Here is a 57,671-nt window from a genome sequence, read left to right as displayed (position 1 = left end):
CGTCCCGACGTGTTTTATCGAACCGCTGCTTACGATGCGTATGCGCGAACTCGTTTTCGCTCTCGACTACGAGCCGGGCTGCAACAGGGTTGCAGACGCTCTCGCCGAACACCCCAACGTCCGTGTCCGCTCGCTCTCGCTGCACGCCACTGCTGACCGTCTCTGGCGCGTCGACCACGCTACCGGAACTCCCGAGGCACTCGACGCCATCGAAGACGCCTTTCTCACCAGCGACTACTACGCCGACTGTCTCGCCACCGAGGACTGCGGAGCCACCCAGACCACTCGCGTCCTCGACCGCGCCGACGACACGCTTGTCCTCTACTCCGACTGGGAACGCACCCCCGCCTGTGCTTCGGTTCCCCACATCGCCCGCGATCACCTCGGAGAGGGCGTGCTGTTCGAGACGCGCCATGAGGGGCATCACTATACGTGGCGGCTCATTCATTCCGGCGAGGGTGACGTGGCCGCGTTCTTCGACGACCTCGCGGCGGCAGTCGGGGAAAGTGCCCAGATGGAGATACTCCGCACTGCGGACACGACGGCGTCGATGCGAGAATCCGACGGGACACAGGGTGCCCTATCGCCGGAGCAAGAGGCCGCACTCCGGGCCGCTGTCGAGCACGGTTACTACGAGTCACCCCGAGAGGTCGACGTCGGCGAGTTAGCCGAGCACCTCGATGTCCCCCGGTCGACGCTCACCTACCGACTGCGTCGGGCTGAGGAACAGCTGGCGAAGCAGTACGTCGCGGGCAGGCGAGTGGGCGAGGAGTCCTCGGTATCACGTTGACCCATTGGGTTGGAATATTCCAACAAAACCTTATCGAACTCACGCGCCTATCATGAAGTGATGACAGAGAATCCGGATTCGACGGGTCAGGCAAGTGGGGGCGGTCAGCAACAGGAGTTGACTGTCCGCCTCACAGTTCCTGAGATGGATTGCCCCTCCTGTGCCCAGAAAGTCGACAAAAGTCTCCAGCGTGTCGACGGCGTTGTCGACACCACGCTCCAGCCGACCACCGGTACAGCCAGTGTCACGTATGATTCTGAACGCACGGGCGAGGCAGACGTAGTCAAGGCGATCGAGGGCGCTGGCTACGAGGTCGTCGGCGGCCCGGCCTCCGACGCCGACGAGCAAGCGGAGATGGGTGGCGGCGCCGATATCGCGCCGCCCTCGGAGGTCTGGACGAGTCCCCGCGCCATGAAGACGTGGATCGGCGCGGCGCTGGTCACGTTCGGTCTCCTCTTCGAGTTTCTCCTGACAGCACAGAATATCGCGGTGGCAAGTGTTCTCGGCTATCCGCTGGCCGTTGCCGACGTGCTATTTTTGGGGGCTGTCGCCGCCAGCGGCGCCCCTGTCGTCCGCAGCGGCTACTACTCCGCGAAGAATCTGAGCCTCGACATCGACTTGCTGATGGGGACGGCTATCATCGCCGCGACCGGTATCGGCTACTTTGTCGAGGCCGCGACGCTGGCTGTCCTGTTCAGCATCGCCGAGCTGCTCGAAGACTACGCGATGGACAGGGCACGGGACTCCCTGCGCGAGCTGATGGAGCTATCACCGGACGAGGCCACCGTCATGCGCGATGGCGAGGAAGTGACGGTGCCCGCCGACGAGGTGGCGGTCGGCGAGACCGTGGTCGTCCGCCCTGGCGACAAAATCCCGCTCGACGGGACGGTCGTCGAGGGCGAGAGCGCGGTCGACCAGTCACCGATTACCGGCGAGAGTGTTCCCGTGGATAAGTCCGCCGGCGACGAAGTGTACGCCGGCGCTATCAACGAAGAGGGGTACCTCGAAGTGGAAGTCACGTCGACGTCGGGCGACTCGACGCTCTCGCGCATCATCGAAATGGTACAGGGCGCACAGGCGAAAAAGACCGACACCGAGCAGTTCGTCGACCGGTTCTCGGGGTACTACACGCCGGTCGTCGTCGTGCTGGCGATTCTGACCGCCGCCATTCCGCCACTGGTCATCGCCGACCCAGTGTCAGTGAGCGTGGCCGGGTACGGCGTCACGTTCGCTGGCGACTGGCAGACGTGGTTCATCCGCGGGCTCACGCTGCTGGTGATTGCGTGCCCCTGTGCCTTTGTCATCTCGACGCCCGTCTCGGTGGTCTCGGGCATCACCAGCGCCGCGAAGAACGGCGTCCTCATCAAGGGCGGTAACTACCTCGAAGCGATGGGCCGGGTCGACGCCGTCGCCGTCGACAAGACGGGCACGCTCACGAAGGGTGAACTCGCCGTCACCGATGTCGTCCCTGCCGGCGACACCGACGCGGCGACGCTCCTCAGTCACGCCGCCGGACTGGAGCGCCGCAGCGAGCATCCGATCGCCACGGCGATTCTCGCTCGTGCAAACGAGGAGGGTGTGGACGACCTGCCCGACCTGACGGGCTTCGAGAGCCTCACCGGGAAGGGTATCCGCGGGAAGATCGACGGCGAGACGTACTACGCGGGCAAGCCCGCGCTCTTCGAGGAGTTTGGCTTCGATCTCTCGCGGGCCCGCCGCGACCCAGACGGTGTCCCCGGGAGCGGAGCGACCGGAGCCTCGTCAGCGCATCGGTCTGACGGTGGCATCGTGCCGGAAGAAACGGCTGCGTCCGACGACGGGGCGTTCGCCGAGGATGCACTCGCCGCACTGGAGCGGGAGGGCAAGACGGTCGTTATCGTCGGGACGGAGTCGAAGCTGCTGGGTGCCATCGCCATCGCCGACGAGGTACGCCCCGCCTCGAAGCAGGCTGTCCAGCGCTTACAGGAGCTGGGTGTCGAGCGCGTCGTGATGCTGACCGGCGACAACGAGGGCACTGCCCGCGCTATCGCCGACGCGGTCGGCGTCGACGAGTACCGCGCCGAACTCCTGCCGGACGAGAAGGTCGATGCAGTCGAGGAGTTGCAGGCGGAGTACGGCGAGGTGGCGATGGTCGGCGACGGAATCAACGACGCGCCCGCGCTCGCCACCGCGGAGGTCGGTATCGCGATGGGCGCTGCCGGCACCGACACCGCGCTGGAAACGGCGGACATCGCACTGATGGGCGACGATATCGGGAAGCTCCCCTACCTGTACGAGCTGTCACACACCGCCAACGGCGTGATCCGGCAGAACATCTGGGTGAGCCTCGGCGCGAAGTTCCTGCTCGCACTGGGCGTCCCACTGGGACTTGTGAGCGTCGCGCTCGCGGTCGTGGTCGGCGACATGGGGATGAGCCTCGGCGTCACCGGAAACGCGATGCGGCTGTCGCGGATCGAGCCGGACCGGTAATTCGATGTCTGAGTTCCGCCAGCCCAGCACTTACGTCCACAGACTGTTTGCGGGCTTCTCGGCACCTCGGGCGTTCATAGGCAGCCCTTTCAGGGCTTTCAGACGCGTTTTTCGGGACCGACGTGGCTTCGGTGGCCCAACGGATTAGAGGACGACGACAGCGATGCCGGCGGCGGCGACGATTCCAAGAGCGACCGTCACTCGCCGGCCCAGTTCGACCGTCCCCAGTAGCCACGCGAGTCCGGCTTTCGTGAGCGTATTCGCGATAGCGCCGATGACGATGCCGGTAGTCGCTACTTCGGGCGAGATCTCACCGTCCGCTTCGAGTGCGCTCAGCGTGAGCGTGATCGCATCGACGTCAGCGAGCCCCGAGAGGAACGCAGTCGCATAGATACCCGAATCGCCGAACCAGGTATTCGCGGACTGAGACACGAGGAGCACGATAGCGAAAACAGCGCCGAAAAACAGTGCCGGTCGGAGACGAAACGGGTTCTTGAGATCAGTCTCGACCGCGGACTCTGTCGTCGACCGCCAGTAGACGATGCCGGCGATACCCACGCCGACACCAGTCATTACTCCAAGCGGAACGACGACGCGAGGGAGTAAGGCCGGGTTGACGACGGCGACTTCGACGAGTGCACGCGGGAACATGACGATCGACGCGACGACAATCGAGAACGACCCGATCTTGTAGAGTTCGGGAGTTTCACTGATCCGTTCGGCCATCGAGACCGTCGTCGCGGTCGAAGAGACGAACCCGCCGAGGATTCCCGTGAGGGCGATCCCCCGCTTGGCTCCGAGAAACCGGCTCAAAATGTAGGCAACGAAGCTCAGGCCGGTGACAAAGCCGACCATCAGCCAGATGAACCGGGGATTGAGACCGAATAGGACATCGAGTTCACGATCAGGCAGGATCGGCAGCACGACCGCCACGACGAGGATGAATTTGAGCGAGGCACGGCGTTCACGCTCGTCGATCTGGTCGACGAAACTGTGGATCGTCGGTTTCGCAGACATGAGGACAGTGACACTCCCGCCGAGAATGATCGCGAACAGCATCCCGCGTTCGGAGGACACTGCCAACGCACCCAGAAGGACAGTGAGCAAGGCAGCGGTCACCGTCGTGAGTCCGATATCCCCTTCAGTCAGCACTTTCCCGGCATACGCGACGGTCAGGGGGACTGCAATAGCGAGGACAGTGACGGGCAAGAGGCCAGGAAAGAACGCCTGGGCGGTTGCGCCGACGAGGGCAAACAGCGGAAACGTCCGGCTGCCAGCGAACGTCCCCCCAGATTTCGCCTGTTCCCGCTCCAGTCCGATGAGAGCGCCAATACCGAATGCAACGAGGAGACGAAGGAGAAGCGAATCGATGATCTCGACCATTCTCTAGGGGTTCATGCCTCCAAGTTGTCAAACTTCGGGTGTGAGAGCCGGCATCGGTCGTCTGCTGTGGCGACTACGGAGCCGTGCTCGGTTTTTCCCTGATGACCGGAGAACTGCGCGAGCCATTCCGGATGAGCCGACTACACCTGTCCCGTCACCTGCATTCCGACTCTCGGTCGGATCGCTGTTTGTTCTTCTGGAGACCCGGTGAGGCAGGAGCTACGACTCGATGTCGACGAGGTAGACGAGGAGAAAGCCGGCGGCGACGGCAAGTACTGGGATCTCGTACGGACGCTGGTGAAAGGACAGAATCGCTGCTGCCACGATGAGCGCTCCGGCGATCACCGCGTAACCGAGATTCCGCTCCCCCATTCCATGTCCATCAGCCGGTTCCGTACGGACGACCAGTTCACCCCGTTCGAGCCGATACAACGTTCGGTCGACTCGTGACGGGACCCGTGCCAGCGCGGGAAGCGACCGGCGCACGTCCGCCCACGTTTCCTCGATGATTGCGTCGAATTCACTCTCGATGAGGCCCTGTTCGACGAGAAACGAGCGAACAGCGGCGAGGAAATCGAACTCCGGATCGAGCTGTCGACAGACGCCCTCACCGACGGTCCCGACCCGGATGAGTAGCATCACGTCCGGCGGAATCCGAAACGGGAACGCACGGAGGGTCGTCGTCAACTCCGTAATAATCTGCCGCCAGGTGATCTCCGACTGGCCTTCGAGGTTCTCGATGACGAGTTCGAGCACTCGGCCGACCTCGGCGCGGTTGACATGTGGTTCGAGGACATCGAGCGCGATGAGCGCGTCCACCAGGTCGTCCACGTCACGACGGACGAGTGCCCGATAGAGGGCGATGATATCGTCCTGAACCGTCGGTGGCAGGCGTTCGCTCATGCCGAAATCGAAGAGTAACAGACGGCCGTCGTCTGTGACGCCGAGGTTGCCCGGATGGGGGTCAGCGTGGAACACGCCGTCGACGAGACCCATCTCCAGGTACACAGTGATGATCCGTGTCGCCATCTCGTGTGGCGTCACGTCGATATCATTGAAGGCGTCGTCGTCGGTTATTTTCCGACCGGTCAGATACTCCATAGCTAACACACGCTCCGAGCACAGGTCTTCGTAGATGGCAGGGATGACGACTCGCTCATCGTCGTCGAAGTTCTCCCTGATATCGGCCATGATCGTCGCTTCACGCTTGAAATCCAACTCGTTCAGGATGATGTCTTCAAAATCGTCAGCCGCGTTTTGGATCGAATACTGCTGGCGTTCGGTAGCGACGGGCCGAATCAGCGGAAGCAGCCCCCGGACCACCCGGAGGTCACGCGTTATCACGGGTTTCAATTCGGGACGTCGAACTTTCAGTGCGATTCGCTCACCCCGATAGTCTGCCGTATAGACGTACGCGAGCGACCCGCCGGCGACCGGTTCGAGCGTCGACTGATCGAGTTCGTCGCCCAGTTCTTCCGCGACGACGTGTTTTGGATCTCCCCCTGTGCCCTCTGGCACTTCGTCCTGAAGGGTTCCGAAAACGTCGGCGTACACCGGTGGAACGATATCGGGGCGTGTCGAGAGGACTTGCCCCACTTTGATGAATGCCGGTCCGAGTTCGAGCATCGTATCCCGGATATGCTCGGCTCGTTGTCGATGGCTCTCGTCTGGAACCTGTCTTCGTGAGCCAAAAAGGACGAACCGCCGACGGTCACGGAGAAATGCCAGTGCAAAGGGTAGAAATCGGACGATGACAACCAGATACCGGCGAAACAATCCGTTCATCTCTCGAAGCGAAAACGGCCGAGTGGCGTCAATTGGCAGTGCATACTCTGGCTTCGATCAAGTGGCATATATAACTGAAGGAAACAATATATTGTCTCGTGTAAATATACGCTTTCTGATACCCTCTCAATACTAGTGATTCGCGCATTTCACCTCACAGAGGGCTGATTCGAGCGACAAACTGTGCCCGGGATGCACGGGTCAGTGAAACGGTGGACTGACGACGGTACATATATGCCATAGGGACAAGAGGTTGCTAAGAACATCAGCAAAACAACTGAGGGCAGGTAATGTCGAACCACTACATCACGTCAGCAGACCATCTCCCCGAGGAAGCACAGGCAGAGACCACACTACAGATCACGGATGCCCAAACGAAACGCATTTTCGAGGCACGCGTTCGGATTGCCAAGGACCCCGATACGCTCACTGACCCGGAACCGCTAACGATCGTTGCCGGGCCACACGAGAGCGTCAGCGAGACCAGATACGTCGAACTGCTCGACGAGACTGAGGAGACCGGTATCGATCAGGAGCTGGTGACGCATCTGGCGGCCGAACAGGAGACGGCGTCGAACATCCTCAATACACGGTCCGACGATCTGAAGGTCCTCTTGCAGTATCTCGTCGAGACCGGCGAGTACGAGTCAACGTCCGATGCGCTTCGCGAGATCGCGTTCGACCAGCTCGCCACAGAACGACCGGCCTTGCTTGACGCCTACGCTGAGGTCCGCCGCGAACTCGACGACGACCCACTGAGGCGCGTGCTGGAACACCAGGAGTGATCTATGTCGGTTAGTTCGCTCCGCGAGTACCTCGATTTGCTCGACACGACCGGTTGGCTCCGGTCCTTTGACCAACCGGTGTCGTGGGACCTCGAAGCGAGCGCAGCGACGATGCTCGCCAATATCCGTGACGGCCCGATTCCGGTGTTCGAGTCCATCGCGGGGCTAGAGACGGAGTCGAAACTGGTTGGCGATCCGTACCGCGGCCCCCAGACGCGTCCCTGGGATCACTTCGCCCGTGCGCTGGGGCTCCCAAGCGGCCTTTCGGGCCGTACGTACTACGACCGAGTGATTGATCGCCTCAACGCGCCGCAAGCGCCCCGAACTGTCGCAAGCCAGGAGGCCCCCTGCAAAGAAACAGTGCGGACGGGGAACGAGGTCGACCTCCTGTCGTTCCCGTGGCCATATATCCACGAGGGCGACGGGGGACGGTACTCGAATCACCACACCATCGTCGCACCGGACCCCGACACGGAGTGGGGGACCTGGTCGAGCCATCGCATGATGATCCACGACGACTCTCAGGCCAGTCTGCTGTTACTGGCCGGCGAGCAGGTGCCCAACCGCTACTACTACGACTACGAACCCCGGGGCGAACCGATGCCAGTCGCGGTCGTCATCGGTGCCGAACCCACCGTCGAGTGTACTGCGGATATGTGGATTCCGACAGGCCGGAGCGAAGCGGCATTCGCGGGCGGCCTGAAAAGCGAGCCTGTGGACCTCGTCCAGTGTGAAACCAATGACCTGTACGTCCCGTCGACGGCCGAGCTAGTTCTCGAAGGCCACGTTCGACCTGACGACCGCTTGGATGAGGGACCGTTCGGCGATTACTTCGGCTACATGAACGGCCCGCGACGTTCCATGCCGGTGTTCGAGGTCGATGCGATCACCCACCGCCACGAACCGCGAATACCGTTTTGTGTCGAGGGGAGCGGTGTCGGATACGGGCAAAACTCGACCAGTACGCTCCGGCTCGTCGCGGCCGGTCCCGACGCGACTGTCGGTCTTCGGGCCGCCGGATTCGACGTTGCGATGGCGGTCCCGTGGCGGTTCACCTCCCGCACCGTCTGGGTCATCGCGACGGATCGACCGTATCCGGGCTATCTCCACGAACTGGCGAACTTTATTTTCACGACGTGGGGGATGCTCCACATCGACTTCTTCGTGTTCGTCGACGCTGCTGTCGACCCGCTCGATCCACGGGCAGTGTTGACAGCTATCGCGCTTGAGGCCGATCCGGATGCCGACTTCCACCAGTTCGGCGTCGAGCGAATGCCGAAAGTTCCGCTCAACATCTACCAGACGCCCGACGAGAAGGGCAACGCGGACGTGGGGACGTCGAAGGCGAAGACGGCCAAAGCCTACATTGACGCAACGACCGACGGTGACGCGGCGGAGATGGCAGCGACCACAGAAACCCGGAAGCGAGCCCAGGAGCGGCTGGTCGAAGCGGGCCTAAACGCTGCGCGGTTCGACCGGCTCGACGAGCGGGAGGGGCAGTCACAGTGATACCGTTCACGCAGTACGTCCGCGGACTGGCCGGCGACGACGACCTCGTCCGACTCGACGGCCCGTTCGAGGTCCCGGTGGACGTACTTGCGGCGGAGGCGCTCCGGGCGAGTGGGCCGGCGCTTCGATTCCAGCGATCCGCTGGCAGTGACCTCGTTAGCGGTGTGTTCAGCGGTCCGGACCAGACACAGCAGCGCGAGGCCCGGCCGTGGTCGCGGCTGTCGCTCGGCCTCGGACTCGACCCGGAAGCCACGCTCGTCGAGGTGCTGGAGACGATCAGCAGCCTCGGTCCGGACGGGAGGGACTCCGAACCGACGTACACCAGGCAGGCGGCCTCGGAGGCAGATATCGACGTACAGGACCTGCAGTTCCCGCAGGGGGAAACCGATACGTGGCCCGCTATGACGCTCGGTGTCGCATCGGTTTCGACCGCTGACGGCACACACTGGGCACCGGTCCACGGCTCGGTCGTAGGCGGCGACACGCTCAGAGTGCGCGTCCCGGACACGCTGTCGTCGCTTGTCAGTGAAGGGACGACAATAACGATAGCGCTCGGCGTGCCGCCGGCGGCGATCACGACGGCGTACCTGCTCGCTGTCACCGAGCAAACTGCCACGCCGATCCAGTCCTGTGGGGTGACCGGAACCGTCCCGCTCGTCCCGACCAACGGCGGCCTCGTCCCGAGTGTGACAGAGGTCGTCATGGAGACGACAGTCGTGGACCGCCAACCGGACTTCCGGTCCGACCGCCGAGAGGGCTGGGAGTACGTCGTCGAGAGCGGCCCGCTCTCGCTGTCGGTCGAGCGCGTCCGCACTACTGAAAACCCGGTCATCCCCATCTCCCCCGTCGGTCGCCCACTCGCGGATGACACCCGTCTCACGGGGCTCGCGACCGCCGCAGCGCTCTATCACCGGCTCAACAACTACTGGGGCATCTCGCCAGTCGAATGGATTATGTTGCCGGCAGAGGCTGAACTCGGTATCTGTTTCGTCGCGAGTGACGTGCTCTACGGCGGCTTCGAGTGGCAACTCGCGAACATTCTCTTTTCGTTCTCGTCGCTTTTCGACACGGTCGTCATCGTCGACGAAGACGTTCCGCCACAGGACTTCGGCCGCGTTCTGGCCGATATCTGGCTGAAATCCCACCCCGCTCGCGACTGGACGTTCAGCGAACCGGATGCACCGGCAGCGACACGCCCACACTATCGACGAGACAACGAAACCGGCTCGCGCCTGTACGTGAACGCGGCGTGGGACCCGCGCTGGAAGGAGACCTACATCGCACCGCGAGTCACGTTCGAGAACTCCTTCCCAACCGACGTCCGCGACGTGGCTCGTGTCCTGTGGGACGAACCCGACACCGCTCCCGGAGAGACGACCGAAAACGAATCGCCCCACTGAATATGTCTCTCGCGTGTATATATCTTCAAATATGTTGTAATCAGCTCTGTTTACGCCATACCACAATCGAATAATACCTATGTGGGAATAAAAAATAAAATATATTCAATACGTTATTCGCAAAAAGCAACCGGTACAGTTATACCAGATTCCGGTATTCCGAGCGGTGTATGGTCACCAGCCACAACCTCCCGGACTACGACACAGCGCGAAACGAGTTCTCCTGGGACGATATTTACGCGGCAGCGGACTGGGACGCACCGAACGACCTGAACATCGGCCACGAAGTCGCCGACCGACACGCGATCGACCGGGGCCAGGTCGCACTCTACCAGGTCGGGACCGACGGAGAGCTGTCGAAAATGACGTTCTGGGAGCTTGCTGACCGTTCGAGCCAGTTTGCCAACGTTCTCGACGACCTCGGGGTCGCCCAGGGTGACCGGGTCTTTTCATATATGCCCCGGATTCCGGAGCACTACGTGGCGCTGGTCGGCACGCTCAAACACGGTGCTGTCTGGGGAAGCGTCAACGAGCGGTTCGGCCCCGACGGCATCTCGTACCGTCTGGACGACTGCGACGCGAAGGTCGTCGTCACCACGACGGACAATCGCGACACGGTCGAAGACGCACTGGACGATGCGCCGGCGGTCGAACACGTAATCACCGTCGACCGTGGGGGCGGCGCACCCGCTGACGACGTGGTGTTCAATACCGCACTTGACGGCGAGAGTACGTCGTACGAGGTCGCTGAGACCAGCGGGGAAGACGACGCGCTGCTGTACTACACCTCGGGAACGACCGGGCTGGCCAAGGGTGTCCTCCACAAACAGCGCTGGATCGCCGGCGTCGCGGCAACACAGAAGTACGCTGTGGACCTCCAGGACGGCGACCTGTACTGGTCGACCGGCGACCTCGGCTGGCTGACCGGGGCCATCAACACGCTCGGCGCATGGTTCTGGGGGGCATCGCTGTTCACCTACGAGGGCGAGTTCGACACCGACGAGTGGGCCGCCCTGCTCGACGAATACCCGATCAGCGTCCTGTTCTCGGTCCCGACGGCGTACCGGATGCTCCGGGAGAACGAGGAGGTCCTTGCTGACGTGGACCTCGACTTGCGGCACGCGCTTTCCATCGGCGAACCGCTCAGCGCCGGCGTCGTCGAGTGGGGGGAAGACGAACTCGGCGTCACGATTCTGGACACGTACGGCCAGACTGAGACCGGGAACATGATCATCAACAACTATCCCACGATGGATCTCCGGCCCGGGTCAATGGGGAAACCACTCCCCGGAATCGAGGCCGACATCGTCGACCCACAGAGCGGCGAGGTTCTGGAACCCGGCGAGACGGGCGAAATCGCACAGCGGGGCGACTACCCGTGTTTCTTCGCCGAGTTCTGGAACAAGCCCGAGAAGACCCAGCGATCGTTTATTGACGGGCCAAACGGGACATGGTACCTCTCGGGTGACCTGGCACACAAAGACGAGGACGGCTACTTCTGGTTCGAGGGGCGGGCGGACGACGTGATCCTCTCCGCTGGCTACCGCATCGGGCCGTTCGAGGTCGAGAGTTCGCTGGGCGAACACGACGCGGTCGCCGAGGCGGCAGTTGTCCCCAAACCACACGAGGCGCGGGGGAACATCGTCAAGGCCTATGTCGTGCCGAGCGAGGACGCCGAGCCGTCCGCCCTGCTCAAAGAAGACATCCAGAGCTACGTGAAAGAAGAGCTCTCGGCACACGAGTACCCGCGCGAAATCGAGTTCCGGGAGGGCCTGCCCAAGACAGTGACCGGGAAAATTCGCCGAACCGAACTCCACGACGACGCCGAAGCAGAAGCCGAAGTCGAATCCTGACGCGGATTGTGAGAATTACGAGCGACAACACGCACACAACCACCAATGAATTTCGAATCTACGGAGGAACGTTCGATGATCCGGTCGACCGCGGCGGACGTGGCGGCCGAGTACGGACCGGAGTACTGGCGCGAGAAAGAGGAGGCAGGCGAGTTCGGACAGGAATTCTGGGACGAACTGGCCGCGGCCGGCTTCCACGGCCTGCTGGTCCCGCCGGAGTACGAAGGGGCCGGGATGGGCATACAGGAGATGGGGCTGGTCATGGAGACGCTCTGTGCCGAAGGCTGTGGCATGGCGGGCACCTGGTATCTGGTGCTCACCGCCGGTATGGCCGCCGTCGGCATCAGGGACAACGGAACAGAAGCGCAGAAACGGACCTATCTGCCGGACATCGCAAACGGCGAGCGGAACTTCTCTATCGGTATCACAGAGCCCGAGGCCGGGACAAACACGCTGAACGTCGCGACCCGCGCCGAGAAAGACGGCGACGAGTACGTCCTGAACGGGAACAAGGCCTGGATTACCTTCGCGGACCGGGCCGACAACATGATCCTCGTCACGCGCACGACCCCACGCGACGAGGTCGAGCGCGGGACCGACGGTATAAGCCTGTTTATCGTCGATATGGACGACCCCGGCATCGACGTCTCGCCGATCCCCAAACACGGTATCAACTACTCGAAGTCCTGTGAAGTCTTCATCGAGGACGTTCGGGTCCCCGAGGAGAACCTCCTGGGGGAGGAAGACGACGGCTGGTGGGTCTTGGTCGATATGCTGAACCCGGAACGCATCGGCTTTGCGGCCGCCGGGACCGGCATCGGTAAACTGGCTGCTGACACTGCTATCGAGTACGCCAGCGACCGGGAGGTGTTTGGCGCGCCGGTCGGGAGCCATCAGGCGGTTTCGTTCCCGATCACCAAGGCGTACGCCCGCATGGAAACGGCGGCGCTCATGCGTGAGAAGGCGTCCTGGCTCTACGATCAGGGCGAGGAGTGCGGGTACGAGACGAACGTCGCGAAGGCGACGGCCGTCAGTGCCGGCATCGAAGCGGTCAAGCAATCCATGCAGGCGTTCGGTGGCTGGGGCTACGCGAAGGAGTACGACGTCGAGCGGTGGTGGCGCGAGATCAACCTGACGCGGCTGGCCCCGGTCTCCCAGCAGATGGCGTACAACCACATCGGGCAGCACCTCGGTTTCCCCAGATCCTACTAATGTTCGAGAAAGTCCTTGTCGCAAACCGCGGCGAAATCGCGGTCCGTGTGATGGCTGCGTGTGAAGAGCTGGGTATCGAGACGGTCGCCGTCTACAGCGACGCCGACCGCAACGCCGGCCACGTCGAGTACGCCGACGAAGCATACAACGTCGGGCCGGCACCCGCAAGCGAGTCGTACCTCGACCAGACCGCGATCCTCGACGTCGCCGAGCGGGCCGGGGCCGACGCGGTCCATCCCGGGTACGGCTTCCTCGCGGAAAACGCCGCGTTCGCTGGCCGCGTCGAAGCCGCTGACGGAATCACCTGGGTCGGCCCGCCAAGCGACGCGATGGAGACGCTGGGCGAAAAGACGAAAGCCCGGACGGTGATGCAGGACGCCGGCGTCCCGGTCGTCCCCGGCACGACGGACCTCGTCAGTGAACCGGACGAAGTACGCGAACTGGGTGCCGAGTACGGCTACCCCATCGCGATAAAAGCCGAAGGTGGCGGCGGCGGTCGCGGCATGAAGATCGTCCGGAGCGAGGCCGAGGTCGCGGAGGCGCTCAAAAGCGCGAAGCGCGAAGGGGAAGCCTACTTCGGCAACGATTCTGTGTACGTCGAAAAGTACCTCGAAGCCCCGAAACACGTCGAAGTGCAGGTGCTTGCAGACGAACACGGCAACGTCCGTCACTTGGGCGAGCGCGACTGCTCGCTCCAGCGTCGCCACCAGAAGGTCATCGAGGAAGCCCCGAGTCCGGCCCTCGATGCCGAACTGCGCACGCAGATCGGCGAGGCCGCCAGACGCGGTGTCAGCGAAGCCGGGTACACGAACGCCGGCACGGTGGAGTTCCTCGTCGAGGACGGGGAGTTCTACTTCATGGAGGTGAACACCCGAATCCAGGTCGAACACACCGTCACCGAGGCTGTGACGGGCATCGACATCGTTCGCTGGCAGCTCCGGGTCGCCGCGGGCGAGCAACTGGACTTCACACAGGACGACGTGTCGATAGACGGGCACGCCGTCGAGTACCGGATCAACGCGGAGAACCCGGCCGAGGACTTCGCACCGACGCCGGGACCGCTGACGACGTACGCGCCGCCCAGCAGCATCGGTGTGCGCCTCGACCACGCGGTCTCGCAGGGCGACGAGATCGGGGGCGACTACGACTCGATGATCGCGAAGCTCATCGTCGCCGGCGAGGACCGGGACCACTGTCTGGACCGGTCGAAGCGTGCCCTCGACCATTTCACCGTCGAAGGCGTCCATACCACCATCCCGTTCCATCGGTTGATGCTCGACGACGACACCTTCGTCGCCGGGACGCACACGACGAAATACCTCGACCAGGAACTCCCAGACGATGCTCTCGACGCGGCTGTTGCGCAATGGGGTTCAGACGAGGTCGGTGGCGACGCCCAGTCGGCGTCGACGGACGAAATCGCCGTCGAGGTCGATGGGAAGCGCTTCGATGTCGTCGTTACGGACGGACTTCCCCGCGTCTCCCGTGACGGAAACGCCGGTGGCGGCTCCGGCAGTGGTACCTCGGGCGGCGACGCAGCCGGTGGCGGCACGGCGGACGTGGCCACGTCGGGTGCGATTACCGCCGAGATGCAGGGAACGATTCTCTCGACCGAAGTCACGCCCGGCGACGATATCGCCGCGGGCGATGTCGTCTGCGTGCTGGAGGCGATGAAAATGGAGAACGACGTGGTGGCGTCCACGGGTGGAACCGTCGCGTCCGTCCCGGTCGCGGAGGGCGATTCCGTAGACATGGGAGACACCCTGGTCGTACTGGAGGAGTAAGTATGCAAGTCAGAATTTCAGCCGACGCGACCGAATCGGAAGCACAGGCCATTGCCGAGGCGCTGGCGACACACTTCGAGGACGACGTAACCCTCGTCGTCGACAGCGGCGACGCGGTCGGCAGCGCGACCTACGACGGCAATGGACGGGCCGAAGCCACGGACCCAGTCGACGACGACCTCGGTCCGACCGAACGCGAGGAGAATCTGCGCAAGGAGATTGCTGAGATCCTCGAAGGCGGGCCGGAAAAGTACAAGAAGCAGCTGCCCGAAGAGGGCAAGCTGTTCGTCCGGGACCGTATCGACCTGTGGTTCGGTGACGAGTTCCTGTTCGAGGACGGGACGTTCGCGGAGTTCGACGCCGACGACCAGCTCCCTGCCGACGGGCTCATCACGGGGGCCGCGGAGTTCGAGGGCCGTGACCTGCATTTCATGGCCAACGATTACACGGTCAAGCGCGGCAGCATGGCCGCAAAGGGCGTCGAGAAGTTCCTCCGGATGCAACAGCGAGCGCTGAAAACCGGGCGTCCGGTGCTGTACCTGATGGACTCCTCGGGCGGCCGTATCGACCAGCAGACGGGCTTTTTCGCCAACCGCGAGGGTATCGGGAAGTTCTACTACAACCACTCGATGCTCTCGGGGCGGGTCCCACAGATCTGTGTGCTGTACGGACCCTGTATCGCCGGTGCGGCGTACACGCCGGTGTTCGCGGACTTCACCGTCATGGTCCGGGATATGAGTGCAATGGCGATTGCCAGCCCCCGGATGGTCGAAATGGTCACCGGCGAAGAGATCAGCCTCGAAGACCTCGGAGGCCCTGCTGTCCACGCACAGCATTCCGGGAGTGCGGACCTCATCGCCGACGACGAGGAACACGCCCGGGAACTCGTCGCCCAACTCATCAGCTATCTGCCCGACAACGCCGACGAAGACCCACCACAGACCAGTGGGACGGCCCCGAAGCGCTCGCCGGAGGGCATCGACGCCGTCGTCCCGGACAAGCCGAACAAAGGCTACGATATGTTCGACGTGATCCAGCGGGTCGTCGACGCCGGGTCGACGCTCGAACTCCGGCCCGAGTACGGCAAAGAAATAATTACGTCGTTCGCCCGGATAGACGGCCGCCCGGTCGGAGTCATCGCCAATCAGCCAGCCCAGCGCGCCGGGGCCATCTTCCCGGACGCGGCGGAGAAAGCCGCCCAGTTCATCTGGACCTGTGACGCCTACAACATCCCGCTACTGTACCTCTGTGATACGCCGGGGTTCATGGCCGGGTCAGGCGTCGAGAAGGAGGGCATCCTCGAACAGGGCAAGAAAATGATCTACGCCACGTCTTCGGCGACAGTGCCCAAGCAGTCAGTCGTGGTCAGGAAAGCCTACGGCGCGGGCATCTACGCGATGTCCGGCCCCGCGTACGACCCCGAATCGACAATCGGCCTTCCGAGCGGGGAAATCGCGATCATGGGTCCCGAAGCGGCCATCAACGCCGTGTACGCCCGCAAGCTCTCAGAGATCGACGACGAGGACGAGCGACAGCAAAAGGAGCAGGAACTCCGCGAGGCCTACCGCGAGGATATCGACATTCATCGAATGGCTAGCGAGGTCGTCGTCGACGACATCGTCCCGCCGAGCGACCTCAGAACGGAACTGACAAACCGGTTTGCGTTCTACGAGACCGTCGAGAAAGACCTCCCGGACAAGAAACACGGGACCATCCTCTGAGCTATGACAGGACGCTACTACGAGGAGTTCGAGGTCGGCGAGACCATCGAACACGAGAAGCGCCGTACCGTCAGCGAGCGCGACAATCAGCAGTTCTGCGATATGACGATGAACCAGCAGCCGCTCCATCTCGATGCTGAATTCGCGGCCGAGACGGAGTTCGGCGAACGACTGGTCAACGGACTCTACACGATGAGTGTCGCTGTCGGACTGACCATTCCAGAGACGACTGACGGCACCATCGTCGCGAACCTGTCCTACGACAGCGTCGAGCATCCGAACCCGGTGTTCCACGGCGACACGATTCGCGTGCAGTCGACCGTGACCGACAAACGCGAGACCAGCGACGGCGAACGCGGCGTCGTCACGATGCACGTCGAGGTGTTCAAACTCGCAGATTCGGACGACGTCCTCGTCTGTGAGTTCGACCGCACCGTGCTGTCGCTGAAACGGGACCACGCCGAGTGACGCTGTGACCGCTCGACGGACGAACCGCAGATTCAAGTCACCTATTCGGGCACACCGACGACCCAGCGCCATCGTTGCTCGAACGTGCCGTCGAGAGCGCCGAGGAGTTCACGAGCTTGTCGAACCCGCTCCTCCGTTTCGAGTTTCGGATAGAGCCGTGCGGCCATCGCGGGAATCGCGTGGAACAGCCGGATGTTTTCGGCAGTCGTCGAAAAATTCCAGGTCCCCGTAATCGTCGAGAACTCGTCCGCGAGGGCGTCCCGAATAGCCGGTGTATCAGTCGGGGAGCGTGACTCGCGCTCGAACTGTTCGAAGACGTCCGTGCCGTCAGGCCGGAACCAGCCCAGCGGTGCGACAGCGCCGACCACGCCGTCTGTGTGGAGGATTCTGGCGGCTTCTCGCACTGCGGCGGCCGGGTCAGGGACCAGAAAGAGCGAGGCGGTAAACGCGACGCCGTCGACTGACCGGTCTTTGAGTGGCACATGGTCGAAATCGGCCTGCAGTCGAGCAGTGGACTCGATCTCGCTCAGCATCTCGCGGCTGATATCGAGGGCAATTGTGTCCGCTGTTGTCTCGGCGAATACGCGTGTGCTCACGCCTGTTCCTGCGCCCGCATCGAGAACTGTCCCGAGGCCGCCGTCAGTACGAGCGCCCATCTCGGCGGCGAGTAGTCGCGCGAGCGACGTGAAGCGATTGGTCCGCCGCTCGTAGGTCGTGTAGGCGTCGACGCTGGCATCGAAGTTCTGCCGGACGACGTCTTTCATACGCGACAGCACAGCCAGGTCCCGGATAGGTGTTGCCGTTGGCTACCGCTGACCGGCTTCGCGAGCGCGTTCGAGGACACGCTCCGCCTGTGCGATAAGCGGTGCGTCGATCATCTCCCCGTCGACCTCGAAAACGCCGGCGTCTGTCTCGTTGTCGGCTGTGACGACGCGCTCGGCCCATGCGATATCCTCGTCACTGGGGGTGAACGCGTCGTTGATGACCGCGACCTGGTCCGGGTGGATCGCCATCTTCCCGTCGTACCCGAGTTGTGCGGCGAACTCAGTTGCCTCGCGGAGGCCGTCCAGATCGCCGTAGTCCGGGTAGATCGTGTCGATTACGTCGATTCCCGCGGCGCTGGCCGCAACGACGACCCGCTGGCGTGCATAGAGCACCTCCCGTCCATCGCTGGTGCGACTCGCACCGATGTCGGCCGCGAGGTCTTCGGCCCCGAACAGGAGCGCATCGGTGGAATCGGCGGCTGCGATCTCCGCCGCGTTGAGGACGCCGGTGGCCGATTCGACCAGCGCAAGCACCGGGAGGTCCGTATCGTGTTCTCTGAGGAGCCGTTCCAGTGCTTCGATGTCGTCGGCGGACCCGGCCTTGGGGAGCATCACGCTGTCGGGACCGGCGTCTGTCAGTATCGCAGCGAGGTCGGCTGTGGCGCTTACCCCCACTGGATTGATGCGAACGCAGATGTGGCTGTCCGAACTGACAGCCGAGAGTACTGATTGAACGGATTGACGTGCCTGCTCTTTATCGGCCGGTGCGACCGCATCTTCGAGGTCGAAGACGACGACATCAGCGTCGCCACCGGCCGCTTTCCGCATCAACTCCGCGTTGTCACCCGGTGCGAACAGAACACTGCGACGAACCATAGCTGTGCCTTCACTCCCCGGTAGTAAGATTGTATGGGATTGACGCCCGGCCATACCCGGGGTGAGCCTTCGTCTGGCGCTCTGTTCGTCCGTCGCCGTCACTATCGGCTCCTCTCGATGCTGGTATCCTCAGCACGGTTCTCCACTCGCTCCGGCGAATGTTCTACGCAGCGAAAACGGGCATGGCTTTTTATGATATTGGGTAAAACCTCCCCCTGTGACAACTGACCTCCCCGGCGTCGCCGACAGGCAACTGTTCGACACGCACGCGCATCAGCCGACCAGCGAGTTCCTCCACGACGCCGGCGGCGAAATGATGCAGGACGCCGCCGACCGCTTTGGCACTGATCTGGAGACGTGGGACTACGAAGAGATGCTCGCGGAGTACCACGAGGCGGGCGTCGGTGGCGCTGTCCTGCTTGGCTGGGACGCGGAGACGAACACCGGGAACCCGCCCGTCCCAAACGACTACGTCGCCGAGGTCCGGGACGAGCATCCCGACTTCTTCGTTGGCTTCGGAAGCGTCGACCCGCTGAAAGACGACTGCGTGCAGGAGGCGATTCGGTGTGTCGAGGATCTGGACCTCTCCGGGTTCAAGTTCCAGCAGATCGCACAGGGCTTTGACCCCTCGGACGAACGCCACGACCACCTGTGGAGTACCATCGAAGACCTCGGCGTCCCCGTCGTCTTTCACGGCGGCAACTCGACGCTCGGGGCCTGTAGCGCCGGTGGCCGAGGCCTGAAAGTCAAGTACGGCAACCCGATGCTCATCGACGACGTGGCCGCCGCCCATCCGGACCTCGACATCCTCATCGCCCATCCCGCGTTCCCGTGGGAGAAAGAGCAGTTGGCTATCTGTCAGCAGAAGGGCAACGTGTACATGGACCTCTCGGGCTGGGTGCCGAAGTACATCGACGATCAGGTCCTTCACTACGCCGGGACAGTCCTCAAAGACAAGGTGATGTTCGGCACCGATTACCCGATGATCGACCCCGAAACGTGGCTCGAATCGTTCGCTCGCGACACCGACTTCGATACGGACGTCCAGCGGAAGATCCTGTTCGAAAACGCGCAGGAGTTTTTCGACCGCTAATCGAAATCCGGTGTTCGCCCGTCGAGAAACGCCTCGACGCCACGCGAATGAGCCGGCGTATCGTACGCCAGTGACTGGATGCGTGCCTCTCGGCGCAGCCCGGTCTGTAACGGCTGGCCGATGTTGTCGTGGATCGCTTCCTTCGCCAGCCCGAGGTTCGCTGTCGGTTGTGCCCGAAGCGTTTCGAGCAGGTCGGCCATCCGCGCATCGAGGTCACGCTGCTCGACAGCCTCGTTGATCAGGTCCATCTCGGCGGCGGTCTCGGCGTCGATCAGTTTCCCGGTGAACGCGAGTTCCTTGGTCTTCCTGAGCCCGATGAGCCGGGGGAGTATCGCGGTTGCGCCCATATCCGGCACGAGGCCGACGCTGATGAACGACGCACCGAACCGGGCGGACTGGGCGGCGTACGCGAAATCAGCGACAGCCACGAGCGACAGCCCGGCACCGACCGCATCCCCGTTGACCTTCGCGACGACAGGCACCGGCGCTTCGAGGATGTTGCTGGCCACCTGACCCAGCGTCGTCCGGACCCGCTCGTAGGCTTCCGTCGCGGACTCCTCACGCTCGCTCATCGCCTCGATATCCCCGCCGGCACTGAAGGCGTCGCCGTCGCCGGTGAGGAGCACGGCATCGTGTGTCGCCGGGTCGAGGTCAGCGAGCGCAGCAGCGAGCTCAGTCGCGACCGCCCCGGTCATCGCGTTTTTGACATCGGGACGGTCGAATACGATTCGTCGAACAGCGCCGTCTTCAACGCGCATGGTCGTACTCACACGCGCGGGTACTTTACTCCCGGTCGTCGTCCGGTCGGCCTTCGCCGATGCCGCCGAACAGCTGTGTGAACAGCGAGTGCTGTGCGCGGTGGAGTCGTTCGAGGAACGCGGACTTACTGATACCGAGTTCGGCGGCGACTTCACTAGCGGTAGTCTGTCGTGGGACGACGAAGTAGCCCATCTCGACCGCGTACCGAAGACTTTCCGTCTGTGCCGGGGTCAGGTCCCACTGCTGGGCGATAGACGCGTCTTCTCTCGCACGCAGTGCGTACACCCGCTGCAGCTTCACGCCGACGGTTTCACCGGCCGTCTCCATGACCGTCTGGAGGATCTCGTGGCCCACTACAGCGCCAGTCAGAATCGCGTTTCCGTCCCGATAGGTCAGCGATTCCACCATGAAGCCCGCGCTGATGAGTTTGTGGACGACACACTGCTGGAGCGACAGACACCGGTAGTTGTACCGACCCTCGGTAACTGACTGGTAGAGATAGCGGATCCGGTCGTCGCCGTCGAGGTAGTCCCCGAGTTCCTCACTCGCCTGCGCGCTGAACCGCAACAATACGTTACGGTCATCCCGGAGGAGGGGCGGGGCCGCCTCGATGGGCGTGCCAGTGGCACTACTCGCATCTGCCAATGGGCAGTTATCGCCCTCGATGCGAAATTCGACCATTAGACACTCCTCTATCATTGCCTCGTATATGTGCGGATATACTTATAAAACCCGTCTATATAGGGGCAAATTAGTAAGAACATTCCTCACGATTTATGGGACACATATGAACGTTGACGAAGTCAAAGCCCGCGCTGGACCCCGGGAGTTCAGCCCGAAAGACGACCTTCCCGAAGAGTATCGGCAGGCAGCCACGCGGATGCTCGAGTTCCACGCCAACAGCGAGATTATGGGGGCGTACCTCGAACGGCCCTTCATCAGACAAGCCCCGAGCATCGAGCGAAAGATGGCCTTCAGCGCGAAGGTGCAGGACGAAATCGGCCACGGCCAGATGCTCTACCGAGCGGCGGAGTCGCTCGGTGTCAAGACCCGCGAAGAGATGCTCGACGATCTGGCGAACGGGGACGGGAAGTTCCTGAACTGCTTCCACTACCCGATGGAGAGCTACGTCGAGACGCCGATGATCGCCTTCTTCGTCGACGGGGCCGCGATGCGCCGCCAGGCGACCCTGAAAAAGTCCAGTTGGGAGCCGTACGCCCACGCGATGGACAAGATCTGCTTCGAAGAGGGGATGCACGTCAAGCACGGTGAGTCGATCCTCCGCGAACTGATGAACGGCTCCCGGAGGGAACAGCGCATGACTCAGGAGGCCTTCGAAGAGTGGTGGCCGCGAATCCTGCAGTTCTTCGGCCCGACCGACGACCAGAGCACCCACCACGACTTCGCCGCGGAAGTCGGGCTGAAGACGTGTACGAACGACGAGCTTCGGAACGCGTTCCTCAACACCTACATCCCGAAGGCCAAGAAATACGGGCTGGAGATGCCCGACGAGCCACGCATCCGGGACAACGGTGACGGGACCTACGAGGTCGTCGAGGACGACCTCGACTGGGACGAGTTCTTCACTGTCTCACAGAACGAATACGACGGCAGCATCGAACAGATCAGCGGTCGCCGGCAGGCCCAGGAAGCGGTGCAGTGGGTCCGTGACATGATGGACGACCAGACGACCACGAACAGCGGCCCGCAGACACAGGCAGCGGACTGAGAACGATGATCTGGGAAGTATTCCGACAACAGAGTCCGGACGCGGATTTCGTTCACTGCCGGGACGTCCACGCACCCGACCGAGAGATGGCGAAGCAGTTCTCGGTCATCCAGCACGGGCGGCGGAAGCCGACCCACGCGCTCTGGGTTGCCCCGCAAGAGAAAATCACGCAGGTCGATCCTGACGCAGAGAGCCGTGACGAGGTCGGAAACAGCGCCGAGAAACCGTGGGCTGTCTTCCGGCAGGACCAGCCCGGCGGGTATCACACGCACTGCGGTGACGTCGAAGCCCCCAGCACCGCCGGCGCAGAACAGGCGGCGATTGCAACGTTCAGTGACGACGACCCCAACAGTCTCTGGGTCGTACAGCACCAGTACATCGGCGAAGTCACCGAGGACGACGTGAGCTTCGGTGGGACGACCAACAAGTCCTACCGGTTCGCACAGACGTACAACGTCGATCCGGCTGCCGAGGAGGTCGAAGCCTCCGAGTCCGAGCAGATAGAAGCGGAGAAACAGCGAGGTGAGATCTAATGGCAACAACGGAATCCGACCTCGGCGGTCCAGCCGACCTGTCCGAGGACGAACAGCGCGCAGTCGAGGCACAGCTGCTCCGGCTCGCCGACGACGAGCTGGTTCAGGCCGAACGCTACACGTTCTGGCAGGTGCGTGCGCCGACACTGGAATCGGACCTCTCGATTTCCAACAACGCACAGGACGAGCTGGGCCACGCACGACTGTGGTACGATGCGGTACAGCAACTCGGCTACTCCGAGGAATCGCTCATTTACGAGAGCGACCCCAGCGACTTCCAGCACAGTACGCTCGTCGAGCTACCGTTTGCGGAAGGTGACTGGGCCGATGCTATCGTCAGAGCGTACCTCTACGACGTCGCTGAAGACATCCGCCTCTCCGCGCTCGAGGACTCGTCGTACGAGATTATCCGGAACAGAACGAGTCGCATCCAGGGCGAGGAAGGCTATCACCTCGAACACGCCGAGAGCTGGCTGGACCGGATGGCGCTGGACGAGGAGGCCAGCGAACGCGTCCAGGCGGCTATCGACGAGCTCTATCCGTACGCCCTCACGCTGTTCGAACCCGTCGGCGACGTGGAGGCCGACATCGACCGGCTGGGCATCCGCACGATGACCCTCGACGAGATGCGCACCGAGTGGGAGACCCGCGTCGAATCGTTCCTGACCGAACTGGGGTTCGCCGTGCCGACCGATGCTGCCCCCGCAACGCCGGCAGGCCGGGACAACGAACATACCGACCACTGGCACGACCTGCACGAAGAAATGACGGCCAGTTACCGGAATCTGGGCCGTGACGAAGCGACGCTGATAATGGCGGCCGACGATGAGTAGCGACTACGACCGGCCACGCGCGGACGCTGATGCTACCGCGTGTTCGTATACCGACTACGAGACCAAAGACCACGTAGCGGACGACGTCCCGGCCACGGGCGAAGACGCCGACGGCATTGAACGCGACGTGTGGGCGGCCCTGTATCAGGTCGAGGACCCGGAGATGCCGGTCAGCATCGTCGATCTGGGTCTCATATATGGGCTCGACGTGTCCGACGGTGCTGTCACGGTCGACATGACGCTCACCTACAGCGGCTGTCCAGCGCGCGAGATCATCCTCGATGAGGTCGAAGAAGCCGCCGAGAGTGTCGACGGAATCGAGACCGCGTCGGTCCGACTGGTCTGGGCCCCGGACTGGTCGATTGATCTGGTCACAGAACAGGGCAAAGAAGCGCTGCGGGACTTCGGGATGAGCTTCGACGGATGAGTGAACCCGACCCCAGTGTCACGACCAGCGGCGAACAGACGGGCGCGGAGTGCCCGTACTGTGGCTCGACCGACACCGAGCGGAAACACCCACGCGGGCCGTCGCGGTGCCAGTCGATTCATTACTGCAACGAGTGCCTGCAGCAGTTCAAGAAGTTCGAGTAAGCCGTTATTACTCGCCAGTTCTGCCTTCGGAGTTTCACAGCGTGAGGCAGAGCGGTGGGACTGTTGCCCGCAGCCTAATCACGACTCGTCAGCGAGAGCTTCAGCCGAGGTTGATGTGGACGTTTTTGACCTCTGTGTAGCTCTCGATGGCCTGCTCGCCCTGTGCGCGGCCGTGGCCGCTCTGTTTCGTGCCGCCGAAGGGTGTCTGTGGCCAGGTGTTGGGCGTCTCGTTGACCATCACCATCCCGTAGTCAAGTCTGTCCGTGACGGTGTGCGCGCGAGTCAGGTCGTTCGTCCAGACGCAGGCGGTGAGGCCAAACGGTGAGTCGTTCGCGACCGCAATCGCTTCTTCCTCGTCGCTCACTTCGATTGCGGTGAGCACGGGACCGAAGATCTCCTCCTGTGCAATCGTCATCTCGTTGTCCACGTCGGCAAAGACGGTCGGCTCGACGAAGTGACCGGTGTCTCTGTCCGCAGGAACGCCACCGCCGGCCACAACAGTCGCCCCCTCTTCTTTGCCGGTCTCGATATAGTCGAGAATCTCCTGTTGTCGGCCCGCACTGACGACCGGTCCCATCTGGCCGTCGTCGTCGATGCCGCCGCCGAGCGGGATGTTCTCTGCGATCTCAGCCATCCGAGAGACCATCTCGTCGTAGACGTCCTCGTGGACGACGATACGCGAGTTCGCCCAGCACATCTGCCCGGCGTTCATGAAGATTCCGTACTGGATGCCGCGGGCGGCGGCATCGAGGTCCGCGTCGGGGAACACGACTGCCGGCCCCTTCCCGCCGAGTTCGAGTGTCACGTCGGCGACCGCGTCGGCGGCACTTCGCTGGACCGTCTTTCCGACACCTGTACTCCCGGTGAAGGTGACGTGATCGACGCCCTCGTGTCCGGTGAGTGCGTCGCCGGCCTCGGAGCCCTTCCCGGGAACAACGTTGACGACGCCGTCAGGAAGGCTCGCTTCCTCGGCAGCTTTCGCGTAGTACAGCGCCGATAACGGCGTCATAGCGGACGGTTTGAGGATAACGCTGTTCCCCGCCGCCAGCGCCGGTGCCAGGCCGCGGCCGGCGAGCTGGAAGGGATAGTTCCACGGCGCGACGTGTGCGGTCACGCCGACCGGCTCGCGGACGGTGTAGTTGAGCCGGCCGTCCTCGACGGGGATCTCGTCGCCGCGTATCTTGTCCGTCCACCCGGCGTAGTGGCGGAACGTATCGGTGACCATGTCGATTTCCAGCCCGGCTTCGAACGGCGTTTTCCCGTTGTCGTGGGATTCAACCATGGAGAGCTCGTCTTTCATCTCCTCGATGGCGTCGGCCATCGCGTGGAGTTTCGCCCGTCGCGTCCCCGGGTCCATCGTCGCCCACTCGGAGCCGTCTTCGACGGCCGCCTGTGCCGCCTGTACCGCATCGTCGATATCAGTCGCCTCGGCCTTCTGTACCGACGCGTAGGGCTGTTCCGTTGCCGGGTCCTCCGTCTCGATGCTGCCGCCGTTGGTCGCTTTTCGCCATTCGCCGCCGATATACAGGTCTGTCGGGCCGGTGTACTCCATTGCAATAACAGAGGGCGGGCGCGGCGTCTTAGTTGTTATTATTTATTATTCATGTTTGGCTGGCGGGTGCGCCGGCTCCGACTTTCCAGTCGTACATCGAGGTACCAGCCGCTACCGATGCCCCGCATTCGAACGCGCCACTGGGTTCACTCTCGTTTCTTGATGAGGAACTTCATGTCGCCCTTGAAGACGACGGTCCCGTCCTGGTTTTCCATTTCAGTGTCGAGGACGACTAACCCGGCGTCGTCGCGCCCGACCTCCTTGGTGTTGTCAACGACGATCTCCAACTGGAGTGTGTCGCCGATGTGGACCGGGTTCGGGAGGTCCATGTAGTTCATTCCGAGGAACGCGAACGCGGTCCGCTCGACGATACCGGTCCGGTAGACGAAGCCGGTCGCCTGCACGAACGTCATCGGCCCGTGTGCGATCCGCTCACCGAACTCCTGTTCTTCCGCGTACTCCTTGTTCGTATGCAGTTCCGTCCAGTCGCCCGACAGCGCAGAGTGCATGACGAAATCGGACTCGGTGACTGTCCGGCCGACACTGATAAACTCCTGTCCCTCTTCGAAGTCCTCGAAGTGGTGTGGCTCGTAGCTGTACGCCATAGTTCCCCATCTGATAGCAGACATTTATATTTTTACGCTCCGCTGACAGCAGCGGCGACCGGTATATATTTATTATTCCTGATAGAACCACAGGCCGTATGTCCGGCGTCGCCGACGAAGTCAGAGAGCGCATCGAATCCGACGCGTACTGCGAAACCCTCGGCATCGACGTCGTCGAAGTCGACTCGGGGTACGCCCAGACTGAACTGACGATTACTGAGGACCTGCTGAACTTTCATGGGACGCCCCATGGCGGTGCGGTCTACTCGCTCGCCGATGCAGCCTTCGCCGCGGCGTCGAACTCGCACGGCGAGGCGGCAGTCGCACTGGAGACGAACATCTCGTATTTAGACGCCGTAGAAACCGGTGAGACGCTGTCTGCGGTCGCCGAGGAGACGCATCTCGCGGACAGCACCGCAGAGTACGAGGTAACGGTGACTGCGCAGGATGGCGAGCGCATCGCGACGTTTCGCGGACGAGTCTACCGGCCCTGACAGTCAGTCACGGTGGTCGTAGACGCGTTTTACCTTGCCGACCTGCGTTCGGTCGATGCTCCCGGGCGCAACGAGTTCGAGTTCGTCCGGGGTGAACGCGAGCACGTTCTCCAGCCGTTCGATGATTTCCTCTTCCAGCGCTTCGTTACCCGGCCCTTGCTCCGCGGTCCGTTCGATGGTGAGTTCCAGAACGTCGAGGTTGTTCTCCTCGTAGAGGTCGATCCGGTAGTGCGGAGCGACGCCGTCGATGTCCAGCACAGCGTGTTCGATTTCACTGGGATAGAGGTTCACGCCACGGACGATGAGGAGGTCGTCAGTCCGACCGGTGACGTTGTCCATCCGTACCATCGTCCGTCCACACGCACACTCGTCGTAGTTCAGCGTCGTCAAATCCCCGGTCCGGTATCGGAAGACCGGCAACGCTTCTTTGGTGAGTGTTGTGAGAACGAGTTCACCCTCCTCGCCTTCCTCGACCGGCTCCTTCGTCTGTGGGTCGATGACTTCCGGGTAGAAGTGGTCCTCCCAGATGTGGAGCCCGTCCTGCGCTTCGTGGCACTCACACGAGACGCCGGGACCGATGATCTCCGAGAGCCCGTAAACATCGATGCCGTCGACGCCCAGTCGCTCTTCGATTTCCGCCCGCATCGGGTCGGTACACGGTTCCGCTCCGAAGATAATCGTCGAGATCGGCAGGTCGCTTGGGTCGTGGCCCATTTCCTCGGCCGTTTCGGCGAGGTACAGCGCATACGATGGGGTGCATGTGAACACATCGCTCTCCAGGTCGGTCATCAACTCGACCTGTCGCTGGGTCTGGCCGCTCCCGATAGGGATAACTGTGGCCCCCAGCTCCTCGGCTCCGTCGTGAAGCCCCAATCCGCCGGTGAACAGCCCGTATCCGTAGGCGTTCTGGACGGTGTCGCCCGGTCCGGTCCCGCTCGCAGCCAGCGAACGGGCAACGACTTCGCTCCAGCTGTCGAGGTCGTCATCCGTGTACGAGACGATTTTCGGCTTCCCGGTCGTCCCGGACGACGCGTGGATCCGGGCGACGTCCGCATCGTCGACGGCGAACAGGCCGTCGGGGTACTCGTCGCGGAAATCCTCTTTCGTCGTCATCGGCAGTTTCGTGATGTCGTCGATACTCTGGATGTCTTCGGGTGAGACGCCCGCCTCGTCGAGCTTCTCCCGGTAAAACGGGACGTTCTCGTAGGCATGCGTAACAATCCCCTGTAACCGGTCGGTTTGCAACGCACGCAGCTCTGTACGGTCAGCCGCCTCCAGTTGCTTGTACACCATCGTCAATGATAGAGTGGAATGATAGTGATAAAATGGTTTGGGATTGACCACTCCGAGTGCCGGTCGTGCTTGCTGTGTGACTGTCGGCAAGTGATGCAAAGCTATTTTTCAGTACCCTCAGAGTTCCATGTATGCGGGACGCGTATCTCATCGGCGCAGGGCAAACGCCGTTTGGCTCGATGCCCGAAGAGAGCTACAGATCACTGTTCGACCACGCAGTCAGCGACGCCTTCGACAGTGTCGACCACGGTATCGACACGGATGCGATAGACGAAGCGGTCGTCGGCTCACTCGGCGTGGGCGGTCGACAACTCGGTCTCTCGGGACCGGCAGCAACCGAACACGCCGGGCTGCACGGAATCCCCAGCGTGCGCGTCGAAAACGCCTGTGCCGCGTCTGGCTACGCCGTCCGTCAGGCAGTGCAAGCGGTCAAAAGCGGGATGGCCGACGTGGCGCTGGCTGGCGGCGTCGAAGTCATGACAGACATGAGCAGCGACGTGACGAAGTACTGGCTCGGCGTTTCCGGCGAAACAGAGTGGGAACGGCTGACCGGGACGACGTTCTCCGGCGTCTACGCACAGATGGCAAGCGCGTATCTGCGGGAGTACGGGGCCAGCGAGGAGCACCTCTCGATGGTGGCGGTCAAGAACCATCGGAACGGTGCAAAGAACCCGAAGGCCCACCTGGGCTTCGAGTGCTCCCTCGAAGACGCCGTCGACGCTCCGGTCGTCGCGGACCCGTTGAACCTCTATCACTGCTGTCCGACCTCTGACGGTGCAGCCGTCGCTCTCGTCGCCAGTGAAGATGTCGTCGAGCAGTACACTGACGACCCGGTGCGAATCGCCGGAGTCGGCGCAGCCAGCGACCGGGTCGGGCTCTTCCAGCGAGATAGCTACACCGCGGTCTCTGCATCGGAAGCCGCTGCAGACACGGCCTATGATCGTGCCGGGATCGGCCCCGACGACCTCGACTTCGCCGAGGTACACGACTGCTTCACGATCGCCGAGCTGCTTGCGTACGAAGACCTCGGCTTCTGTGACCGCGGCGAGGCCCCACAGTTGCTTGAACAGGGAACGACCGAAGCCGACGGAGCCATGCCGGTCAATCTCTCCGGCGGGCTGAAATCGAAGGGCCACCCCATCGGCGCAACCGGGGCCGGACAGATTGTCGAGGCGTTCAAACAACTCACCGGTAGCGCCGGGGACCGGCAGCTAGCGGCCCCGAAGTACGGGCTCACTCACAACGTGGGTGGGAGCGGGGGGAGCGCCGTTGTCCATGTCCTCGAACGGGAGGCTGCACGATGACCGCGTCGGGGCTCGCGGCTATCGGTGCGTACGCGCCTCGCCTCCGGATCGACGCCGCGGAGTTCGAAGCCGCCTGGGGTCGGTTCGATGCAGCGGGGATCGACGAGAAGGCGGTCCCCGACGCCGACGAGGACGCGGTCACGATGGGTGTCGAAGCCGCGCGTCGCGCGCTAGCTGCGGCCGACGCGTCCGGTACGGACGTCGCACACCTGGCCTTGGCGACGACGACACCGCCGATGGCGGAAGAGGACCTCACAGCGAGGCTCTGCAGTATTCTCAACGTCCCGGACGACGCCAAGACGCAGACGATGACCGGCTCCACGCACTCCGGCGCGGAGGCATTGGACGCGACACTGGACGGTGGGCCGTTCGGGGACGACGTCGGCCTCGTCGTTATCAGTGACTGTCCACGAGGTGACCCCGACAGCGGCGTTGAGCACGCCGCCGGTGCCGGGAGTGTCGCACTCGTCGTCGACGAGGACGGTCCCGGGACCATCGTTGACCGGGCGTCACACACGGCGGCGTACCCCGGAACGCGGTTCAGAACGGGCGGGGACGACCGGACGACTGGCCTCGGTGTGACGCAGTACGACCGCGAGGCGTTCACGACCACGCTCGGCAGTGCGGCCGACAGACTGGACGTGCCGACAGAGACAGTCGACGCGGCAGCGGTCCAGTCCCCGGACGGCAAACTCCCCTACCGGGCGACAGGGCCACTCGGGGCCGACGCCGACACTATCGCCGCCGCGGACACAGTCAGTACGCTCGGGGACACCGGTGCGGCAAGTGCGTTTCTCGGGGCGGCGACAGCGTTTGCAGACGACGCCGAACGCGTGTTGATCGCCGCGTACGGAAGCGGTGCGAGTGCGACGCTGTTCGTCGCCACTGGTCCCGTTCCGGTCAACACCGCACTGGACAGCGGCGTCTCCCTGTCCTACGCCGAGTACCTCAGGCGGCGTGGCGAGATTACGCGCGACGAACCCGAGGGCGGCGGGGCCTACGTCAGCGTCCCGTCCTGGCAGCGGACGATTCCGCAACGCCACCGACTCGTCGCCGGCCGGTGTGCTGCGTGTGGCGCGTTGAACTTCCCGCCGACCGGGGCCTGCAGCGACTGTCACGAGCGCGCTGGCGAGTTCGAGACCGTCGAACTGCCCGGAACAGGGACGGTTGCGGCAGTAACGACTATCGAACAGGGCGGTGCACCGCCGGAGTTCGTCGCGCAGCAGTCCAGTAGCGGCGAGTTCGATAGCGCCATCGTCGCGCTCGATGGTCCAGCTGGCGAGCAAACCGTGAGTGTTCCCGCACAGGTACTTCAAGCGACGGACGAGGTCACCATCGGCACCCCTGTCGTGCTGACGACGCGGCGCATCTACACGCAGGAGGGCGTCATCAGATACGGCTTCAAAGCGCAGGTCGCCAGTCAGCGCCGATAGACGCCAGTATCAGGGACGCTCGAACACGACCGCGACGCCCTGACCGAAACCGACACACATCGTCGCCAGTCCGTGAGTCGCATCCCGCCGACGCATCTCGTGCAGCAACGTCGTCGTGATTCGTGCCCCCGAACAGCCAAGCGGATGCCCGAGCGCGATAGCCCCTCCGTTGACGTTGAGCCGTTCGGTCGGAATCCCCAGTTCGCGCTTACAGTGGAGGCTCTGGGCCGCGAACGCTTCGTTGAGTTCCACGAGGTCGATATCGTCGATTGTCAGGCCAGTGTCGTCCAGTGCGGCACGCGTCGCCGGAATCGGTCCCCGGCCCATGACTAGCGGGTCGACACCAGCGACGGACCGTGTCTTGACCCGGCCGAGAACATCCATGTCGTGCTGTTCTGCGTACGCCGCCGAAGTGACGAGCATCCCGGCCGCGCCGTCGGTCAGCGGTGACGCGTTCCCCGGCGTGACTGTCGCTGCCTCGTCGTCACGGAACACTGTCGGGAGTTCGCTCAACTGCTCGACTGACGTGTCTGCTCGCGGTGTTTTGTCGCTCTCTACCGCTGTCTCGTCGGTGTGGACTGGCACGGTCTCCGCGTCGAACCGCCCGCCTTCCATAGCGGCGACCGCGCGCTCGTGTGACCGCAACGCGAATTCGTCCTGGGCCGTACGGCCGATATCGTGGGTCCGTGCGATGGTTTCTGCCGTCTGCCCCATGGGTAGCCTGTCGGGGTCGTACCGCTGTTCGATAGCGGGATGGAGCCAGTCGGAGAAGGGCACGGTGCTCATGTGTTCCACGCCAGCGACCGGATACACCGCCCCGTCGCCCGCCTCGATGGCGCGAGCGGCGTCGACGAGCGTCGTCAGTGACGAGCCACACAGGCGGGTCGTCGTCGCCCCGGGCACCGTCTCGGGGAACCCACCGGCGAGTATCGACTGCCGGGCGAGGTTGCGCCCCTGCTCTGCCTCCTGGTTTGCACACCCGAGCCGGAAGTCGTCCCACTCGACGGCCGGGACCCCGGTCCGGTCAACGAGTGCGGCAAGCACAGTGGTGACGAGGTCTTCGGGATGTGTCCCGGCCAGCGCGCCATCCTTCGGTACCTGTGGCGTTCGTACGGCGTCGACAACAACGGCTTGCGAGTCGGAAGCAGTCATCCTCACCGACTCCTATCGCGGCCGCCGTATTAAATGCAGGCCACACCGGCGGCGAGACGCAAGCAACGTTTTTATCCTTCGCTACTGTGCTGAGAAACGATGCACGTAGCTATCCTAGGCGCCGGTACCATGGGCCACGGTATCGCTCAGGTGTCGGCAATGGCCGGTCACGACGTCTCTCTCCGTGATATCGATGCGGATATCGTCGACGACGGCCTGGCCGCCATCGAGTCGAATCTGGAGGAGGGTATCGCCCGGGAGAAAGTGACCGAATCCACGGCCGAGGAAACTTTGGACCGCCTCACCGGAACGACATCGCTGGAGGCGGCTGTGAGCGGGGCAGACCTCGTTGTGGAAGCAGTCCCCGAAGACATGGATATCAAACACGAGACGCTCACCGAGGTCGAATCCCACGTCGAGCCGGCGACGCTTATCGCGTCAAACACCTCTTCGCTGTCGCTGACTGAGATAGCGAGCGTCCTCGACTATCCCGACCGAGCCATCGGCCTTCACTTCTTCAACCCGGTTCACATCATGGCACTCGTCGAGATCGTCGTCGCGGAACAGACGAGTGCCGAGACGGTCGCGCGTGCCCGCAAGTTCGTGAACGGGATCGACAAGACACCGGTCGAGGTGGCCGACGCACCGGGCTTTGCTTCCTCCCGCCTCGGCGTCTCGCTGGGCGTCGAGGCGATGCGGATGGTGCAGGAGGGCGTTGCAACACCGGGGGACATCGATACCGCGATGGAGCTCGGTTACAATCACCCGATGGGACCGATCGAGCTCGGCGACGTCGTCGGTCTCGACGTCCGGCTCGACATCCTCGAGTACCTGCGTGCGGAACTCGGTGAACGGTTCCGCCCGCCACAGATTCTGAAACGGAAGGTCCGCGCGGGCAAACTCGGCAAGAAATCCGGCGAGGGGTTCTACGTCTGGGAGGACGGCGACATCGTCGGCACCAGCGGCGACTGGGGGGACGCATGACGGACCTCGCTGACGCCGCGGCGGACTGTGAAACGGTTTCGGTGAGCGTCGGCGACCGCGTCGAAAACGTCGCTACCGTCGAATTATGCCGTCCGGAGGCCCGAAACGCGCTCAACACCCAGTTGCGGTCGGAGTTCAAACAGGTCTTCGACGCAGTTCCGGACAGTGACGTTCGTGCTGTCGTGTTGACTGGCGCGGCAGACACCGGCGCATTCGTTGCGGGTGCCGACGTGACGGAACTCCGGGAGCGGGATATGCTCCAGCAACGGGACGCAAGCAAGCGACCGCGGGTCTACGAGTACGTCGACGAGTGCCCGATGCCGGTCATCGCCCGCATCAACGGGCACGCGCTCGGCGGCGGCTGTGAGCTGATTCAGGCGGCTGACATCCGGATCGCGCACACGGACGCGAAGTTCGGCCAGCCGGAGATCAACCTCGGCATCATGCCCGGCGGTGGCGGGACACAGCGGTTGCCGCGTCTGGTCGGGGAAGGCCACGCGATGCGGCTGATCCTCACCGGCGAACTCATCGACGCGACGGAGGCCGCTGACATCGGCCTCGTCGACGAGGTCCACGACGACGACTCCTTCGACGAGCGCGTCTACGATCTAGCGTCATCCATTGCAGAGAAAAGCCCCGCGGCGCTCGAATTTGCGAAGAAATCCGTCCGCGCAAGCTCCCGCATGGACCTCGAAGCCGGCATCGAGTACGAAGCCGAACTGTTCGCGCAACTGTTCGCCACTGGCGACAAGGACGAAGGGATCGACGCGTTCCTCGAAGACAGAGAGCCGGAGTGGACCAGCGAGTGAGCACGCCCCGCTCCCAGACCGAAGTCCCCAGCTTGGCTGATACCGCACACAGAGAAGAACAGTCCAAAAACAGCCAGTTGCCCCGCTAGAACTACGCTGGTGGCCTCACGGATGGGCCATGTTTATCCCGATTTCGTTGACGACGCCCAGTAGCAGCGTCGGCAGTTCGTCCCGGAGAATGGGGCCTTCAAGCCGGCTTGCCGGGCCGGAGACACTGATCGCCCCGATGGCAACGTCGTTTTCGTCCGTAATGGGGGCCCCGACCGCGTGCAGTCCCTCCACAGACTCCTGAAAGTTGAACGCGTAGCCGCGGTCACGTATCGTCTCGATTTCCTCCCAGAGTTCGTCCCTGTCGGTGATCGTCTGTGGCGTCCGGCCGGGCAGGCCATGCCTGTCGATGGTCTCCGTGATCTGGCTATCCGGAAGGTGTGCGAGTATGGCCTTCCCCGCGGCGTGCTGGTGGAGATAGTTCCGATGGCCGACCCGGGCGTACGTCTGCACCGAGTGTTTGCCCTGCGCGCCGTAGATGTGGACGCTCCGGCCGTGTTCTTCGACCGCACACCAGATCTTTTCCTCGGTCTCCTCCGCGAGTTCGTCGACTCTCGGCTTGGCCTCGTCGTAGAGCCGGTATTTGTTCCGTGCCACTTCGCCGTAGTCCAGAAAGCGGATACCGAGCTGATACTCGTTGTCGTCCTCGACGAGGAGACTGTTGGCCGCGAGCGTCTTCAGGTATCTGTGCGTTGTACTCTTCGCACAGTCGAGGTGGGCCGTCATCTCCGACACGGTGGCCGTGTCGTGTTCCTTGAGATACTCCATGATCTCGATCGCTCGCTCGATCGTTCCGACCGGCCTGTTGACAGCGGGCGGGATTGCCATACGTACACACATGACTAACCGGCTTACAAGTGTTTTGTTCGAGTATCTCGAATCGGTGGCGGGACTGTCAGATCGGTAAGTAAAAGCCACTCCGGGGCGACACGGGGAACGCATGGTGAAAATCGTCGATCTGCTCGTCCGGAGAGATGGCTACAGTCACGAGGAGTTCGCTGACCGATGGCAGGGCGACCACTCGGAGTTGGCGAAGGATCTGCCGGGACTGCAACGCTACGTGACGTCTGTGCCGACAGACCCGGAGCGTGCGGCGTACGACGGCGTGCTTGAGCTCTATTTCGAGGACATGGACGCACTCAGCGAGGCGTTTGATTCCGACCTCGCCGAGACGGTCCAGGCCGACGCGGCCGAGTTTATCGACCTGGAGGCCGGCCCCCGACTTATTGTCGAGGAAACGGTCCAGCTCGACGAAAGAGACGACTGATAGCGTCGCTCCTGCTGTTCCCGCTCGACTCCGTTTCCCGAGAGCGAACCGTTGCAGATGTCAGCCATCGAGTCGGCTCCCATCGACGTAGAGTTTCTCGGCGGGCGGTCGCTCAGCGTCGTAGCTGTCGTGATACTCGAACAATTGAAAGAGCGCCCCGGTCGGGTTCGACGGTGGCACAAACGCCTCGGTCCAGTCCTCATACTCGCGGTACTCGACGACGCTGTAGCCGTTGCGTTCCAGTATCGCTTTCACTGCGTCGATAGCAGCCACTTCCAGCGTGACGTGGTGGAGTCCCGGGCCGTGGTCGTCGAGATACGACGTGAGGAACGTGTCCGGTGCCTCCGGTGCGATGAGTTCCAGCCGTGACGCGTCCCGTTCGAAATCGTACTGCGCCCAGCGAAACCGCCCTTCGACGGACTCTTCGATGAGTTTCCGACAGCCGAGTGCGAACAGGAACGGTTCGGCGTCACTGATGTCCTCGACAGCGATTCCGATATGATCGACACGGATCGGCGTCTCCTGAGACATGGCGAGGACTGCGTCAGGCTCCCAATTATATGCTTGGGTCGGACGATAAGTGTCAATCTCGGTGGGAGGGTACCCGGCCCCTCCCTGCTATAATCTATACTCCTGCACCACTGATACCGGACTCGAACAGACACACCCGACTCCGTCTGAAATGTTCCCAAATATTTATTAAATATCCAGACTGTCGACTACGGGATGCCAGCACAGCACCAGCAATCGCGGCGGCACCTCACACGACGATCGCTTCTGAAAACGGGCGCGGCGGTTACCGGCATGACCGGTATCGGAGCCGTGGAGACGGAGTTAGCGTACGCACAGGACGATGACGCGACGGTCACGATACGACGCGACGACTACGGCGTACCACACGTCTACGCCCGCGACGCCGACAGCCGTGCCCCGGTGTTCTATGGGTTCGGATACGCGACCGCGGCCGACCGGCTCTATCAGCTAGAACTGTACCGGCGGTACTATCACGGGACTGTCGCAGAGATCCTCGGCTCGGGTGACGGGGACACCGACTGGATCCAGTTCGATATCGAGGCGCGGCGCAACACTGCCGGCGAGCCGTCACTCGACGAGCAGGCCGCTGAACAGTTGACGGCGGACCAGCGAGCGGTCCTGCAGGCGTTTACCGACGGCATCAACCGGTATATTACCGAAGTCCGCGAGAGCGAGGACCTGGAATTCCACCAGGCGTTTCAGGAGCACGGGTTCGAGCCCGAGGCGTTTACTACGGCGGACACCGCGGGGATGTTCGTCGCGAGTATGGCATATTTCAGCGGCTTCCAGCTGGAGACCCTCAGCGCAACTGTCCTCGACGCACTCACACAGGAAACAGGGAGCGAACAGCGTGCCATGGCGCTCTTCGAGGACCTGCAGTGGGGTAACGACCCCGGCTGCCCGACCTCGACAGTCCAGTCCTCGGATGCCTACTCCCCTCCCTATACTGACGTAGGTGCAGGGCCGACACACGACGTGGCCGGGGGACAGGAGACGGACAGGGTGACGCGCGGGGCAACCGGCGCGTCTATGATGCCGAGCAACCTCGTCACTGGCGGTGACTACACGCCACCAACTGACGCCGAAGGGATGCACGAGGCAGAGATGGAGCGGATGCGAACCCTTGCGTCCGGACTCGATAGTCTGGGCCTCCCGATCAAGTACGGCAGCAACGCCCTCGCTGTCCAGGGTGATATCACGTCCAGTGGCGATGCGCTACTGATGGGCGGGCCACAGATGGGGTTCAACACGCCCTCGATAATGTACGAGGCGAGCCTGCACGGGCCGGATTTCGACGTCGCCGGTGTCACCGTTACCGGGTATCCGTTCATCATGTTCGGACACAACCGCAACGGGGCACTGACTTCGACTGCCGGGATCGACAACTGCATCCAGATGTTCACGGAGTCGATCACGACCAACGCGTCGGGTCCGGACACGTACACCTTCCAGGGCGAGGAGTACGAGGTCGAAACAGCCGAGCAGACGATCACTGTCGCCGACGGCGAGGACGTGACGTACACGGAACGGTTCACACGCCACGGTGTCGTGACCCAGTGGGACCCCGACAACGGGGAAGCGCTGGCGCAGACGAAGTCATACGCCGGCCGGCACATGAACTGCTGGCGGGCCTTCTACGAGTGTCAGTTCGCGACGGACGCCGAGGAGTTCCGGGAGTCAGCACAGCGCTGTGACTACGCACTGAACTTCATGTGGGCAGACAAGGACGGCGACATCGCGTATGTCCATCTGGGGCGGTATCCGGACAGCGAAGCAGTCGACTGGGACACTCGGCTGCCAGCCGATGGAACGCAGTACGAACTCACGTCGGCGGACTACCTGCGCGCGGCTGACGGTGACGTGCCATACGCGATCAACCCCGACCCGGGGTACTCGGCACAGTGGAACAACAAACCTGCGCCTGCGTGGAACAACGGCGACCTGAGCTACTCGTGGTCGACCGACCACCGCGTGCAACGGATTATCAATCTGGTAGAGCAGCGGTTAGCTCAGGACGGCGAAGTCGACTATGAGTTCCTGAAGACCGTTATCTACGATATCTCCTTCACCGACCTGCGTTCGATTCGGTACAGAGAGCATCTGCTCGACGCGCTTGCGGACGCAGACCTCTCCAGCACCGAACAGCAAGCCCGCGGCGAACTGGCTTCGTGGGACCACTTCGCCCAGGCCGACGGCGAAGACAACGAGGGACGCCACTCTGCCGGGTACACGATCTGGGATGCGACGTTCCCGTACATTCTGGAGGAGGTTTTCGGCGAGACGTTCGGGAGCGCATACGGGCCGGCATCGTACTTCCTCGACTACGACTACGGGCGCGGCACCCTGATGCGGGTCCTCAACCCGGCGGAGACAGCACTGCCGACGCAAGCAGAGTACGCCGATGGAGATATCACGGACGCGTTGGTCAGCGCGTTCCGGACGGCCGTGAGCGAACTCGCCGCGCGATACGACGGCGACCCGGGGTCCTGGCGGCGTGAGGCGGCCCTGCACGAGTTCGACAACCTCGCGCTGTTCGGAATGCCTATCGGCGTCACGTCCGCGGGGAACACGGCGCTGATGAACCGTGGGACCGAGAATCACGTCGTCCGGCTCAGCGACGACCCGCAGGCTGAGAACATCCTCCCGCCCGGAAACGACGGCTACGTCGCTCCGGACGGCACTACCGGCGAACATTACGACGACCAGCTGGCGATGTTCGAGGACTTCGAGTACAAGCAGCTGTTGTTCGCCGACGCCGCTATCGAGTCCGCAACGTCTGAAATTCGTGAGTTGACGAGGTCAGCAAGCCCAACTGACGGTGCCACCGGTGACACGCCGACGAGTGAGGGCACTGAGACAGACGAGAGTACTGTGGCCGGCGGGGCGACAACTCCTGCCGAGACAGAGAGTGCGGACACAGCGACGGAGACGAATACCGGGACTGCCGCCAGTGGTCCCGGCTTCACGGCACTCACTGGGGCGACCGCAGTACTCGGGACTGCGCTGGCGTGGCTGTACAGACAAGACGACAACACCAGCTAGCCCCCACAGCGGTGGTGACCAAGAGCCGCCAGACGCGATAGTGCAGTTACCGAACGCGGCGAACAGCGCGAGACGCGCCGACAGGGGGCAAGGCTTTAATACGATTTGCTTAACAATAGATAATGAACCTATGTCGAGCGAAGGTACCTCACCAGACAGTAGTGTGGGAATCGACCGTTCACGGAGACAGTTCATCGCCGCCGCCGGCGCGGCCGGCGCGCTTGGCCTCGCTGGCTGCCAAGGTGGATCAACAGGTGGCGAGGAGGCAGTGACCGTTGCGAGCCTGAATCCAATGACTGGCCCGTTCAGCTCTCTCGGGCCAGGCCAGCGCACTGGGGCTGAACTCGCTGTAGCAGAAATAAACGACAACGACGACTACGACTTCGAGTTCGAGTTGGTGACGGGCGACACAGAAACCGAGGCCGGGGCCGCACAGTCCGAGGCCCAGCGTGTCGTCCAGGAAGAGGGGGCAGAGTTCGTGTTCGGTGCGATTTCCAGCTCCGTTGCGCTCGGGCTGAACGACTTTGCCGGGCAATCTGAGCATATCTACTTCCCCGGCGGCGCAGCGGTGCCGATCACCGGGTCCGCCTGCAACGAATGGGTGTTCCGCTTTGAAACGAATACTGCACAGATCGCCGAGGCGATATCGGCGTATTCAGTCAACAATCTGGGGAACAACGTCTGGTTCCACTACGCGGACTACGCGTACGGCGACTCGGTGTACAACCGCACGAGCAGACGAATGGAGAACGCCAGCGACGACTACACCGAGGTCGGGACATCAACGTCGGAGTTGGGTGCCAGCAACTACGGTTCGTTCATCACGCAGATCAGCAACTCCGACGCTGACGTGGTCGTGTTGGGGATGACCGGTGGTGATCTGGTGAACTTCACCAACCAGGCCGCAGATCAGGGCCTCACCGACCAGATGGCTGTTGTCGGTCCGACCCAGACGTTCCAGAGCGTCCGTGCCGGGACCGGGTCGAACAGCGTCGGCACCTTCGGCGGCGCTCGGTATGACCCCTCGCTCGAGACCGGGGACAATCAGGCATTCGTCGAGGCCTACGCCAGCGAGAACGACAGAGAGCCCGGCAACTTCGCCCGCGTCGGCTACGACTCGATGCGGCTGATGGCCAAAGGAATGAACGAAGCCGGGAGCACCGAACCGGGGGATGTCCGGGACGCCCTCGAAGGAGGCACGTTCACGACAGTGCTGGGGGACATCACGCTTCGGGAGAGCGATCACCAGGCCACCAATCCGACGTGGATGGCCGAACTCGTCGCGGGCGATGGCGACACAGCGGATGTCGAACTCCTCGAGCAGGTCCCGGGTTCGGAGACGCTGCCACCGGCCAGTGACCTCGGCTGTGAGATGTAGGTAGTACGATGGTTGCTGCCGATTTCATCGAACAACTGCTGAATGGCCTCACCCTGGGGATGGTTTACGTCCTGCTAGCCGCCGGACTGTCGGTCATTTTCGGCGTGATGGACGTGATCAACTTCTCCCATGGCGAACTGTTCGCGCTCGGCGCGTATTTCTCCCTCAGCATCATCGCGCCGTTCGGCGCGGGGACTGGGTTCTGGATCGCGATAGTGGTTGCACCGGTCGCCGTCGGTCTCATCGGTGCCGCTATCGAGCGAACGACTGTCCGACCGCTGTACGGTCGAGACCCGCTATATCACATTCTCCTGACGTTCGGGCTCGTGCTCGTAATCAACGACGGCATCCGTCTTATCTGGGGGACACAGCAACGACAGCTAGCTGTCCCGGAGTATCTGAGCCGACCAGTGTCCATACTGGGCGTCCAGGTGTCCGTGTACAATTATTTCATGATCGTCTTTGCGGCGCTGCTCGCGGTAGTGACGTGGTACCTGCTGAACCGGACGAAGTACGGGATGATCATCCGTGCCGGATCGCAGGACCGTGAAATGGTCCGCAACGTGGGTATCGACATCGACCAGTACTACACGCTGGTCTTCGGTGTCGGTGCGGCGCTCGCTGCTGTCGCCGGGATCGTCCTCGGCGGCTACCAGAACGTGAACACCGGGATGGGGAACAGCGTCATCATCCCGGCGTTCGTTGTCGTCGTCCTCGGCGGCCTCGGTAGCTTCAGGGGTGCCGTCTTCGGCGGGTTGCTCGTCGGTGTCGTCCAGACGCTGATGCGGGCCTACAATGGGTCTGTCGTGGCAACGGTCGGAGACGTCACGCTGAGCGTTCCCAATCTCGAGGGGTTGACTGTGTACCTGCTCATGATCGCCGTGTTGCTCGTGAAACCGCAAGGACTGTTCGGAACGCGAGGTGAAGAGTCGGAAAGCGAGGGCGAGATTCTCGTCGGGGGGTATGGCGGGGTACTGGCGGACAGCACGCGGGTACGGCTCGGCGGTATCGCCGTTGTCGCGCTCGCGCTCGCCCCACTCGCGATTCTGTTCATGGGCGACCAGTACTACCTCGTCGTTCTCAACGAGATCCTGATCTGGGCAATCTTCGCATTGAGTCTCGATATCGTGATGGGCTATGCCGGCCTGGTCCCGCTGGGCCACACGATGTTCTACGGCGTCGGTGCGTACACCGCCGCGCTCGTCATGTTGCACTATTCGCAGTCGGTTTTCGTCGTCTTACTCGGGGCGATTCTCATCTGTGCCGTCCTAGCTTGGATCGTCGGCAGCCTCTCGATTCGGGTGTCCGGCGTGTACTTCGCCATGATCACGCTGGCGTTCGCGGAGCTGCTCTACAGTGCTGTGTTCAAGTTCGACTTTACCGGCGGGAGCGACGGCCTGCTCGGCTTCGAGGCGTTCCTCGGATTCGGTACTATCGGGGCGTCGCTCTCGAACATCGAGTTCGGGCTCCTCGGCTACGAACTCGGACAGCAGTTCGTGTTCTACTATCTCGCCCTGCTCATCGCCGTGCTGTCGCTCCTGTTCGCTCGGCGCATGATGAACGCGCCGTTTGGCAGTGTCCTGCAGTCGATTCGGGAAAGCGAGGAGCGAGCGGAGTTCATCGGGTACGACGTCAACAGATACAAGCGCCGAGCGTTTGTCATCAGCGGCGGAATGGCTGGACTGGCTGGCGGCCTCCTCGCAATCAGCCCGTCCACAGTCATCATTTCACCGGATCAGACCCTCAACTGGATCCACTCTGGTGAAGTCATCGTCATTGCGCTGTTCGGCGGAATGGGGACACTGTACGGTCCCATGATCGGCTCCGGTGTCTTCTTCGGTGCCGAGGAGTTCCTCTCGTCGTACACCGACCAGTGGCGGCTTATCATCGGGACGATGTTCATCCTGTTCGTGCTGTTCGTCCCACGCGGTATCGTATCGATTCCGTCTCTCGTCGCACAACGGCTGGAGACGGCCAACAACGCGGACGGTCCTGTTGACATGGATGAGCCGGAAGTGAGAAGCGATGACTGAGACTGTACTCGAAACGGACGGACTGACGAAGCGGTTCGGCAAGCTCACCGCCGTTGACGACGTGTCGCTGTCGGTTGCGGACGGTGAGTTCAGGAGCGTTATCGGGCCAAACGGGGCCGGGAAGACAACGACGTTTAACCTCATCACTGGCGCACTATCGCCGTCAGCGGGCGTCGTGCGGTTCAAAGGTGAGGACATCACTGACGTCGCGCCACACGAACGGGTTGGCCGCGGACTGGGCCGGTCGTTCCAGATTACGAACGTTTTCGGTGGTCTCACCGTTCGAGAAAACGTTCGGCTGGCAGCACAGTCCGTCCACAGTGACGAGATCAACCCCGGCGAAGCGCTGTTCCGTGACAAGAACGGCTTCGACGAGATCGCGGAGCAAACCGGGACAGTACTGGAACAGATCGGGCTCCAAGACAGGGCTGACGAGCACGCGGAGGCCTTGGCGTACGGCGATCAGCGACGACTCGAACTGGGGCTCGTGCTGGCGACAGACCCCGACCTCGTCATGCTCGACGAACCGACCGCAGGAATGAGTAGCGAGGAAACACAGGCCACGATGAACCTCATCGATGAGGTCCTCTCAGACCGGTCGTTGATGCTCATCGAACACGATATCGACCTCGTGATGCGTGTTTCGGACCGGATTACCGTCCTTACTCGCGGCGAAGAACTCGCAAGCGGGACACCCGACGAGATCGCAAACAACGAAGACGTCCGCGATGCGTACCTCGGTGGTGTCCGCGAATGACCGACCCGCTCCTCTCTCTCGAAGATGTCCGGGCCGGGTACGGGATGACCGAGGTGCTACAGGGCGTCTCGATGGATGTCGAACGCGGAAGCGTTGTGTCGCTGGTCGGGCGCAACGGCGTCGGCAAGACGACGACGCTACGGTCGATTGTCGGGAACATCACCCCGACTGGTGGGTCAATAACGTTCAATGGCGACGATATCACGACACTCAACGCCGAGGCGACGATCCGGAGCGGCATCGGGTTCGTTCCCGAAGAGCGACGGATCTTCCCCGAGTTGACCGTCCGAGAGAACATCAGAATGGGCGAGATCGGCGCCGAGTCGCCTGACGGGCCGTCAGTCGACGACGTGCTGGACATGTTCGAGAACCTCGCGGAGCGAGAACACAAGGACGGGTCGGTCCTTTCCGGTGGCGAACAGCAGATGCTCGCGGTCGGCCGTGCCCTGACTGCCGACCCGGATCTGTTGTTGCTTGACGAACCGACGGAAGGGCTCGCACCCTATGTCGTCCGACAGATAGAGGACCTTATCCTCGAACTGAACGAACAGGGTATCACGGTGCTGGTTGTCGAGCAGAACATCCCGGTCGCACTGGCGGTCTCGGAGTACACGTACATCCTCGAAAAGGGCGAAATCGTCCACAAGGGGACTGCGGCGGAGATCCAGAACAACGAGGACGTACTCGACAGACACCTCGGCGTCGGTGTCACTGACTGACTATGGCGACAATCGCCGGGCGACGACCCGATCCCCGGTCACTTGCCGTATAGCGCAGGGCCCCGTTCGGGACGGGGCTTACCGACCATAGTTCGAACTCCATGCACCGAGCAGTAGCGACCATCAGTGTGTGAACATACCCCATGGCTCGTTCTATTCTATTGAATCGGTTTCTATCGTGTCAAAGTGTTATTCCGGAGGTATCGAGCGGTTTCACAGGTTTCTTGTCCAGAATAGCGGTGTTCGAGTCAGTAGAACTACTGATACGAGAGATTCACCTGTAGCTCGCCGGAGATTCCACGGATGAGGTCCGTCAGTTCGTTTTCGATGCGTTCCGAGTCCAGCCGGTTCGCTGGTCCCGAGACGCTGATGGCACCGTACGTGTTGCCGGCGTTGTCTACCAGCGGGGCACCGACGCCGGCCACGCCTTCGAGGAACTGGTCGATACCGTAGGCGACGCCGCGGTCCTGAATCTCGTCGAGTTCTGCTTCGAGTTCCTGCCGATCCCGACCGTCGGGGAGAGGGTAGTCGTAGCTTTCGAGGATTGTCTCCCGCCGGTGTTCCGGCAACACTGAGAGGATTGCCATGCCACCAGCGAGCCTGTACAGTTCGGTGTACTGGCCGATCTGTGAGTTTGTCTGAATCGCCCGACTGCCGAGCGCTTTGGCCAGGAAGACCGCCTTTCCGTTCTCTTCGACGATCCACCACGCTTTCTCGTCGGTTTCGTCGGCTATCTCGTTCAGTTTCGGGGCGACCTCCTGGTACATTTCCTGTCGCTCGCGGACTTTCATCCCGATATCCAGAAACCGCAAGCTCAGCCGATACGCCTTGTTCTGGTCCTGGACGACGTAGCCTCGGCTCTGGAGTGTCGAGAGATGAACGTGGACTGTGCTCTTGGGCATCTCCACTCGCTCTGCCAGCTCAGTGACGCCGAGTGCCTGTTCCGTTTTCAGTGCTTCAATAATGTCCAGCACCCTCCCGGCGGACTCTATCGGGCCTTGTCCTGTCATACGCGTATATTCGGCTAACTGTTTATAAAATTATTCAACAAGATTGAATCATGTGCCCAGGGACTGTGCTATCAGGTGTATTCCCAGTGGCGTCGCGACGACTGAACCATGATATACCTACCCAAAACTCGGCAATCCAGTAACCCTCCTAAATTCCGTCCGTTCCGTTTACGTACCTACTGACCACTGTATTGCCACTGAGAAACGGAGTAAGGCGGCGTCGTCCCGGTATTCTAGTGCCGGCCGATGCAGATGTCGGACGCTGGCACTTTTGCTGTACACCACGCTGTTCAATCAGCTTGAACTCGGCCGCAGCATACGAAATACAAATGAGAACATAGCGAGGATAGCAGCGTTACCGGGACTAGTCCTGTCACAGTCTCCCAGTCCGCTTCGATTCGCCTTGTTCGTGCTCAGCACTCTCCTTGCACAACCGCAATCACTTCTCGTATCGCCTCGATACTGGTCTGCTGCACTCCAACGCCGATACTATCACCTACAGCCGGTAACTCTCAGGCCGACTCTGAAAAAGATAACAGCCGTACGCCTGTTATCTTATGGGCGTATCTCTGCGGTATGCGCGCTCCAGAGTCGCAGTGCAACCATCCGGCCTACAGTGAGGGTTGTTCACAGGTGTTGAATCTCAGTCAGGGTTACATCTGTCTCTCCGCTACTCTCGACCGCCTATAGTAGCCATTGAAAATCAACGCACACCTGATCGCCCGACGGCAGTTCGATCAGTGTGTACATCGTTTCAATTATTACTATCGTGAGACGTGTAGATAAGCCGACCACTCCGATAATATCTGTACGCCTGTTATCTGAAGGCAACGCAGATGTCGTATTACGAAACACAGCGCCGTTGCGGTCCTGACGCCTCACAACGACAACAGTTCATATCGCAAGTGACTGCGCCTCGCTGGTGACTGCGTGAATACATTTCACATTACGAAACGAACTCCCATACTCGCTCGCAGAGCGGGAATATTGAATACTAAGTAAGCACGTCGCAGATAGTCTCGTCAGCCAGCCCTGCTCTCAGCGCGCTGTTAAAGCGGGTCCGTTCCGCGGTGCTTCCTCCCAGTGGCTCCTTGGGTATTCTCCCGGCCGTCACTACCACTGGGAACCCTTCACGGGTACTCTCAAGCCACATTCTATCGAGCGTTGCGGAATGAGAAAAATCAGGCTGCAACCGGACTCTCTTCGTCGATTTCCGTTTCACTGTTCTTGATCGCAGTGCCGGAGTCCGCATCAAAGAGATGGATGACCTCCTCTGGGAACCGCAATCCGACCGTGACGCCATTCCCGAGGTTTGACCCATCCTCGACGGTGACCGTATACTGCTGCCCGTCGATAGTCACGTACACATGAAACAGGTCCCCAAGTGGCTCGACGACGTCGACGGTCGCGGTAACGGTCTGCTCCGGGCCAGTCGCGGTGCTGAGCTGAATATCTTCGGGCCGGACACCGAGGATGACTTCCTCGTACCCGTCGAGCTGGGCGGTGGTTTCAGCGGACAGCCCGTAGGTAAACTCCTGGTGCACTAGCGACCCGTCCTCGACAGCGGCAGGAATGAAGTTCATCGAGGGCGACCCGATGAACCCGGCGACAAACCGATTGGCTGGACGGTGATAACACTCCAGTGGCGTTCCGACCTGCTGTAACACGCCGTCGTCCAGAATAGCGATACGGTCGCCCATCGTCATTGCCTCCGTCTGGTCGTGAGTAACGTAGATCGTTGTCACGTCGAGTTCGTTCTGGAGGCTCTTTAGTTCGGTCCGCATTTTCGTCCGGAGTTTGGCATCCAGATTGCTCAGTGGCTCGTCCATCAAGAACACCGCTGGGTCCCGAACGATTGCTCTCCCGAGCGCCACCCGCTGTTGCTGGCCCCCAGATAGCTCCTTTGGCGGATCATCAAGCAAGTCCTCGATGCCCATCATCTCGGCTGTCTCGGTTACACGCTGTTCAATCGTTTCTGTATCCAGATCCGTCGTCATCTTCAACCCGAACGACATGTTCTCCTCTGCGGTCATATGTGGATAGAGCGCGTAGTTCTGAAAGACCATCGCGATGTCGCGGTCACGGGGCTCGGTGCCGATAACAGACTCGTCTCCGATCAGAATATCGCCCTCAGTCACCGTCTCAAGCCCGGCGACCATCCGCAAGGTTGTCGATTTTCCACAGCCGGACGGGCCGACCAGTACCAGAAACTCGCCGTCGTTTAGCGACATATTCACCGTATCGACAGCGACAACCTCGTCGCTCCCGTCGGAAAACGTCTTGACAAGGTTATCGAGCTCTAACTGTGCCATGCGATACCTGTTATTGTTCCACAGAGATATATAATAGTTTGTGTTCTTCGATTATAGATGGGAACCTTTCATATACCTGGAGCGGGTTTAAGTTCGTATACGGGACTAGCGGTAGTGAAAAGAGCACAACTATGGTTCCATTCACAACAGAGTCAGAGTCAGTGTATCGTCAGTTGGGTGTCACGCCGGTCGTCAATGCAGCGGGCACAAAAACGCGGATTGGCGGCAGCCTCATTCGAGAGGAAGCCGCGGACGCCATGCGCGCTGCTGCCGACGAATTCGTTCAGCTGAGTGACCTAGAGGCAACGGCTTCCGAACAGATCGCTGAGATCGCCGGGTCGGAAGCCGGATACGTTTCGCCGGGTGCTGAGGCCGGCCTGTTGTTGGCCGCGGCTGCCGCGATCGCGGGGGACGACCCGAAAACTATGTCGGAGTTACCCCATCCGACAGACGCACCAAACGACATCGTGATGCCCCGGACTCACCGGACGGGGTACGACCACGCACTGCGAGCGGCTGGCGCAAACATCGTCGATGTCGGGACAAACGATTACCACCTCGGCACTGGCGCAACAAACGTGGAACCCTGGGAGATCGAAAGCGCCATCGACGAAAACACTGCCGGGGTCGCGTACGTCCAGAAAACATACACACAGCCGGACCTCTCGACGGTCTCGGAGATCGCACACCGACACGATGTCCCCGTGATTGTCGACGCTGCCGCCGAGGTGCCGCCCATTGAGAACCTCTCTCGTTTCGTCGAGCAGGGAGCCGACATGGTGGTGTTCAGCGGTGGCAAAGGAATCCGCGGCCCACAGACGACGGGTATCATCGCCGGCAAACGTCAGTATATCCGTTCAATCGCTGTGCAGCATCAGGATATGCACGTCGACCGCCGGGTCTGGAACCCACCCAGCTCGCTTATCGAGACGGAACGGTTCGATGGGGTCCCCAGACAGGGAATCGGACGGTCGCTCAAGGTCGGTAAGGAGGAACTTGTCGGCCTCATTCGCGCGCTGGAACTGTTCATCGAGGAGGATCAGGAAGCGATTGTCGCCGAGTGGGAGAACCTCGCCGAAAACATGGCGAGCCAGCTCGAGGCAGCGGGCGTGGAGACCACAGTCGTCGCTGGTGGTGAGCAGAGTGTTGCTCCACGGGTCGTTGTGGATATAACTCACTCCCAATCTACCCTCTCGGCAGCCGCGCTGGTGACAGAACTGCAGCGCGAGGACCCGCGCGTGTATGTCGGTGAGGACCGCATCGACGAGGGAGAGATCGTTCTCAACCCAATGTGTCTCGACGAAGACGGTGCTGCGTACGTCGTCGACCGCCTGCTCACACATCTGTAACAGAGAAAAGATATAAATAATAACTTACAATACCATAGCATAGTATGGACGTCCTCGTAGTAGTTGCCCACCCAGACGACGCAGATGTCTTCTGTGGCGGTACGATAGCAAAGCACGCTGAACGCGGTGACGAGGTCAGTATCGTACACATGACTCGGGGAGAGTACGGCGGGCTGCGAACGGACTCACAGGAAGCCGTCGGGAGGGTCCGTGAACAGGAGGCCCGCGACTCGGGGGCGGTGTTAGGCGCCTCGGAAGTCGCGTTCCTCGAGTTCAAAGACGGGCGGATCACTTACTCCCTGGAGAACCGTGTAGAGATGGTGGATGTCATCCGGGAGTACGACCCGGACGTCATCCTCACGCACTACAAAGACGATCTGCATCCAGACCACCGAGCGACGTCACGTTTAGTTACGGACGCGTACTACATGGCTTCGCTCCCCCTCGTTGAGACGGATTTCGAACCCTGTGATCCGGACAACATCTACTACTTCGGCAAGCCGACATCGGAGTTTACACCCTCCATGTTCATCGATATCGATGGGTATCTGGAACAGAAGGTCACGGCGATCAAGAAACACGAGTCACAGGTGGAGTTCCTCGTCGAGCACGGGGGCATCGACGCCGAGTTCGACAACCTCATCGACGGACTTCGCGCCGAGAATCTCGTGTTCGGGAAGCAGGCCGGTGCCCGCAGTGCGGAGGGGTTCGTCCCGCTGCACGAGTCCGCACAGGAGTTTCTCGGATAGGGTCGCCGGCGTTTCACCAGCACTGTCGTTGAAGCTACCTCAGTCGGGAATCGTGACCGGAAGCGTCCCCGTTGGGTCGACTGTCCCTGCCAGTGCTTTCGCCGCTGCCTGAATCGCACCTGGCGAGTAGCCGTACGTCGTCAAAAACGTAGCCGCATCTGGACAGACAGAGAGGTCGTATGGGTTCCGTACGGCAAGGACTGCCAGCCGGTCGTGGTGCGCAATGAGTGTCCGGAGCGTCGCTGCCTGTGACTCGTTTGCCAGGGCATCGTAACTGACAGCGACAATCTGCTCGTTCGCTGCCGCTATCTCGACAGTCTCACCGGTCGCCACTGTCTGTGTCGTGATTTCAAACCCGACCTCGCTGAGCGCAGCAGCGACCATCTCTGGGTCGTATCGCTCGTCCTCGGCGGGCGACCCCCGCGTCCCGGTAAAGCTGACCACATGCAGGTGACGCGACGTATCGAACGGCAATGTCTCGCTGTCGTCCCTGACGAGTGTTACCCCACAGTTTGCGATTTCGGTTGCAAGCTGTTTCGATTCGGTCGCACAGCGATTCCACTCCGGCTCTTCGGCAGTCTCAGATGCACCCATCCGTTGCTGTTTACAACGCCGGATGCGCTGCAGCGACCGGTCGATTCGCTCCTCGGTAAGCCGTCCCGTTCGGACGGCGGCAAGCACGGCCTCAATCGCTGCACGCTGTCGCTCGAGCGTATGTGAAACAGTGACGATATCACACCCGGCCTCGATTGCACGGACAGCCCCTTCGGCGGGACCGACGCCTTCGGCAATCGCATCCATCTCGAGACAGTCCGTGACGAGTAACCCATCAAACCCCAATTGCTTTCGAAGCAGTGCTGTCTGGACTGCCGACGATATCGTCGCTGGCAGTTCGTCGTCACCTGTTATCGCCGGAAAGGCAACGTGTGTGGTCATGATCGCGTCGATACCGCTCTGTATCGCCGCTTCGAACGGTGCGAACTCCACGCGTTCCAGTCGGGATCGCTCGTGGGCGACCACCGGCAGGTCGAGATGTGAATCGACTGCCGTGTCGCCATGACCGGGGAAATGCTTCCCACAGGCCGCGACAGCCACGGACTGGAGGCCCTGGGCCATGGCTGCGCCCAGCGCAGCCACACGCTCGGGGTTTTCACCGAAGGACCTGACGCCGATTACGGGGTTGTCCGGGTTGTTGTTGACGTCGAGGACTGGCGCGAGGTTCAGATTGATTCCGAGGCTCCGTAGCTCCCGTCCGACGGTCACACCTGCTTTCCGAGCCATCGCTTCGTCATCACAGGCCCCAATGAGCATCTGACTCGGCAGTTGCGTGCCCCAGTCGAGGCGTGAGACGACGCCACCCTCTTGATCGGTGGCGACGAACAGTGGGAGGCCAGCGCCGACTGCTGTGGCTTCTGACTGCAACTCCGCCGAGAGGGCTGCCACCTGCGCGGGCGACGTAATATTTCGGGTGAAATAAATGATGTTGCCGAGGTTGTACTCACGAATCAGTTCCCGTATCCCATCAGTCGGTTCGGTGCCGTCAAAGCCAGCCATGAATAACTGGCCGACTTTCTGTGCTAATGGCATACTCGCCACCGTCTGAGTCTGCATATGACAACATCCGACGTGCTGGGGATATAAAACTACGTTTGGAATCGCGAACCGCCACAAAACTGGAGCCGAAGATTACTGCTTGACACTCCCGGACGTCAGCCCGGAAACGATCTGCCGCTGGAACACGACGAAGATTGCGAGCAGTGGGACAGCGGCGAGCGTCGAGGCAGCCATCATCTGGCCCCACATCGTCTGATCCTGCTGCTGGAAGTTCTGAATCCCAATGGAGAACGGCGTGACGTTGTCGGTCGCCAGGACCGACGCGAAAAGCACCTCGTTAAACGCGAGCAGGAACACGAACATCCCAGTCGCGGCCAGGCCCGGTGCTGCAAGCGGCATGACGACGCGGAACAGGGCCTGTGTCCGCGTACAGCCGTCGATCCGCGCGGCTTCCTCCAGCGCGGTCGGTATCGTGTCGAAGTACCCACGAAGCATCCAGATGGTGAACGGGACGGTAAACGTCGTATAGAGGAATATCATTCCATGGTACGTGTCTTTCATCGGCACGTTCGCCGACTGGTCCATGACGATGAACAACAGAAACATCGGGATGAGGATGAGTACTCCGGGGATCATCTGCGTTGCGAGTGCCCCCATCTCGAACTTCTCCTTGCCGGGGAACTCATATCGCGACAACGAGTAGGCAGCCAGTCCACCGATGAACAGCGAGAGGACCGTTGTCACACTCGAAATGATCAGGCTGTTAACGTAGTAGTCAACGAGCGGGAACCGCTGGAACATCAGGAAGTAGTTCTGGACATAGGGGTCCGCCGGAATTATGTCGAGCCCGAGCTGCAGCACTTCATCACGGGTTTTGAACGACGTCGTGAACATCATCCAGACGGGGAATATCGCGAATATGAGAACGAGGATGAGCACGGAGCGCCAGAGTAGTTGGTACACGAGCTCTTTGCCGTCGGCAGTCAGTCGCATTTCGTCGGGCACCACCGTACTTTCTGACCCAACGGCAGCCATGAGCGAACTGAGCATCTCAGATAGCACCTCCGTCGTAGCTAGACGCCACAACGCGCTTGTAATAGACGTATGCGATGGTCATAGAGAACAGGAACAGCATCGCGCTGAGCGCGGACCCGATCCCGTACGCACTCTGTTTGAAGCCAAAGGAGTAGATGAGCAACATCAGGACGTTCCCCGATTCGCTCGGTGACCCGCCCAGCAAAATATACGGGACGGGGAAGTTGATGAAGGTCCAGAGGATCAACAGCAGTAGAATGACGGCAGAGACGGGCTTCAACTGTGGCAGCGTCACGTACCGCAGTTTCCCCCATCGGCCGGCCCCGTCTATCTCTGCAGCCTCGTACAACTGCTCCGGTACCGACTGCAGTCCGGCGTACAACATGATCGCCGCATACGGGAAGTTCCGCCAGACGTTCGCGATGATTATCGCGTACAGCGAGTTCGGGCCCAGAAGCCAGAACAGGGACCCCTCGATGAGTCCCGCCTGCCGGAGTAACGCGTTGATGACTCCAGTATCGCTCCGGAACATCATCCGCCAGGTGAGAAGCGTGACGACAACCGGTGTCACGTACGGAATCAGAATCACGGTCCTCGCGACAAGCTTCCCTCGGAATTGCTTATCGAGGGTGAGTGCGGTGACGAGCCCGAGAACGTACGTCCCTACGACCGAGCCAACCGTGTACAGAATGGTGACTTTGAGCGAGTTCCAGAACTGTGCGCCATAGATCGTATCCTTCTGGAAGACCTTCGCGAAGTGGTCAAGCCCGACGAACGTCTCTGGGCGGAACCAGTCAGTGTATCTGAGCGACGGGAACTCGTAGAAACTCATAACGAACCCGAGGATGACTGGAATCCCGTGGACGAGAAGCATCATTGCCAGAGCCGGGGCAATGAGCTTGAGCCCGAAGCGCTGGCTTGCAGGTAACGAGCTAACGTATGGGATATGAACCGCTGGGAGTCGACGTCTGACTCGCTGGTACGCGGACAGGAGCATACACAATCGATTATTATGCAATGTATTTAATCGTTCTGCACGACGTAGAGTGACACGGTCCCGACACAAAGCTATAGTAGCCGTTGAAAATCAATGCACACCTGATCGCACGACGGCAGTGCGATCAGTGTGTAAATCGTTTCAATTGCTACTATAGTAGCTATTCGACGGGACAAGCACAGACCCACACTCCAACGATCTGTTTCCGGAGTTTATCCCTGAAGCGCGTTCTCTGCCTGCATCGCAGCCTGTTGGAGTGCCTTCTCGGTATCGCCTTCGGACCAGGAGTCCGTTGCTGCCTTCGTGAGTACCTTCGTGACAGCCCCCTTGATCGCTCCGGAGACATCACCCCAGCCCACGACTTGCGGCGCTGTCTTGGCGTTTGTGTTGTTCAGAACGTCTTCACTGAAGGACTGATACAGCTCACCCTGGAAGGCGTCTTGCTCGAAGCTACTCTTGATCGTCGGCAAGAAGCCAGAGCCCTTCGCGAGTTCTGCGTTGACCTCGGGCTGCATCAGATACTCGATGAAGGTCGCGGCTTCGCTCTTCTTCTTCGTCCAGGGATGGATGCCCATGAGGTTCACTCCGAAGAAGGTCGACGACTCTCCCCGGGGACCGGCCGGCGGCTTGCCGACGCCGAGTTCGGCGTCGATATCGTTTGCTACCCTGAGCCCCTGCCACGTCGAGGCTATCCGTTTGCTGCTAAACGCGTTGTTCCGTGCAACGCCGTTCCACTCGACTGAGGCCTGTGGGGACGCTTTGTGCGTCGTCGACAGGTCCTTGTAGAAATTCAGCGCCTCCACCGCCGCGTCGCTGTCGAATGTCGGCTTGGACCCGTCGATCACGCTCCCGCCGTTTTGCCAGATGAGCATCATATAGTACTGGACGACTGCCCAGTTGTTCGCACCAGGAATGCCGAACAGGTACCTCGTGTTGTAGCCTTCCTGTTCCCACTTTTCGGCCTGCGTGTTGTACTTCGACGCATCATTCGCGAGTTCGTCCCAGGTCGACGGAGGGCCGTCGATACCGGCTTCCTCGAACAGCGATTTATAATAAATGTGTCCGCGGGGTCCCCAGAACCAGGGGAACCCAGCCCGGACACCGTCGAATTTGCCGATCTGAAGCGGCGAATCATAGATATTGTCTGTCGGCATCGAGACGCCGGCTTCTTCGAGGTCCATCCAGCCGTCGGAATTGACCTGTTGTGGCATCCACGTCGATGCGATCTCCTCGACGTCCGGACCGGTCCGAGTGGAGATACTGTTGTTTTGCTTCTTCCGAGCGACGCCCCAGCCCATCGTCTCGAAATCCACGCTGATCCCGTGTTCTTTCTTCAGTATGGGATTGTGCTTCTCGTAGAACGTCTCAATGTGGTCATTGACGAAGTGACGGACAGTGAGGGTGGTTATATCGTTCGATTGCTCCCCGGTGCTCGCGCCGGAGCCGCCATCCCCGCCGTCTCCGGAGGTACTCTCTGAACTTTCGTTGCCGCCACAGCCCGCGAGCAGCGTGACCGTTGCCGCTCCGGCGCTTTTGATGAAGCGACGTCGCTTGCCACTCCGCAAACTACTGTCTGACATATGCTATCACCAACGACCCATGTAGTATATATAATTAATTGTTTAGGATATTCTTCGCAACAGGTCCTACAGCCTATCACAAATACCTATCGTATGGTTTTATTATCCACTGCCATCAATCAGTAATCTAAGTGATCGCAGAGCGAGTCCGATCAGTCAGACAGTCGCTGGCTGACCGGAGCGTCTCTGCCGGCGTTGTCGTTGAAACAACTGACCACGGTGCCGCCCCTTGAACACCAAAACATGACTACACACGCAGTCTACGACGAGATCCGAACCGGTATCGATCGACTGAATCATTTCGAACTGAGTACGCACGACCTTTCCGAGCCACGCGAGCGTATTGCACACGCTGACCGAGTCCACTTCATCGGCTGTGGGTCCTCGTACTGGACCGGCGTGATCGGTCAGTATGCGTCTTTCCAGAGCGGCATCGATGCAACGGCGCACGCCGCGTCAGAATACCTGTTCGCCGGTCCGCCGATTACTGAGGAAACGGTTGTCGTCGCCTACTCCCAGTCCGGCGAGACGTCTGAAACCGTTACAGCCGCTCGACGAGCAAAAGAGGGGGGTGCGGTCGTTATCGGTGTTACAAACAGTGACGATTCGACGCTGGGGTCAGTAGCGGACGAGGTCCTCGTCACGCCGGCGGGGACCGAGAAGGCAGTCCTCGCTACCAAAACAGTCGATGCCGCGCTGATGCTGACGTTCTCGTTGCTCGAAAGCAAATACAGTGAGTACACACCGAGCGAACTGCAACGCACATGCCGGAACGTCATCGATCAGGACTTTCAGGCAGCCGTCGCCGTCCTCGCGGAGGCCAAGACACTCTACACTCTCGGACAGGGGATCGAATATGGACTTGCAGGCGAGGCGGCGACGAAGTTCGGCGAGGGTGCACTGTTGCATACGACAGCGCTCCCGACACCGGAAATCAGCCACGGTCCCATCGCAAACGCTGCCGGTGAGCCGGCACTCGTCATTGCGACCCGAGAATCGAAGTCGTCGTTGACCAGCGAGGTCGTTTCAAAGCTACGCGACGCCGGAGTGACCACAATTGTCCTGCGGCGGCCAACGAACGACTACGGTGGAGACATCTCAATCGAACTCCCGTCCCAATCGCCAGACCACCCCATAGTCCCGTTGAAGATTCTGCAATCGCTCACGTACAAGACGGCCGTGAAGAAGGGATACGATCCGGACGATCCACCGGAACTCTCGAAACATATCGAGTGGAGTGCGCTGGGATAGCGGGCTACACCAGCAACCCTAGCGAATGGCACGTATCGATCTGGAGTCCTGTCGATAGCTGCCAGCGGGACGAACGCCACGATACACAGCCGCACAACCGATATTAATCCCGGCGGGCGCTGGATTATGCAGATTATATCATGAAGGTTAATCACACTCCGGATACGATGCGGCAGTATGCAAATCACCGGATACGAACTGTTCGAAATCCCTCCCCGCTGGGTCTTCCTGAAACTAGAAACCAATACCGGAGTTCTGGGGTGGGGTGAGCCCGTCATCGAGGGGAGAGCGAAAACAGTTCGAGCGGCGGTCGAGGAGATGCTGGACCAGTACCTCATCGGGAAGGACCCGTTTAGAATCGAGGATCACTGGCAAGCGCTGTACCGTGGCGGGTTCTATCGCGGCGGACCGATCCTGATGTCTGCAATCGCTGGTATCAATCAGGCGCTCTGGGATATCAAGGGAAAACACTTCGGTGCACCTGTGTACGAACTGCTGGGTGGCAAAAGCCGCGATAAGGTCAGAGTGTACAAATGGATAGGCGGTGACCGGCCTGAGGATGTCGCTGCAGAAGCGACGCGGTTAGCCGAGGCTGGCTACACCGCACTCAAAATGGATGCGACGAATCAGACCCGGTTCATCGAAACAAAGGCGTCGCTCGACGAGATCACAGAACGGATTCAGCACGTTCGAACAGCAGTCGACGACCGAGTGGATATCGGGATCGATTTCAGAGGCCGAGTATCAAAATCGATGGCCAAGACCCTCACCAACCGCCTCGAATCCGTCGAACCGATGTTCATCGAAGAGCCGGTGCTTCCCGAGAACATCGAACACCTTCCGAACATCGCGGCCCAGACACGCGCACCAATCGCAGCGGGTGAGCGACTGTATTCGAGATGGGATTACAAAGACCTCCTCAAAACGGGGGCGATTGACGTGATTCAGCCCGATGTCTCTCATGCAGGCGGTATTTCAGAGATGGTCAAACTGGCTAACATGGCGGAGTCACACGACGTCGCCATTGCACCGAACTGCCCACTGGGTCCAATTGCGCTGGCTGCGTCGATCCAGGTCGATACGGTCGTTCCGAACCTGTTAGTCCAGGATCAGGGGTTCGACGTACACTCTGAGACGACCAGTCCCGCACACGACCTGCTGAATTCGAACCCGTTTGCGTTCGACGACGGCTACCTGAAGACGCTGGACGGCCCGGGACTGGGTATCGACGTAGCGCTAGACGTCGTTCGGGAGAAGGCAGAAGCCGATCTCGACTGGCACAACCCGATATGGCGGCACGAGGACGGCAGCGTCGCCGACTGGTAACGATTGTTTCATAATAATAAAAACTTAAGCTATAGACGGGAGTAGTAATCTTATGCCCGATAAAACTGAGACAGCAACACTTTCGGCACCGATGAAGACGTTCGCCATCGTCGACGTGCTCAGAGACGCCGACGGGCCGCTTGGCGTCTCAGAGGTGGCCGAGCAACTCGGGTACACTCGGAGTACGACATACAAGCACCTGAATACGCTGTTGCAGTCAGGCTACGTTACAAAGAGTACAGGGAACTATCAGCTGACGTTACAGTTTGCCGATATCGGCGAACACGTCAAATCTCAGGCACCCATCTACCACGATACGAAGCCCCAGATAGACCAGATATCGGCGACGACCGGCGAGTCCGCCGGACTGGTTATCAAGTGCGAAAAGCAAATTGCCGACGTCTATCATACCGCCGTTGACGACTCTCCGAGACACGTAAACTCCCCGTGTTTTCACTGCAGCGCTCCGGGAAAGGCAATCCTCGCGGCGACCGACCCAGAGGCGGTCGATGCTATTTTAGACCACACTGGTCTGCCTGCAATGACCGAGAACACGATTACGGATCGCCAGACGCTCACCGCCGAACTCGACAATATCCGGGACCGGGGTATCGCGTTTGAGCGTCGCGAGCAGTATCCAAACGTAAACTGTGTCGCGGTTCCGATTCAGGACCAGTCTACAACCGCAGCCGTGTACGTGGCAGGACACGCTGAACGGCTGAGCGGGAAGCGGTTACAGGAGGATGTCCCCGGGATGATTCTGAGCG

The 57,671-nt window shown here is 61.4% G+C and carries 49 protein-coding genes and 2 pseudogenes (1 of these 51 only partly in view); 33 read left to right on the top strand and 18 right to left on the bottom strand.

Annotated features, from left to right (window positions below):
* The first annotated feature begins 40 nt into the window (after positions 1–40).
* Positions 41–790, top strand: a complete 750-nt coding sequence (locus VI340_RS18305) for a helix-turn-helix domain-containing protein (protein ID WP_008308331.1) — start codon at positions 41–43, stop codon at positions 788–790.
* A 60-nt stretch (positions 791–850) separates the two neighbouring features.
* A complete protein-coding gene (locus tag VI340_RS18300) occupies positions 851–3,259 on the top strand; it encodes a heavy metal translocating P-type ATPase (protein WP_336358905.1) in 2,409 nt (802 codons plus the stop codon).
* A 144-nt stretch (positions 3,260–3,403) separates the two neighbouring features.
* Here VI340_RS18300 and VI340_RS18295 read toward each other — a convergent pair whose 3' ends face one another.
* Together VI340_RS18295 and VI340_RS18290 are read right to left on the bottom strand one after the other, a co-directional pair.
* Complete coding sequence (locus tag VI340_RS18295) at positions 3,404–4,642, bottom strand: MgtC/SapB family protein (protein ID WP_336358904.1); 1,239 nt, start codon at positions 4,640–4,642, stop codon at positions 3,404–3,406.
* A 219-nt stretch (positions 4,643–4,861) separates the two neighbouring features.
* A complete protein-coding gene (locus tag VI340_RS18290) occupies positions 4,862–6,427 on the bottom strand; it encodes an ABC1 kinase family protein (RefSeq protein ID WP_336358903.1) in 1,566 nt (521 codons plus the stop codon).
* Positions 6,428–6,717: 290 nt separating this feature from the next.
* Between VI340_RS18290 and VI340_RS18285 the strand changes: the two genes are divergently transcribed.
* From VI340_RS18285 to VI340_RS18250, 8 genes are all read left to right on the top strand, one after another.
* Complete coding sequence (locus VI340_RS18285) at positions 6,718–7,212, top strand: hypothetical protein (RefSeq protein ID WP_008308336.1); 495 nt, start codon at positions 6,718–6,720, stop codon at positions 7,210–7,212.
* A 3-nt stretch (positions 7,213–7,215) separates the two neighbouring features.
* Positions 7,216–8,721, top strand: coding sequence for a UbiD family decarboxylase (locus VI340_RS18280; protein WP_336358902.1), 1,506 nt, complete (start codon positions 7,216–7,218; stop codon positions 8,719–8,721).
* Positions 8,718–10,121 (top strand): prenyl carboxy-lyase, encoded by a 1,404-nt coding sequence (locus VI340_RS18275; protein ID WP_336358901.1) that lies wholly within the window; start codon positions 8,718–8,720, stop codon positions 10,119–10,121. Before VI340_RS18280 ends, VI340_RS18275 begins: the two co-directional genes overlap by 4 nt.
* Before the next feature lie 170 nt (positions 10,122–10,291).
* Entirely contained in the window at positions 10,292–11,974 is a 1,683-nt protein-coding gene (locus tag VI340_RS18270; protein WP_336358900.1) for an acyl-CoA synthetase, read from the top strand.
* Between the two features lie 45 nt (positions 11,975–12,019).
* Entirely contained in the window at positions 12,020–13,186 is a 1,167-nt protein-coding gene (locus VI340_RS18265; protein ID WP_336358899.1) for an acyl-CoA dehydrogenase family protein, read from the top strand.
* Positions 13,186–14,970: an acetyl/propionyl/methylcrotonyl-CoA carboxylase subunit alpha gene (locus VI340_RS18260; RefSeq protein ID WP_336330672.1), complete on the top strand. Its 1,785-nt coding sequence runs from the start codon at positions 13,186–13,188 to the stop codon at positions 14,968–14,970. Before VI340_RS18265 ends, VI340_RS18260 begins: the two co-directional genes overlap by 1 nt.
* A gap of 2 nt (positions 14,971–14,972) precedes the next feature.
* Positions 14,973–16,691 (top strand): acyl-CoA carboxylase subunit beta, encoded by a 1,719-nt coding sequence (locus VI340_RS18255; RefSeq protein WP_008308349.1) that lies wholly within the window; start codon positions 14,973–14,975, stop codon positions 16,689–16,691.
* Positions 16,692–16,694: 3 nt separating this feature from the next.
* The gene (locus tag VI340_RS18250; RefSeq protein ID WP_008308351.1) at positions 16,695–17,159 is read left to right on the top strand and encodes a MaoC family dehydratase; all 465 of its coding nucleotides are present in this window, start codon (positions 16,695–16,697) and stop codon (positions 17,157–17,159) included.
* A 41-nt stretch (positions 17,160–17,200) separates the two neighbouring features.
* Here the strand turns inward: VI340_RS18250 and VI340_RS18245 are convergent, their stop codons facing one another.
* Both VI340_RS18245 and VI340_RS18240 read right to left on the bottom strand, forming a co-directional pair.
* Complete coding sequence (locus VI340_RS18245) at positions 17,201–17,923, bottom strand: class I SAM-dependent methyltransferase (protein WP_008308352.1); 723 nt, start codon at positions 17,921–17,923, stop codon at positions 17,201–17,203.
* A 42-nt stretch (positions 17,924–17,965) separates the two neighbouring features.
* Complete coding sequence (locus tag VI340_RS18240) at positions 17,966–18,799, bottom strand: HpcH/HpaI aldolase/citrate lyase family protein (RefSeq protein WP_008308353.1); 834 nt, start codon at positions 18,797–18,799, stop codon at positions 17,966–17,968.
* Positions 18,800–19,016: 217 nt separating this feature from the next.
* Here VI340_RS18240 and VI340_RS18235 point away from each other — a divergent pair, with 217 nt between their 5' ends.
* Entirely contained in the window at positions 19,017–19,892 is an 876-nt protein-coding gene (locus VI340_RS18235) for an amidohydrolase family protein (protein ID WP_336330671.1), read from the top strand.
* Here VI340_RS18235 and VI340_RS18230 read toward each other — a convergent pair.
* Positions 19,889–20,650: an enoyl-CoA hydratase/isomerase family protein gene (locus tag VI340_RS18230; protein WP_336330670.1), complete on the bottom strand. Its 762-nt coding sequence runs from the start codon at positions 20,648–20,650 to the stop codon at positions 19,889–19,891. The two genes, VI340_RS18235 and VI340_RS18230, sit on opposite strands and share 4 nt — an antisense overlap.
* 25 nt (positions 20,651–20,675) lie before the next feature.
* On the bottom strand, positions 20,676–21,332 hold the full coding sequence (locus VI340_RS18225) for a helix-turn-helix domain-containing protein (protein WP_336358898.1): 657 nt from the start codon (positions 21,330–21,332) through the stop codon (positions 20,676–20,678).
* 106 nt (positions 21,333–21,438) lie between these two features.
* Between VI340_RS18225 and paaA the strand changes: the two genes are divergently transcribed.
* The 6 genes and pseudogenes from paaA (at position 21,439) to paaE (ending at position 24,337) form a co-directional block, all read left to right on the top strand.
* Positions 21,439–22,380 (top strand): 1,2-phenylacetyl-CoA epoxidase subunit PaaA, encoded by a 942-nt coding sequence (gene paaA, locus VI340_RS18220; RefSeq protein ID WP_008308357.1) that lies wholly within the window; start codon positions 21,439–21,441, stop codon positions 22,378–22,380.
* 5 nt (positions 22,381–22,385) lie between these two features.
* Positions 22,386–22,565: pseudogene (locus VI340_RS19900) on the top strand (PacF protein); the annotation flags it as partial.
* 48 nt (positions 22,566–22,613) lie between these two features.
* A pseudogene (locus tag VI340_RS19895) lies at positions 22,614–22,913 on the top strand (PacF protein); the annotation flags it as partial.
* Positions 22,913–23,746, top strand: coding sequence for a 1,2-phenylacetyl-CoA epoxidase subunit PaaC (gene paaC, locus VI340_RS18210; RefSeq protein ID WP_008308360.1), 834 nt, complete (start codon positions 22,913–22,915; stop codon positions 23,744–23,746). The pseudogene VI340_RS19895 and the gene paaC, both read left to right, overlap by 1 nt.
* Positions 23,739–24,173, top strand: a complete 435-nt coding sequence (gene paaD, locus VI340_RS18205) for a 1,2-phenylacetyl-CoA epoxidase subunit PaaD (protein ID WP_008308362.1) — start codon at positions 23,739–23,741, stop codon at positions 24,171–24,173. Before paaC ends, paaD begins: the two co-directional genes overlap by 8 nt.
* The gene (paaE, locus tag VI340_RS18200; protein WP_004594293.1) at positions 24,170–24,337 is read left to right on the top strand and encodes a 1,2-phenylacetyl-CoA epoxidase subunit PaaE; all 168 of its coding nucleotides are present in this window, start codon (positions 24,170–24,172) and stop codon (positions 24,335–24,337) included. The genes paaD and paaE overlap by 4 nt, the downstream gene beginning before the upstream one ends.
* Before the next feature lie 100 nt (positions 24,338–24,437).
* Here paaE and VI340_RS18195 read toward each other — a convergent pair whose 3' ends face one another.
* Together VI340_RS18195 and VI340_RS18190 are read right to left on the bottom strand one after the other, a co-directional pair.
* Positions 24,438–25,889, bottom strand: a complete 1,452-nt coding sequence (locus VI340_RS18195) for an aldehyde dehydrogenase family protein (RefSeq protein ID WP_336358897.1) — start codon at positions 25,887–25,889, stop codon at positions 24,438–24,440.
* Positions 25,890–26,035: 146 nt separating this feature from the next.
* Positions 26,036–26,494 (bottom strand): MaoC family dehydratase, encoded by a 459-nt coding sequence (locus VI340_RS18190; RefSeq protein WP_008308373.1) that lies wholly within the window; start codon positions 26,492–26,494, stop codon positions 26,036–26,038.
* Between the two features lie 98 nt (positions 26,495–26,592).
* Between VI340_RS18190 and paaI the strand changes: the two genes are divergently transcribed.
* A complete protein-coding gene (gene paaI / locus VI340_RS18185; protein ID WP_008308374.1) occupies positions 26,593–26,988 on the top strand; it encodes a hydroxyphenylacetyl-CoA thioesterase PaaI in 396 nt (131 codons plus the stop codon).
* A 3-nt stretch (positions 26,989–26,991) separates the two neighbouring features.
* Here paaI and paaK read toward each other — a convergent pair whose 3' ends face one another.
* Complete coding sequence (gene paaK, locus VI340_RS18180; RefSeq protein WP_008308375.1) at positions 26,992–28,281, bottom strand: phenylacetate--CoA ligase PaaK; 1,290 nt, start codon at positions 28,279–28,281, stop codon at positions 26,992–26,994.
* 131 nt (positions 28,282–28,412) lie between these two features.
* On the opposite strand from paaK, the gene VI340_RS18175 reads away from it, so the two are divergent.
* Positions 28,413–29,585 carry a thiolase domain-containing protein gene (locus VI340_RS18175; protein ID WP_008308376.1) on the top strand — a complete coding sequence of 391 codons (1,173 nt, stop codon included), beginning with the start codon at positions 28,413–28,415 and terminating at the stop codon, positions 29,583–29,585.
* Positions 29,582–31,018: a zinc ribbon domain-containing protein gene (locus tag VI340_RS18170; RefSeq protein ID WP_008308377.1), complete on the top strand. Its 1,437-nt coding sequence runs from the start codon at positions 29,582–29,584 to the stop codon at positions 31,016–31,018. The genes VI340_RS18175 and VI340_RS18170 overlap by 4 nt, the downstream gene beginning before the upstream one ends.
* 9 nt (positions 31,019–31,027) lie before the next feature.
* Here the strand turns inward: VI340_RS18170 and VI340_RS18165 are convergent, their stop codons facing one another.
* Entirely contained in the window at positions 31,028–32,170 is a 1,143-nt protein-coding gene (locus VI340_RS18165; RefSeq protein WP_336358896.1) for a thiolase family protein, read from the bottom strand.
* Positions 32,171–32,269: 99 nt separating this feature from the next.
* Between VI340_RS18165 and VI340_RS18160 the strand changes: the two genes are divergently transcribed.
* Together VI340_RS18160 and VI340_RS18155 are read left to right on the top strand one after the other, a co-directional pair.
* Positions 32,270–33,154 (top strand): 3-hydroxyacyl-CoA dehydrogenase family protein, encoded by an 885-nt coding sequence (locus VI340_RS18160; protein WP_008308379.1) that lies wholly within the window; start codon positions 32,270–32,272, stop codon positions 33,152–33,154.
* On the top strand, positions 33,151–33,963 hold the full coding sequence (locus VI340_RS18155) for an enoyl-CoA hydratase/isomerase family protein (protein ID WP_336358895.1): 813 nt from the start codon (positions 33,151–33,153) through the stop codon (positions 33,961–33,963). The genes VI340_RS18160 and VI340_RS18155 overlap by 4 nt, the downstream gene beginning before the upstream one ends.
* A gap of 105 nt (positions 33,964–34,068) precedes the next feature.
* On the opposite strand, the gene VI340_RS18150 is transcribed toward VI340_RS18155, so the two are convergent.
* A complete protein-coding gene (locus VI340_RS18150) occupies positions 34,069–34,839 on the bottom strand; it encodes an IclR family transcriptional regulator (RefSeq protein WP_008308382.1) in 771 nt (256 codons plus the stop codon).
* 112 nt (positions 34,840–34,951) lie between these two features.
* Here VI340_RS18150 and VI340_RS18145 point away from each other — a divergent pair, with 112 nt between their 5' ends.
* On the top strand, positions 34,952–35,278 hold the full coding sequence (locus VI340_RS18145) for an EthD domain-containing protein (protein ID WP_008308384.1): 327 nt from the start codon (positions 34,952–34,954) through the stop codon (positions 35,276–35,278).
* Positions 35,279–35,338: 60 nt separating this feature from the next.
* On the opposite strand, the gene VI340_RS18140 is transcribed toward VI340_RS18145, so the two are convergent.
* Complete coding sequence (locus VI340_RS18140; protein WP_008308386.1) at positions 35,339–35,809, bottom strand: VOC family protein; 471 nt, start codon at positions 35,807–35,809, stop codon at positions 35,339–35,341.
* A gap of 195 nt (positions 35,810–36,004) precedes the next feature.
* Here VI340_RS18140 and VI340_RS18135 point away from each other — a divergent pair, with 195 nt between their 5' ends.
* The 5 genes from VI340_RS18135 to VI340_RS18115 all read left to right on the top strand — a co-directional run bounded on the left by VI340_RS18135 (position 36,005) and on the right by VI340_RS18115 (position 43,741).
* Entirely contained in the window at positions 36,005–38,854 is a 2,850-nt protein-coding gene (locus tag VI340_RS18135) for a penicillin acylase family protein (protein ID WP_336358894.1), read from the top strand.
* 130 nt (positions 38,855–38,984) lie between these two features.
* Positions 38,985–40,232 (top strand): ABC transporter substrate-binding protein, encoded by a 1,248-nt coding sequence (locus VI340_RS18130; RefSeq protein ID WP_336358893.1) that lies wholly within the window; start codon positions 38,985–38,987, stop codon positions 40,230–40,232.
* Between the two features lie 8 nt (positions 40,233–40,240).
* Positions 40,241–42,265 (top strand): ABC transporter permease, encoded by a 2,025-nt coding sequence (locus tag VI340_RS18125; RefSeq protein WP_336358892.1) that lies wholly within the window; start codon positions 40,241–40,243, stop codon positions 42,263–42,265.
* Positions 42,258–43,022 (top strand): ABC transporter ATP-binding protein, encoded by a 765-nt coding sequence (locus tag VI340_RS18120; RefSeq protein WP_336330659.1) that lies wholly within the window; start codon positions 42,258–42,260, stop codon positions 43,020–43,022. Before VI340_RS18125 ends, VI340_RS18120 begins: the two co-directional genes overlap by 8 nt.
* On the top strand, positions 43,019–43,741 hold the full coding sequence (locus VI340_RS18115) for an ABC transporter ATP-binding protein (RefSeq protein ID WP_008308395.1): 723 nt from the start codon (positions 43,019–43,021) through the stop codon (positions 43,739–43,741). Before VI340_RS18120 ends, VI340_RS18115 begins: the two co-directional genes overlap by 4 nt.
* Before the next feature lie 257 nt (positions 43,742–43,998).
* On the opposite strand, the gene VI340_RS18110 is transcribed toward VI340_RS18115, so the two are convergent.
* Both VI340_RS18110 and VI340_RS18105 read right to left on the bottom strand, forming a co-directional pair.
* Positions 43,999–44,751 carry an IclR family transcriptional regulator gene (locus tag VI340_RS18110; protein ID WP_049942837.1) on the bottom strand — a complete coding sequence of 251 codons (753 nt, stop codon included), beginning with the start codon at positions 44,749–44,751 and terminating at the stop codon, positions 43,999–44,001.
* A 1,181-nt stretch (positions 44,752–45,932) separates the two neighbouring features.
* Positions 45,933–47,063, bottom strand: a complete 1,131-nt coding sequence (locus tag VI340_RS18105) for an ABC transporter ATP-binding protein (protein ID WP_008308399.1) — start codon at positions 47,061–47,063, stop codon at positions 45,933–45,935.
* Positions 47,064–47,194: 131 nt separating this feature from the next.
* Here VI340_RS18105 and VI340_RS18100 point away from each other — a divergent pair, with 131 nt between their 5' ends.
* Together VI340_RS18100 and VI340_RS18095 are read left to right on the top strand one after the other, a co-directional pair.
* Positions 47,195–48,412: an aminotransferase class V-fold PLP-dependent enzyme gene (locus VI340_RS18100; protein ID WP_049942838.1), complete on the top strand. Its 1,218-nt coding sequence runs from the start codon at positions 47,195–47,197 to the stop codon at positions 48,410–48,412.
* A gap of 44 nt (positions 48,413–48,456) precedes the next feature.
* The gene (locus VI340_RS18095) at positions 48,457–49,161 is read left to right on the top strand and encodes a PIG-L deacetylase family protein (RefSeq protein ID WP_008308403.1); all 705 of its coding nucleotides are present in this window, start codon (positions 48,457–48,459) and stop codon (positions 49,159–49,161) included.
* A 39-nt stretch (positions 49,162–49,200) separates the two neighbouring features.
* Here VI340_RS18095 and nagZ read toward each other — a convergent pair whose 3' ends face one another.
* From nagZ to VI340_RS18075, 4 genes are all read right to left on the bottom strand, one after another.
* On the bottom strand, positions 49,201–50,772 hold the full coding sequence (gene nagZ, locus VI340_RS18090) for a beta-N-acetylhexosaminidase (RefSeq protein ID WP_049942839.1): 1,572 nt from the start codon (positions 50,770–50,772) through the stop codon (positions 49,201–49,203).
* 75 nt (positions 50,773–50,847) lie between these two features.
* Positions 50,848–51,765, bottom strand: a complete 918-nt coding sequence (locus VI340_RS18085) for a carbohydrate ABC transporter permease (protein WP_008308406.1) — start codon at positions 51,763–51,765, stop codon at positions 50,848–50,850.
* A 1-nt stretch (position 51,766) separates the two neighbouring features.
* Positions 51,767–52,627 carry a carbohydrate ABC transporter permease gene (locus VI340_RS18080; RefSeq protein ID WP_008308407.1) on the bottom strand — a complete coding sequence of 287 codons (861 nt, stop codon included), beginning with the start codon at positions 52,625–52,627 and terminating at the stop codon, positions 51,767–51,769.
* A gap of 332 nt (positions 52,628–52,959) precedes the next feature.
* Positions 52,960–54,327 (bottom strand): extracellular solute-binding protein, encoded by a 1,368-nt coding sequence (locus VI340_RS18075; protein ID WP_336358891.1) that lies wholly within the window; start codon positions 54,325–54,327, stop codon positions 52,960–52,962.
* A gap of 243 nt (positions 54,328–54,570) precedes the next feature.
* On the opposite strand from VI340_RS18075, the gene VI340_RS18070 reads away from it, so the two are divergent.
* The 3 genes from VI340_RS18070 to VI340_RS18060 form a co-directional block, all read left to right on the top strand.
* Positions 54,571–55,578, top strand: coding sequence for an SIS domain-containing protein (locus VI340_RS18070; protein WP_336330654.1), 1,008 nt, complete (start codon positions 54,571–54,573; stop codon positions 55,576–55,578).
* Between the two features lie 177 nt (positions 55,579–55,755).
* Complete coding sequence (gene dgoD, locus VI340_RS18065; protein ID WP_008308410.1) at positions 55,756–56,904, top strand: galactonate dehydratase; 1,149 nt, start codon at positions 55,756–55,758, stop codon at positions 56,902–56,904.
* A 52-nt stretch (positions 56,905–56,956) separates the two neighbouring features.
* Positions 56,957–57,671: the 5' portion of an IclR family transcriptional regulator gene (locus VI340_RS18060; protein ID WP_336358890.1), read on the top strand. 32 nt of this gene lie beyond the right edge of the window; 715 of the gene's 747 nt are visible here — the first part of the coding sequence; the start codon lies at positions 56,957–56,959; its stop codon lies beyond the right edge, outside the window.

This window comes from Haloarcula sp. CGMCC 1.6347, assembly GCF_037078395.1.
Lineage (GTDB): Archaea > Halobacteriota > Halobacteria > Halobacteriales > Haloarculaceae > Haloarcula > Haloarcula amylolytica.
The sequence above is the reverse complement of the archived record's forward strand: the minus strand, read 5'-3'. Positions and strand labels throughout refer to the sequence as shown.

Bases quoted from the DNA above. Each gene is read 5' to 3' on its own strand.
- VI340_RS18305 (WP_008308331.1), top strand. From the start codon at position 41: ATGCGCGAACTCGTTTTCGCTCTCGACTACGAGCCGGGCTGCAACAGG.
- VI340_RS18300 (WP_336358905.1), top strand. From the start codon at position 851: ATGACAGAGAATCCGGATTCGACGGGTCAGGCAAGTGGGGGCGGTCAG.
- VI340_RS18295 (WP_336358904.1), bottom strand. From the start codon at position 4,642: ATGGTCGAGATCATCGATTCGCTTCTCCTTCGTCTCCTCGTTGCATTC.
- VI340_RS18290 (WP_336358903.1), bottom strand. From the start codon at position 6,427: ATGAACGGATTGTTTCGCCGGTATCTGGTTGTCATCGTCCGATTTCTA.
- VI340_RS18285 (WP_008308336.1), top strand. From the start codon at position 6,718: ATGTCGAACCACTACATCACGTCAGCAGACCATCTCCCCGAGGAAGCA.
- VI340_RS18280 (WP_336358902.1), top strand. From the start codon at position 7,216: ATGTCGGTTAGTTCGCTCCGCGAGTACCTCGATTTGCTCGACACGACC.
- VI340_RS18270 (WP_336358900.1), top strand. From the start codon at position 10,292: ATGGTCACCAGCCACAACCTCCCGGACTACGACACAGCGCGAAACGAG.
- VI340_RS18265 (WP_336358899.1), top strand. From the start codon at position 12,020: ATGAATTTCGAATCTACGGAGGAACGTTCGATGATCCGGTCGACCGCG.
- VI340_RS18260 (WP_336330672.1), top strand. From the start codon at position 13,186: ATGTTCGAGAAAGTCCTTGTCGCAAACCGCGGCGAAATCGCGGTCCGT.
- VI340_RS18255 (WP_008308349.1), top strand. From the start codon at position 14,973: ATGCAAGTCAGAATTTCAGCCGACGCGACCGAATCGGAAGCACAGGCC.
- VI340_RS18250 (WP_008308351.1), top strand. From the start codon at position 16,695: ATGACAGGACGCTACTACGAGGAGTTCGAGGTCGGCGAGACCATCGAA.
- VI340_RS18245 (WP_008308352.1), bottom strand. From the start codon at position 17,923: ATGAAAGACGTCGTCCGGCAGAACTTCGATGCCAGCGTCGACGCCTAC.
- VI340_RS18240 (WP_008308353.1), bottom strand. From the start codon at position 18,799: ATGGTTCGTCGCAGTGTTCTGTTCGCACCGGGTGACAACGCGGAGTTG.
- VI340_RS18230 (WP_336330670.1), bottom strand. From the start codon at position 20,650: ATGCGCGTTGAAGACGGCGCTGTTCGACGAATCGTATTCGACCGTCCC.
- VI340_RS18225 (WP_336358898.1), bottom strand. From the start codon at position 21,332: ATGGTCGAATTTCGCATCGAGGGCGATAACTGCCCATTGGCAGATGCG.
- paaA (WP_008308357.1), top strand. From the start codon at position 21,439: ATGAACGTTGACGAAGTCAAAGCCCGCGCTGGACCCCGGGAGTTCAGC.
- paaC (WP_008308360.1), top strand. From the start codon at position 22,913: ATGGCAACAACGGAATCCGACCTCGGCGGTCCAGCCGACCTGTCCGAG.
- paaD (WP_008308362.1), top strand. From the start codon at position 23,739: ATGAGTAGCGACTACGACCGGCCACGCGCGGACGCTGATGCTACCGCG.
- paaE (WP_004594293.1), top strand. From the start codon at position 24,170: ATGAGTGAACCCGACCCCAGTGTCACGACCAGCGGCGAACAGACGGGC.
- VI340_RS18195 (WP_336358897.1), bottom strand. From the start codon at position 25,889: ATGGAGTACACCGGCCCGACAGACCTGTATATCGGCGGCGAATGGCGA.
- VI340_RS18190 (WP_008308373.1), bottom strand. From the start codon at position 26,494: ATGGCGTACAGCTACGAGCCACACCACTTCGAGGACTTCGAAGAGGGA.
- paaI (WP_008308374.1), top strand. From the start codon at position 26,593: ATGTCCGGCGTCGCCGACGAAGTCAGAGAGCGCATCGAATCCGACGCG.
- paaK (WP_008308375.1), bottom strand. From the start codon at position 28,281: ATGGTGTACAAGCAACTGGAGGCGGCTGACCGTACAGAGCTGCGTGCG.
- VI340_RS18175 (WP_008308376.1), top strand. From the start codon at position 28,413: ATGCGGGACGCGTATCTCATCGGCGCAGGGCAAACGCCGTTTGGCTCG.
- VI340_RS18170 (WP_008308377.1), top strand. From the start codon at position 29,582: ATGACCGCGTCGGGGCTCGCGGCTATCGGTGCGTACGCGCCTCGCCTC.
- VI340_RS18165 (WP_336358896.1), bottom strand. From the start codon at position 32,170: ATGACTGCTTCCGACTCGCAAGCCGTTGTTGTCGACGCCGTACGAACG.
- VI340_RS18160 (WP_008308379.1), top strand. From the start codon at position 32,270: ATGCACGTAGCTATCCTAGGCGCCGGTACCATGGGCCACGGTATCGCT.
- VI340_RS18155 (WP_336358895.1), top strand. From the start codon at position 33,151: ATGACGGACCTCGCTGACGCCGCGGCGGACTGTGAAACGGTTTCGGTG.
- VI340_RS18150 (WP_008308382.1), bottom strand. From the start codon at position 34,839: ATGGCAATCCCGCCCGCTGTCAACAGGCCGGTCGGAACGATCGAGCGA.
- VI340_RS18145 (WP_008308384.1), top strand. From the start codon at position 34,952: ATGGTGAAAATCGTCGATCTGCTCGTCCGGAGAGATGGCTACAGTCAC.
- VI340_RS18140 (WP_008308386.1), bottom strand. From the start codon at position 35,809: ATGTCTCAGGAGACGCCGATCCGTGTCGATCATATCGGAATCGCTGTC.
- VI340_RS18135 (WP_336358894.1), top strand. From the start codon at position 36,005: ATGCCAGCACAGCACCAGCAATCGCGGCGGCACCTCACACGACGATCG.
- VI340_RS18130 (WP_336358893.1), top strand. From the start codon at position 38,985: ATGTCGAGCGAAGGTACCTCACCAGACAGTAGTGTGGGAATCGACCGT.
- VI340_RS18125 (WP_336358892.1), top strand. From the start codon at position 40,241: ATGGTTGCTGCCGATTTCATCGAACAACTGCTGAATGGCCTCACCCTG.
- VI340_RS18120 (WP_336330659.1), top strand. From the start codon at position 42,258: ATGACTGAGACTGTACTCGAAACGGACGGACTGACGAAGCGGTTCGGC.
- VI340_RS18115 (WP_008308395.1), top strand. From the start codon at position 43,019: ATGACCGACCCGCTCCTCTCTCTCGAAGATGTCCGGGCCGGGTACGGG.
- VI340_RS18110 (WP_049942837.1), bottom strand. From the start codon at position 44,751: ATGACAGGACAAGGCCCGATAGAGTCCGCCGGGAGGGTGCTGGACATT.
- VI340_RS18105 (WP_008308399.1), bottom strand. From the start codon at position 47,063: ATGGCACAGTTAGAGCTCGATAACCTTGTCAAGACGTTTTCCGACGGG.
- VI340_RS18100 (WP_049942838.1), top strand. From the start codon at position 47,195: ATGGTTCCATTCACAACAGAGTCAGAGTCAGTGTATCGTCAGTTGGGT.
- VI340_RS18095 (WP_008308403.1), top strand. From the start codon at position 48,457: ATGGACGTCCTCGTAGTAGTTGCCCACCCAGACGACGCAGATGTCTTC.
- nagZ (WP_049942839.1), bottom strand. From the start codon at position 50,772: ATGCAGACTCAGACGGTGGCGAGTATGCCATTAGCACAGAAAGTCGGC.
- VI340_RS18085 (WP_008308406.1), bottom strand. From the start codon at position 51,765: ATGCTCAGTTCGCTCATGGCTGCCGTTGGGTCAGAAAGTACGGTGGTG.
- VI340_RS18080 (WP_008308407.1), bottom strand. From the start codon at position 52,627: ATGATGCTTCTCGTCCACGGGATTCCAGTCATCCTCGGGTTCGTTATG.
- VI340_RS18075 (WP_336358891.1), bottom strand. From the start codon at position 54,327: ATGTCAGACAGTAGTTTGCGGAGTGGCAAGCGACGTCGCTTCATCAAA.
- VI340_RS18070 (WP_336330654.1), top strand. From the start codon at position 54,571: ATGACTACACACGCAGTCTACGACGAGATCCGAACCGGTATCGATCGA.
- dgoD (WP_008308410.1), top strand. From the start codon at position 55,756: ATGCAAATCACCGGATACGAACTGTTCGAAATCCCTCCCCGCTGGGTC.